Raw genomic sequence first — 55,433 nt, forward strand, 5'->3', positions numbered from 1 at the left:
GTTGAGGTCGACGGTCGCCGGAAGGTGAGCGGTCTGAGCCGGGGCGGCGCCCGGCGGCTCGGGAGCCGGGGGCGCGGGAGCGGGTTCGGGCTCGGGCTCGGGCGCCGGCTCGGGGGCGGCCGGGGCCTGCGCGGCAGGGGCGGGCGCCTCGTCGGCGCCGGAGATGACCGCAAGCTCGGCGCCGACCTCGACGGTCTCGTCCTCGGCGACGGTGATGCTGGTCAGGATGCCCGCGGCGGGAGAGGGGATCTCGGTGTCGACCTTGTCGGTCGACACCTCCAGGAGCGGCTCGTCGACCTCGACGGGCTCGCCCTCCTTCTTCAGCCAGCGGGTGACGGTGCCCTCGGTGACGCTCTCTCCGAGCTGGGGCATGGTGACGGAGACCGGCATGGTTCTCAGCGACTCCTCTTCGTGGGCTGTCTGTCGTCAGCCGTGGACGTGCAGGGGCTTGCCGGCGAGGGCGAGTGCTGCCTCGCCGACCGCCTCGGACTGGGTGGGGTGCGCGTGGATGAGCTGCGCCACCTCGGTCGGCAGGGCCTCCCAGTTGTAGAGCAGCTGGCCTTCGGTGACCAGCTCGCCGACCCGCGCGCCCACCATGTGGACGCCCAGGATCGGTCCGTCTTTCTCGGCGATCATCTTGACCTCGCCCTGGGTGCCCAGGATCTTGCTCTTGGGGTTGCCCGCGAGGTCGTAGGTGATCTCCTTGATCTCCATGCCGAGTTCCCGCGCCTTGGCGGAGGTGATGCCCACGGAGGCGACCTCGGGGTTGGAGTAGGTGATGCGGGGGACCCCGTCGTAGTCGATCGGGGTGGGGTTCAGGCCCGCCACCTTCTCGGCCACCAGGATGCCCTCGGCGAAGCCGACGTGGGCCAGCTGCAGGGTCGGGATGAGGTCGCCCACCGCCGAGACCGACGGCACGGAGGTGGTGCAGTACTCGTCGACGGTCACGAAGCCGCGGTCGGTGCTCACCCCGTTCTCCTCGAAGCCCAGGCCCTGGGAGACCGGGCCGCGGCCGACGGCCACCAGCAGCAGCTCGGCGTCGATGGTCTTGCCGTTCTCCAGCGAGACCGACACGCCGGAGTCGGTGGTCTTCACGCCCGAGAAGCGGGCGCCGAGCTCGAACTTGATGCCGCGCTTGCGGAAGGCGCGCTCCAGGCGCTTGGAGGAGGACTCCTCCTCCAGCGGCAGCAGGTGCGGCAACCCCTCGACGATGGTGACCTCGGTGCCGAACGAGCGCCAGACGGAGGCGAACTCCACGCCGATGACGCCGCCGCCCAGGACCACCACGGAGGCCGGGACGCGGTCGAGCTCCAAGGCGTGGTCGCTGGAGATGACCTTGTCGCCGTCGATCTCCAGGCCGGGCAGGGACCGGGGGGCCGAGCCGGTGGCGAGCACCACGTGGTCGCCCTCGTAGACGTCGTCGCCCACGGCCACGGAGGTGGGGGAGGCCAGCCGGCCGGCGCCGTGGACGATCTCGATGCCCTTGGACTTGATCAGGCCGGTGAGGCCCTTGACCGTGGTGGAGACGATCTTGTTCTTGTATGCCTGCACCCCGGGCACGTCGATGCCCTCGAGGCTGGCCTTGATGCCGTAGGCGGACGCCTCGCGGATCTCGTCGACGACCTCGGCCGCGTGCAGCAGGGCCTTGGTGGGGATGCAGCCCCGGTTCAGGCACGTGCCCCCGAGGTTGGGGTCCTTCTCGATCAGGACGACGCGCATGCCCAGTTCCGACGCGCGCAGCGCGCAGGCGTAGCCGCCGCTCCCGCCGCCGAGTACGACGAGGTCGTACGGGCCCTTGTTCGTCACCGGACGCTCCTTCTTGTGGATACTCGTTTCGCCGGCCCGGGTGGGCACCGGAGAAATGCCAGGTAGGGCCATCTTTTCATTTGTACCGAGCGGTAAGAGCCGCGGGCGGGTTTGACTCGGGTCACAGAAGACCGTCGGCCACGTCCTCGGCGATCTGCACCAGCGCGCGGGTCGCGGCGCCGGTGCCGCCCTTGGGGGTGTAGCCGTAGGGCTCGCCCTTGTTGTAGGCGGGCCCGGCGATGTCCAGGTGGGCCCAGCGCACCCCGTCGGGCACGAACTCCTTGAGGAAGACGCCCGCGGCGAGCATGCCGCCCCAGCGCTCGGCGCTGATGTTGGCGATGTCGGCGACGGGGGAGTCCAGGCCCTTGCGCAGCTCCTCGGGCAGCGGCATGCCCCAGGCGCTCTCCCCGGAGCGCTCGGCCGCCTGGACGACCTTCTCGCGCACCTCGTCGGAGTTGGCCATGACGGCGGTGGTGCGCACGCCCAGGGCGACCAGCGCGGCGCCGGTCAGCGTGGCGACGTCGACGAGCAGGTCGGGGGCGTCCTCGGCGGAGCGGGCGATGGCGTCGGCCATGACGAGCCGGCCCTCGGCGTCGGTGTTGAGGACCTCGACGGTCTTGCCGCCGTAGATGGTGATGACGTCGGAAGGCCGCTGCGCGGTGCCCGAGGGCATGTTCTCGGCGATGGCCAGGTAGCCGACCACGTTGACCTTCGGCTTGAGCGCGGCGATCGCCCGCAGCGAGGCGAGCACGGCCGCCGCGCCGCCCATGTCGGACTTCATCCAGTCCATGCCCTCGGCCGGCTTGATCGAGATGCCGCCGGTGTCGAAGGTGATGCCCTTGCCGACGAAGACCACGGTCTTGTCGGCCTGCGGGTGCCGGTAGCCCAGGCGCACCAGCCGCGGCGGGTTCACCGAGCCCTGGCCGACGCCGACGATGCCGCCGTAGCCGCCGTCCACCAGCGCCTTCTCGTCGAGGACCTCCAGGTCGAGGCCGGCCTCGCGGGCGACGTTCTCGGCCACGCCCGCCAGGTCCTCGGGGGCGAGGTGGGAGGGCGGGGTGTTGACCAGGTCGCGCGCCAGGGCGACGGCCCCGGTGACGGCCTCGGCCCGCTCGGCCAGGGTGGTGGCGTCCAGGTCGGTGAGGAGCACCAGCTCGCCCACCGGCTCGGTCTGCGCGCCGGTGCGGTAGCGGGCGAAGGAGTAGTTGCCCAGCAGCGCGCCGGTGGCCACGGCGAAGGCGCGCTCGGGGGTGTCGGCGGGCAGCGCGAGCGCGACGCGGGCGGTGCCGGCCAGGGCGCGCACGGCGGCTCCGGCGGCGCGGCGCAGGGCCTCGGGCCCGGGGTCCTCGCCCAGGCCGGCGGCCACGATCACCTTCGCGGGCAGCGCGCCCAGCGTCGGGAGCTTGACCACCTCACCGGCCTTGCCGGTGGCGCCGACGGCCAGAAGCGCCTCGGCCAGGCGCCCGTCCAGCGCGCCGTCCACGCCCTGCGACCCGGCGGCCAGAGCGGCCTCGGGGCCCACGCCTATGACGAGGGCGTCCACGTCGAGGGAGGCGGGATCGGTCTGGCTGATGCTGAGATTCGTCGTCACGCCTCTCGACCTTACTCGCCCCCGGAACCTGTTTCCTCCGTTTCGATCGAGCCTTGCCCCGATCCGGGAGGGGACGAGAAGCCGGAATTTCGTGGGGTTTCGCTGGCTTTTACCCCAGTGTGGCAGTGATCAGAACCACCGTTCCGGCGAGCTCCGCCAGTGCGCCCAGCACGTCTCCGGTGATCCCGCCGAACCGGCGGACCAGGTGCCGGCGCAACAGGGCGGCGGCGCCCAGCGCGAGCGGAACGGCGGCGGCCGGGAGCAGGGATCCCGCGGCCGGATGGATCCACCAGGCGGCCCCGGCGGCGGCGAGGACCAGCGCCGCGGTCCACAGCGCCGCGACGCGGACCGGGACCGTCCCGGCGACCAGCGCGCCCAGCCCGTCCGGCCGTGCCGCGGGCACGCCGGGGGAGCAGGCCCACACCAGCGCCAGCCGCCCCGTCGCCCCGGCCACGACCAGCGCCAGGACCGGATCCGGGGCGGAGGCGGCCGCCGCGACCTGGGCCAGCAGGGTGAACACGAGCGCCACGACGCCGAACGGTCCGATGTCGGAGCGCTTCATGACGGCCAGGGCCTCGGCGGCGGGCCGCCCGCTGCCCAGCCCGTCGGCGACGTCGGCGAGGCCGTCCAGGTGCAGCGCGCGGGTGAGCACCGCGCCCAGCCCCACGGCGAGCACCGCGGCCAGGAGCGCGTCCGCCCCGGCCAGCTCCAGGAGCAGGAACGCCAGCGCCTGGCAGCCCCCCAGCACCGCCCCGACCAGCGGGGCCCAGGCCATGGCCGCGCCGAACACCGGCCGGTCGGCCTCGACGTGGCCGACGGGCAGGACGCTGAGCAGGCCGAAGGACAACCGCAGGGAGGGAGAAAGGGGCACGGGCGGCGAGGCTACCGTCCGGGCCACAGCGGCAGGGGACGGCCCGCCACCACGAGCGCCGCGTCCTCGGACTCGGCGACCAGCCGCTGGTTCAGCTCGCCGAGCAGGTCGCGGAACAACCGGCCCGCCCGGTTGTCGGGCACGAGCGAGAGCCCGACCTCGTCGGAGACCGCCACCACCACCGCCCGCGTGCCGCGCCACGCCGCCACGGCCTCGTCCAGGAGGGGACGGACGGCTCCGGGGTCCTCCCACGCGCCCGTGCGGTCCATGACGGCGGCCAGCCAGGTGCCCAGACCGTCCACCAGCACCGCGCCCTCCGCCTCGCGCAGCACCTCGGCGAGCGCGTCGGACTCCACGGTGCGCCACCAGGACGGCCTGCGCGTCCGGTGCGCGCCCACCCGCGCGGCCCACTCGGGGTCGGAGCCGTCCGGGCGGGGCCCGGTGGCCAGATAGGTCACCTCGGGGCGGGCGGCCAGCCGCAGCTCGGCCTCGGCGGACTTGCCCGAACGCGAGCCGCCGAGCAGCAGCGTCCGGTGCGGCCCGGCGACGGGCGCCAGCCAGAACCCCAGCCGCCGCGCCAGCTCGGCCTCATCCCGCACCCGGTGGTCGACGTGGACGGCGTGGACACGGGTGTGCGCGGCCACCGCCCCGGCCCGCCGCAGCACCGCCAGCTGCTCGGGGCACCCCAGCAGGTCCAGCAGCACGGCGTCGTAGACGGCGCCGGGAGCCGGTTCCGGACACGCCGCGCGGTGGCCGTAGAGCAGCCTTTCCCCCGCGTCCGTCCGCACGTCCAGTCCGCCGGGGACGGCGGTGGACTCCCACTCCTCCAGCGGCCGCCCGTCCACCCGGACGTGCAGCGGAGCACGGCTTTCGCCCCGTCGGCGCAGCGGCGCGCAGGAGGCGCAGCCGCAGTCAGGGGCGGGCCACCCCGGCGCGGAGGCGTCGCCCTCGATCTCGATTCGCATGGCGGAGCGCACTATACGACGCCGAACACATGGCATGATCCCAGTGGGACACATCCCCGGAGCGGTAGCGGGCACGGAGTCGAGGGGGTCTGGCGGACATGACGTGGACGTGGCGCTACGAGAGGGCGGACGGGACGCAGATCCCGGCGAGCGCGCTGCCCGCGCCCTTCGACCAGCCCGACCACCAGCCCACCCAGTCCGACGCCGAGAGCTGGCTGGGCGAGAACTGGCGCCTGCTGGCCGACGCGGGCGTCGCCCGGGTGTACCTGCTGGACGACGACCGCGTCGTGTACGGCCCCATGCCGCTCTCACTCGACTGAACCGCACCGGCCGAACCGCACCGGTCCGGGCGGGAGCGGCCCCGCCGGTTCCGCGGGCGTTACGGGCGGACGGCGGGCGAGCTCGTGTGCGAGGGGTCGCTCACCACGGCGTCGCCGAGGATCTCGTCGATGCGCGCCAGAAGGTCCTTCTCCAGCTTCACGCCGACGGCCTTCACGTTGTCGCGGATCTGCTCGGGCCGGGAGGCTCCGACGATCGCCGAGGAGACGTTGGGGTTCTGCAGCACCCAGGCGACCGCGAGCTGCGCCATGGTCAGGCCCGCGTCCTGGGCGACGGGGCGCAGCTCCTGCACGCGGCGGAGGATCTCGTCGCCCATCCAGACCTTGACGAAGTCGGCGCCGCTCTTGTCGTCGGTGGCGCGCGAGCCGGGCGGCGGCGCCTGCCCGGGGAGGTACTTGCCGGTCAGCACGCCCTGCGCGATCGGCGACCAGACGATCTGCCCGATGCCCTCGCGCTCGCACAGCGGCACGACCTCGGCCTCGATCACCCGGTGCAGCATGGAGTACTGCGGCTGGCTGGAGACGATGCGGTCGAACCCGCGCTCGTCGGCGATCTTCAGCGCCGCGGCGATCTCCTCGGCGCGCCACTCCGAGACCCCGATGTAGAGCGCCTTGCCCTGGCGCACGACGTCCTCGAACGCCCGCATGGTCTCCTCGAGCGGGGTCTCGTGGTCGTAGCGGTGGGCCTGGTAGAGGTCGACGTAGTCGGTGCCGAGCCGGCGCAGCGAGCCGTCGATCGACTCCATGATGTGCTTGCGCGACAGGCCGCGGTCGTTGGGGCCGGAGCCGGTCGGCCAGTAGACCTTGGTGAAGATCTCCAGGGACTCCCGGCGCTGCCCCTTCAGGGCGCGCCCCAGGACGGTCTCGGCGCGGGTGCCGGCGTAGACGTCGGCGGTGTCGAAGGTGGTGATCCCCTCGTCGAGCGCGGCGTGCACGCAGGCGACCGCGGTGTCCTCCTCGACCTGGGACCCATGGGTGATCCAGTTGCCGTAGGAGATTTCGGAGATCTTCAGGCCACTGCGGCCAAGGCGACGGAATTGCATGATCCGATCCTAGGCGGGCGACAGACGACCGCAGCGAAGCGAGGATCGGCTGTCGCCTTGCGGGGGTCCGGGGGTCCGGGGGTCGCCCCCCGGAAGGTCAGATCTTGTCCTTGTCGCCGGGGCCGTAGCGCGGGGTGGGGATGCGCAGGCGGCGCATCTGCAGCGAGCGGGTCGCGGCGTACAGGCCGACGCCCTTGAGCTGCTCGCCGGGGAAGCGCTCGGCGGCGAGCTTCTTGATCTTCTGGGAGATCAGCAGGCTCTCGGTCAGCACGACGAACAGCAGCACCGGCGGGATGATCACGAACAGCAGCTGGGTCAGCGGGGTCTGCACGAAGCTGACCAGCACCACCACGAACATGATCAGCATGAGGTGGGAGCCGAAGGTCCGCCGCGAGTCGACGTAGTCGCGGGCGAACTGGCGCACCGGGCCCTGGTCCCGCTTGGGCAGGTAGCGGGTGTCGCCCTTGGCCATGCCCTCGCGGACCTTCGCCCGCTGCTCGGCCTGGCGGGCGCGGACCTGCTTGTAGGCCTCCTTGCGGTCCCTGGGCGCCGTCACCAGCTGGTTGCGCCGCACCTTCTCGGCCTCGCGCCGCTTGGGGGTGGGCCGGCCCTTGCCGCCCTCCTTGGGGGACCGCTCGTCGGCGGTCTCGGCGGAGGCGGAGGTGTCTGAGGAGTCGCTGCCACGTCGGAACACGGAAGAAGGATATTTGATGGCGATACCGGCAAGGAACCTCGTGGTCGGACCATGCGTCAACAACGTAGGGTGATAAAAGGCCCATCAGTGGCTGGCTCGGGTCTAGCGACCCCGTATGGAAGGGACGTCCGCGCGCGATGAGCGTGATGAAGCGAATGTCGATGATCTTCAAGTCCAAGGCCAACAACGCGCTGGACCGTCTCGAGGATCCGCGGGAGACCCTGGACTACTCCTACCAGCGCCAGCTGGAGATGCTGCAGAAGGTCCGGCGGGGCGTGGCCGACGTGGCGACCTCGCGCAAGCGGCTGGAACTGCAGATCACGCGGTTGGAGAAGGATCACAACAAGCTCACCGACCAGGGGCGCCAGGCGCTGCAGGTGGGCCGTGAGGACCTGGCCAGGGCCGCGCTGGAGCGCCGCGCCGGCCTGGACTCCCAGTTGAACGACCTGCGCGCGCAGTACGAGCAGCTGCAGGGCGAGGAGGAGAAGCTCACGCTGGCCGCGCAGCGGCTGCAGGCCAAGGTGGACGCCTTCCGCACCCGCAAGGAGACGATCAAGGCGACGTACACCGCGGCCGAGGCCCAGACCCGCATCAGTGAGGCGTTCAGCGGCATCTCCGAGGAGATGGGCGACGTGGGCATGGCGATCCAGCGCGCCGAGGACCGCACCGCCCAGCTGCAGGCCCGGGCGGGCGCGATCGACGAGCTGCTGGAGTCCGGCGCGCTGGAGGACTACACCGGCCCGCGCGACGACATCCAGGCCGAGCTCAACCGCATGAACGCCTCCACCGGCGTGGAGCTGGAGCTGGAGCGCCTCAAGGCCGAGCTCGGCCAGGGCGGCGAGGCGCCCCGCCAGCTGGACGCCGGGCCCGCCCAGGCCCAGCAGCAGCCCGCCCCCCAGCCCCAGCAGCAGAAGCCGTGGCCCGAGCAGGGCGGTAGCTGACCCTCGCGAGAGCGCACTCCCGCGAGGGTTTCAGGCCGACCCGCGCAAGGGTTTCAGGCCGACCCTGCGAAGGTGCTTTCCACAGCACCCCGTGCGGAGGGCGACCATCGCGATTCGGGCGACCCTGTCTGGACTGAGGATCTTGATCGCCTCCAGGCGATCAAGATCTGAAGGAAGACAGGGCCCAAGGGCCCGAATCGCCCGACGCGACGAAGTCGCGGCCATCAAGGAAGAGCGAGCATGCGGTCCAGGGCCGCCTTGGCGTGGCGGGTGGTCTCGGGGTCGACCGTGATCTGGTTGGGGACCTCGCCTCGGGCGAGGGCCTCCAGGGCCCACACCAGGTGGGGCAGGTCGATGCGGTTCATGGTGGAGCAGAAGCAGACCGTCTTGTCGAGGAACATGACGTTCTTATCGGGGTGGGCGCCCGCGAGCCGCTTGACCAGGTTGAGCTCGGTGCCGATCGCCCAGGAGCTGCCGGGTTCGGCGGCCTCCAGGGTCTTGATGATGTACTCGGTGGAGCCGATGTGGTCGGCGGCGGTGACGACCTCGTGCCGGCACTCGGGGTGGACGAGCACGTTGACGCCGGGCACCCGCGTGCGTACGTCCTCGACCGAGGCGAGGCTGAAGCGCCCGTGCACCGAGCAGTGGCCCTTCCACAGGATCATCTTGGCGTTGCGCAACTGCTCGTCGGTGAGCCCGCCGCCCGGGCGGTGCGGGTTGTAGACCACGCAGTCGTCCAGGGTCAGGCCCATCTCCAGCACCGCGGTGTTGCGGCCGAGGTGCTGGTCGGGCAGGAAGAGGACCTGCTCGCCCTGCTCGAAGGCCCACTCCAGCGCGCGCTTGGCGTTGGAGGAGGTGCACACCACACCGCCGCGGCGGCCCACGAACGCCTTGATGTCGGCCGAGGAGTTCATGTAGGTGACGGGGACGACCCGGTCGGCGATCCCGAGGTCGGTGAGGGCGTCCCAGCACTCCTCGACCTGGTCGAAGGTCGCCATGTCGGCCATCGAGCAGCCCGCGGCGAGGTCCGGCAGCACGACCCGCTGGTCGTCGCCGGTGAGGATGTCGGCGGACTCGGCCATGAAGTGCACGCCGCAGAAGACGATGTAGGGGGCCTGCGGCCGGGCGGCGGCGTCACGGGCCAGCTTGAAGGAGTCGCCGGTGACGTCGGCGAACTGGATCACCTCGTCGCGCTGGTAGTGGTGGCCCAGCACGAAGACCTTGTCGCCGAGGGCGGCCTTGGCCGCGGCGGCCCTGGCCACCAGCTGCGGGTCGGAGGCGGGGGGCAGCTCGCCGGGGCACTGCACGCCGGCCTCGCTGTCGGGGTCCGCACCCTGTCCGAGGAACAGCAGGGGGAGATCGGTTGTGGTCGTCACGGGGGCTCCTTCCCGCGAACGGGGGATGAGGTCTGATGACTTATCGTCGGAGTGACGATTCCCATGTAACCACATACCGGGCACTGCACGCATGGCCGGGGTCCGCGCCCGGCGCCTCCTGTGGCACCATGAGAAAAACCCCGCCGACCGGGGAAGAACCACGTCGGCAGGTACGTTGTGACTGTTGGCAATTCCTCGGCCCCGCTACTGGGAGTAATAGATATGACGGAGACCAGCACTCAGCAGGGGATCATCCTCACCGACGCCGCCGCGCAGAAGGTCAAGGCCCTGCTGGAGCAGGAGGGCCGCGACGACCTCGCGCTGCGCGTGGCGGTGCAGCCGGGCGGCTGCTCCGGGCTGATCTACCAGCTGTTCTTCGACGAGCGCCAGCTCGACGGCGACATCACCTACGACTTCGACGGCGTCACCGTGGTGACCGACCGCATGAGCGCCCCCTACCTGGGCGGGGCGACCGTCGACTTCGTCGACACGATCGAGAAGCAGGGCTTCACGATCGACAACCCCAACGCCACGGGCTCCTGCGCCTGCGGTGACAGCTTCTCCTGAGGGGCTTCTCAGCTCTCGAAGGGCCTGACAGAGTAATCTGATCAGGCCCTTTTTCCGTTCGTCCCCAAAGGAGAGCCACCACCGTGCGCATCGCCGTGACAGGCTCCATCGCGACCGACCATCTGATGACCTTCCCCGGCAGGTTCTCCGACCAGCTGCTGCCCGACCAGCTCCAGCAGGTCTCGCTCTCCTTCCTGGTGGACGAGCTGGAGATCCGGCGCGGGGGCATCGCGGCGAACATCTCCTTCGGCCTGGGCGGCCTGGGCCTGAGCCCGCTGCTGGTCGGCGCGGTCGGCACCGACTTCGCCGACTACCGCGCCTGGCTGGAGCGCCACGGGGTGGACTGCTCCGGCGTGCACATCTCCGAGCTGCGGCACACCGCCCGGTTCATGTGCACCACCGACGCCGACCACAACCAGATGGCCTCCTTCTACGCGGGCGCCATGAGCGAGGCGCGCAACATCGAGCTGGCCCCGCTCGGCGAGCTCGACCTGGTGGTGATCAGCCCCAACGACCCCGAGGCGATGGTCCGCCACACCGAGGAGTGCCGCACCCGGGGCGTCCCGTTCGCCGCCGACCCCTCCCAGCAGCTCGCCCGCATGGACGGCGCGGAGGTGCGCAGCCTCATCGGCGGCGCCGCCTACCTGTTCACCAACGAGTACGAGAAGGCGCTCTGCGAGCAGAAGTCCGGCTGGTCGGACGCCGAGATCCTCGACCAGGTGGGCGTCCGGGTCACCACCCTGGGCCCCAAGGGCGTGATGATCGACCGCAAGGGCGAGCCCGGCCTGCACGTCCCGGCCGCGCCCGAGGTCCGCAAGGTCGAGCCGACCGGGGTCGGCGACGCCTTCCGCGCCGGCTTCCTGGCCGCCGTCGCCTGGGGCCTGGGCCTGGAGCGCGCCGCCCAGCTGGGCAACCTGGTGGCCGCGCACGCGCTGGAGACCGCCGGCGGCCAGGAGTACCGCCTGGAGCGCGAGGACCTGCTCACCCGGATGGGCCAGGCCTACGGCGCCGCGGCCGCCGACGAGGTCGCCGCCCACCTGAAGTAGCGGAAAGCCCCCGTGGTCACGGGCCTGCCCCAGTGGTCACGGGCCGGCCTCAGTAGTCACGACGGACGTGGAAGGCCCACCCCCCCTGGGGGAGGGCCTCCTCGCGCACGAACGTCTGGGACTTCATCCGGCACCAGGCGGGGATGTCGGTGCGGGCGGCGACGTCGTCGGCCTGCACGGCGATGATCTGGCCGAGCTGCACCTCGCGGATGCGCTCGGCCAGCATGATGATCGGTATGGGGCACTTGCGGCCCAGCGCGTCCAGGACCAGCGCGGCCGGGGGACCGGCCGGCGCGGGCGGGGGCGCGGGAGCTGCCTGCGGCGCGGGGGGCTGCCTGCGGAGGCGGCGGCGGAAGCCCATGGTTCACGCTTCCCTTCTCGGCGGGCGGGCGTCAGGTGACGCCCGCGCTCTTGCGCAACCGGCTCACCGTGTCGGGTAGCACGGCGAGGAACCGGTCGACGTCCGCGGTGGTCGCCCCTCGGGGCAGCGACACCCGGACATTGCCATGGGTGATCACTCCCATGGCCTCCAGCACATGGCTCGGTCGAAGCGTATCGGCAGTGCACGAACTCCCGGACGAAACCTCGAAACCCAGGCGGTCGAGTTCGGTGATGATGGCCTCTCCTTCCACATAAAGGAAAGAAAAGGTCACCAGGTGGGGAAGTCTTCGCACCGGATCCCCGACGATCTCCACGTCCGCCACCAGTTCGGGCAGCCGGGCGCGGATCCGGTCGACCAGCTCCCGCAGCCGCGGCGCGTCGGCGGCGAACTCCGCGGTGTGCGCCTCCAGCGCGGCGGCCGTGGCCAGCGCGGCGGGCACGCCGGGGAAGCCGGGGACCCGCCCGCCCTCCCGCTCGTCGGCGGGCAGCGGCGACCTCCAGCGGGTGCCCTTCCTGACCACCAGCAGCCCGGTGCCGGGCGGGCCGCCGAACTTGTGGGCGCTGGCGGCCAGCAGGGACCAGCCCGCCGGGAGCGGCATCCGCCCCGCGGACTGGGCGGCGTCGGTGAACAGGGGGACGCCCGCCGCGCGGCACGCCTCGGCCACCTCCTCCACCGGCTGCACCGTGCCCACCTCGTGGTTGGCCGACTGCAGGCAGGCCAGCGCGGTGTCGTGGCGCAGCGCGGCGGCGAACTCCGCCGGATCGACCCTGCCGTGCAGGTCCACCGGCACGGCGGTGACCGTGCCGCCCTCGCGTTCGTGCAGCTCCGCGGCGTGCAGGACGCTGGAGTGCTCCACCGCGCCCACCACCAGATGGCGCCCCGCCCGCCGGCGCGCGGCCAGCGCGCCCAGCACCGCCAGGTGCACGGCCTGGGTGCCCGAGGTGGTGAAGCTCAGCTCGTCCGGCCGCACCCCCAGCGAGGCCGCGACCCGGGCCCTCGCCTCATCCAGTAGCATTCTGGCCCGTCGTCCGGATCCGTACAGGCGCGCCGGATCCGCCCACCCCGTCTCGTACGCCGCCAGCAGCGCGGATCGGGCCGCCGGGTGCAGCGGTTCGGTCGAGGCAGCGTCGAAGTAAGGCACAGTACGACATTAACGGGGGTCCCGAGAGGGGCTTCCAGGACACCCGCGCTAATGTGTCCACCAAACGAGGATCTATTTGAATGCAGCCGCCCGGGGATGCTCCCGGGCTTCATCTGTGGGGAAGGCAATCCGTGAGTCCGACCCGCTCTAGGGAGCGGCGTACGCCAGTGCGTGGCCGCCGAGCGCTGAGAAGCGCGACCGCGCTGGCTTTGCTGGCGATGGCCGCCACCGCCTGTGACGCTGAACAGTGGAAGCGCATTGGGTACCCCGACCCGGCCAGCGAGCAGGGCGAACGCATGCTCTCGCTCTGGCAGGGCTCGTGGATCGCGGCGATCGCGATCGGCGTGATCGTGTGGGGCCTGATCATCTGGGCCGTGTTGTTCCACCGCAAGCGCAAGGACCAAGAAGGCCTTCCGCTGCAGGTGCGCTACAACCTGCCGGTCGAGATGCTCTACACGGCCGTTCCGTTCGTCATCATCGGCGTGCTGTTCTTCTACACCGCCCGCGACGAGTCCTACGTCGAGAAGCTGAGCGAGAAGCCGGACGTCACGGTGGACGTGATCAGCTACCAGTGGAGCTGGCAGTTCGACTACCTCGGCAACGCCTACAAGAAGGCCGACGGCTCCCCGATCAGCATCGTCGGCACCCCGACGGCGCCCGACGCTCCGGGCGGCACCGCCCAGGGTGAGAAGCCGGTCCTGGTCGTCCCCGTCGACAAGACCGTCCGCTTCAACCTCAAGTCGGACAACGTCATCCACTCCTTCTGGGTTCCCGCCTTCATCTACAAGAAGGACGTCGTTCCCGGATACGTGAACAAGTTCGAGCTGCGCCCGACGAAGCTCGGCACCTACGAGGGCCGCTGCGCCGAACTCTGCGGCGTCGACCACAGCCGGATGCTCTTCCAGGTGAAGGTCGTCTCGCAGGCCGAGTTCGACGACTTCGTGGCGCAGCAGAAGTCCGGAGGCGCGCAGTGACCGCGATCTCAGAGAGCCCCGCGCTCACCCCCGCGGGCACCCGCACCAGCAAGGGCCGGCTGATCGTCAACTGGATGACGTCGACCGACCACAAGGTCATCGGCTACATGTACCTGATCACCTCCTTCGCGTTCTTCCTCGTCGGAGGCGTGATGGCACTGGTGATCCGGGCGGAGCTGTTCAAGCCCGGCATGCAGATGGTGAGCAACGAGCAGTTCAACCAGCTGTTCACCATGCACGGCACGGTGATGCTGCTGATGTTCGCCACCCCGCTGTTCGCGGGCTTCGCCAACGTGATCATGCCGCTGCAGATCGGCTCGCCCGACGTGGCGTTCCCGCGCATGAACATGCTGGCGTACTGGTTCTTCCTGTTCGGCAGCCTGATCGTGCTCGCCGCGTTCCTCACCCCCGACGGCGCCGCCAGCTTCGGCTGGTTCGCCTACGCCCCGCTGTCGGACTCGGTCCGCTCGCCGGGCTTCGGCGGCGACCTGTGGGTGATCGGCCTGTCCCTGTCGGGTCTGGGCACGATCCTGGGCGCGGTCAACTTCATCACCACGATCCTGTGCATGCGCGCGCCGGGCATGACGATGTTCCGGATGTCGATCTTCACCTGGAACATCCTGCTGACCTCGATCCTGGTCCTGCTGGCCTTCCCGGTCCTGGCCGCCGCGCTGCTGGCGCTCTTCGCCGACCGCAAGTTCGGCGCCCACGTGTTCGACGCCTCCCACGGCGGCGCGATCCTGTGGCAGCACCTCTTCTGGTTCTTCGGCCACCCAGAGGTGTACATCATCGCCCTGCCGTTCTTCGGCATCGTGACCGAGATCCTGCCGGTGTTCAGCCGCAAGCCGATCTTCGGTTACATCGGCCTGGTCGGCGCGACCATCGCGATCGCCGGTCTGTCGATCACCGTCTGGGCGCACCACATGTTCGTGACGGGACAGGTGCTCCTACCGTTCTTCTCGTTCATGACGTTCCTCATCGCGGTGCCCACGGGCGTGAAGTTCTTCAACTGGATCGGCACGATCTGGCGAGGGCACCTCACGTTCGAGAGCCCGATGCTCTTCTCGCTGGGCTTCCTGGTCACCTTCCTCTTCGGCGGCCTGACCGGCGTCATCCTGGCCTCGCCCCCGATGGACTTCCAGCTGTCGGACTCCTACTTCGTGGTGGCGCACTTCCACTACGTGGTCTTCGGCACGGTCGTCTTCGCGATGTTCGCGGGCTTCTACTTCTGGTGGCCCAAGTTCACCGGCAAGATGCTCAACGACACCTGGGGCAAGGTCCACTTCTGGATCCTGTTCATCGGCTTCCACGGCACCTTCCTGGTGCAGCACTGGCTGGGCGCGGCGGGCATGCCCCGGCGCTACGCCGACTACGCCTCGGAGTTCACCGGCCTGAACGAGCTGTCCACCGTCTTCTCGTTCCTGCTCGGCGCCTCGATGCTGCCGTTCTTCTACAACCTGTACATCACGTGGAAGAAGGGCAAGAAGGTCACCGTGGACGACCCGTGGGGCTACGGAGGCTCCCTGGAGTGGGCGACCTCCTGCCCGCCGCCGCGGCACAACTTCAACTCGATCCCGCGGATCCGCTCCGAGCGTCCGGCCTTCGACCTGCACCACGCCGCAGAGGCGCACCGTGCGGCGGAGATGATCGGCGCGGGCACGCCCAAGAAGCTGGAGGGCTGACCCGATGCGCATCCAGGCCTACATGTTCTACGGGTGCGGGATCTTCTTCCTGATCACCGACATCGTCTACTGGATCTTCTCCGGTGACTGGACGGGCACCACCGCCCTGGCGATGTCCGTCGGCCTCGCCTTCATGATCGCCTTCTACATCCACTTCACGGTCAGCCGGCTGGAGAAGCTCAAGGGCGGCGAGCTGCCCGAGGACGACAAGCTGGGCGAGATCGCCGAGCTCGCCGGCAAGGTGGGCTCGTTCAGCCCGCACAGCTGGTGGCCGCTGTTCGTGGCCCTGGCGGCCGCGGGCATCTGCCTGGGGCTGGTGTTCGGCTGGTGGCTGGTGCTGCTGTCCGTCACCTGCATCATCATGGCCGTCATCGGCTTCGTCTTCGAGTACTACCGCGGTCAGTACGTCGAGGCGTAAGCGCTCTGCGACGATTCACCGAAGGCCGGTGTGCTCCCGAGCGGGAGCGCACCGGCCTTCGGCATAATCGCTTTCCGTTATGGGATGCTCACCGGGTGAGGTTTCCCCCGCCGGTCCGCGCGGGTAGCCAAGAGCACAGAAGCGGTGTTCGTCCGCTTCTCGGTGATCTTCGGGGGGCCTGGGGCTCTTCGGGACCTGGAACGGGATGACAACAGGAGGTTCGGTGCCGGTCTACCGCGCTGTGTCGAGGGCGGGAGCCGCGGGTCTGCTCCTGGCCCCGCTGCTGGCCAGCTGCTCGCAGGAGAAGCCGCTCCCTCCGCGGGCCGGTGTCGTGATCTCGCCGGTGAACACCGCGGTGAAGCCCGACACCCCCATCGTCGTGCGGGCGGACAAGGGAACGCTCCAGAACGTCAGCGTCCAGGACGGCCAGGGCGCCGCCGTGGAGGGCGTCCTGGCCGCCGACGCCTCCACCTGGACGTCCCGCTTCCCGCTGGCGCCCGGCGGCAGGTACCACGTGAAGGCGGCGGCGCTGGGCACCGACGGCCAGATGCAGACGCGGTCCGGGTCCTTCACCACCACGCGGCCCCGGCAGACGGTGGAGGGCGAGGTGCTCTTCCCCGAGGCGCGCGAGACCGTCGGGGTGGGCATGGCCGTCAAGATCGGATTCGACCGCGAGGTCACCGACAAGGCGGCGGTGGAGCGGGCGCTGGAGGTGCGCAGCTCCAAGCCGGTCGAGGGGGCGTGGCGCTGGTTCGACGACAGCAGCGTCATCTTCCGCCCCAAGGAGTACTGGCCCGCCTACACCAAGGTCAGGGTGCTCGGCCACCTGTCGGGGGTGCCGATCGCCGGCGGGCACTACGGCGCCAAGGACATCGACCTGGAGTTCAACGTCGGCGAGCGCATCGAGGCCTTCGGCGACGCCCGCAAGCACAAGGTCGTGGTCAAGCGCAACGGCAAGACGGTGCGCTCGATGCCCGCCAGCATGGGCAAGGGCGGGGTGCGCAAGTACACCACGACCAGCGGCGTGCACCTGACGATGGAGAAGGAGTACATGACCGTCATGACGTCGCCCGGTATCGGGCCGGGCCAGGCCGGCTACTACCAGCAGAACGTCAACTGGACGGTGCGGATCTCCAGCAGCGGCGAGTACCTGCACAGCGCGCCCTGGTCGGTGGGCTCGCAGGGCAACGCCAACGTCAGCCACGGCTGCATCAACCTCTCCCCGGCCGACGCCAAGTGGTACCACAACATCAGCCACCGCGGTGATCCGATGACGGTCACCGGCACGGACCGCGAGCTGGAGCCGGAGAACGGCTGGGGCTACTGGCAGCTGGACTGGAAGCAGTGGCTGGAGGGCAGCAAGGCGCAGGGCTTCACCACGGGCACGCTGGCGGGATCGGCGCAGCCGGCGGACGCCCAGGGCCCGGCGGGCTCCTCGGACGTCCAGGAGGGGCGCCAGAAGCTCAGGAGTCCCTGAGCCGCTGCGAGACCGCCACCCAGCGCTCCAGCAGGGAGCGCGCCGCGCCGGAGTCGATGGACTCCCCGGCCCGCTCGTAGGCGCCCTTGAGCGCGGGGACGAGCCCGTCGGCCGTCGGCGCGCCCTCGGCGGCGACGAGGGCCGCGGCGGCGTTGAGCCGCACCATGTCCCGTACGGGGCCCTTCTCGCCCGCCAGGACCTGGCGCACGACCCCGGCGTTGTACTGCGCGTCGGCGCCGCGCAGCTCCTCCAGGGTGGATCTGGGGATGCCCAGGTCCGCCGGGTCGAAGACCGTCTCCTCCACCCGGCCGTCCCGCACGCACCACACCGCCGAGGGGCCGGTGGTGCTCAGCTCGTCCAGGCCGTCCTCGCCGCGGAAGACCAGCGCCGAGCAGCCGCGGTCGGCGAAGACCCCGGCGACGACCGGCGCCATGCTCGGGTGGAACACCCCGACGGCCATCGCGCGCGGCCGGGCCGGGTTGGTCAGCGGGCCGAGGAAGTTGAAGAAGGTGGGGGTGCCCAGCTCCTTGCGCACCCCGCCGGCGTAGCGCATGGCGGGGTGGTAGAGCGGGGCGAAGAGGAAGGCGATCCCGGCCTCGGCCAGCACCTGTGAGGTCTTGTGCGGCGGCAGGTCGATCACCACGCCGAGCGCCTCCAGCACGTCCGCGGTGCCGCAGGCCGAGGAGGCCGCGCGGTTGCCGTGCTTGGCGATGCGCACGCCGGCCCCGGCCGCCACGATGGCGGCCATCGTGGAGAAGTTGACCGTGTGGTGGCGGTCACCGCCGGTGCCGACCAGGTCGACGACGCCCTCGGCGGGCGCCTCCAGCGGCGTGCCGGCGGCGAGCATGCCCTGGGCGATGCCGGAGATCTCGCCGACCGTCTCGCCCTTGGCGCGCAGCGCGATGGCGAAGCCCGCCATCTGGGCGTCGGTGGCCTCGCCCGCCATGATCCGGCCCATCGCCCACTCGGCCTCCTCGGCGGTCAGCGTCCGCCCGTCGAGCAGGGCGTTGAGCAGGAAGGGCCAGGTCGTACGGGCAGCCACGGGAGACCTCTCTCGGGTCGTGTCTTCTTCTTAGAGAACGGGCAGGCGGTCTTCGAGCCGCTTGCGCAGCAGGGAGGCCGCGGCCTTGGCGGCGGCCATGGGGTCCAGCGGCCGGAGGAGCACGGCGTCGGCCCGCGACCAGGTGGCCAGCCAGCCGTCGTCCCGCCGGGCGATGAGCGCCAGCATCGGGGGGCAGTCGTACACCTCGTCCTTGGCCTGCCGGCACACGCCGAGCCCGCCCGCGGGCCGCGCCTCGGCGTCCAGGACCACCAGGTCGAAGCCGCCCTCGTCCAGCAGCCGCACCACCGCGGGCTGGGTGGCGCACTCGACGAACTCCACCGGGGGGAGGTCCATCGCGGGGCGGCGGCCGATGGCCAGCCGGATCTGCTCGCGGACACTGGCGTCGTCGCCGTAGACGAGGACCTTCAGCGGGGGGGCCGGGGTTGCGGCGGGCTGGGTGGCGCTCATGCCCGAGAGGTTACCGCTTCCGCCCTGGGCGACCAAGGGAGCCCGGCCGAAGGACGGCGGTGTCCTCCCGAAGACCTAACACAGATCGTGATGAATCCGATACGTAGCGTGTGGTCTGTCTAGCTGGGGGAACGTAGGAAAAGGTGACGAAGTTCCAATCGTGACCCAAGAATCGGTCTCTAACAGGGGGGTCTGTGCGGGGTGCCGGTCGGGTGACGCAATAATGCTGCCCGTGGCAACAGCATCCGCGACTAATACAACACTGCTTGGCGAGCGGGAGAACCGTCCCAACCTCGTCAATGTGGGGACGATCGTCTGGTTGTCGTCCGAGCTCATGTTCTTCGCGGCGTTGTTCGCGATGTACTTCACCATCCGGTCGGTGACCCTGGGCGCCGGCGGGGAATGGCCCCAGACCGAGTTGAACCTGCCGTTCGCGCTGTTCAACACGGTCGTCCTCGTCATCTCGTCGGTGACGTGCCAGATGGGTGTCTTCGCCGTCGAGAAGCACGGTCTGCCCGACGACGTGCGTCGTCGGAAGATGCGCTTCTGGTTCACGGTCTCGTTCTTCCTGGGCCTCTACTTCGTGATCGGCCAGCTCATCGAGTACCGAGAGCTGATCCATCACGGGACGACCCTCGCCTCGGACGCCTACGGCTCGGTCTTCTACCTGACCACCGGCTTCCACGGCATGCACGTGACCGGAGGCCTGATCGCGTTCCTGCTGGTTCTGGGACGCACGTACGCCGCGAAGCGCTGGACACATGAGCAGGCGACGAGCGCGATCGTCGTTTCGTACTACTGGCACTTCGTGGACGTGGTCTGGATCGGCCTGTTCGCGACCATCTACCTGATCAGATAACGGGGACCATCCGTGACTAGGTTCACCGCATGGCGCCGTCGCTCGTGGGCCGGCTACGCAGTCATGCTCGCCGCCCTCGTGGCGATCGGCGTCGTCTACGCCGGCCTCTCGCCCGCGACCGACCGGGCAGAGGCCAACGGTACGCAGGCCCAGGCGCAGGACCTGGCCAAGGGCCGGGACCTGTACAACCAGAACTGCGCCAGCTGCCACGGCCTCAACGCCGAGGGCACCAAGAGCGACGGCGGCAACCAGCTGGCGCCCAGCCTGATAGGCGTCGGCGCGGCCTCGGTCGACTTCCAGATCACCACCGGCCGCATGCCGGCGATGACCTACGGCGCCCAGGTGCCGAGCAAGGACGTCGTGGCCCCGTTCGACGACGCCGAGAACGTCGAGGCCGTCGCCGCCTACATCCAGTCGCTGGGCGGCGGACCGGGCGTTCCCACGGTCCCCGCGGACGGCGACGTGGCGCTGGGCGGCAAGCTCTGGCGCACCAACTGCGCGCAGTGCCACAACTTCACCGGCCAGGGCGGCGCCCTGACCGGCGGCAAGTACGCGCCGAACCTCCACGACACCACGCCGGTCCAGATCTACGAGGCGATGCTCACCGGTCCGCAGGCGATGCCGGTCTTCAACGACACGACGCTGACCCCGCACGACAAGGCATCGATCATCGCCTTCATCGAGACCGTGCGCGCCGAGCCCAACCCGGGCGGTAACGGCCTCGGCCGGATCGGTCCGGTCTCCGAGGGCCTGGTCGCCTGGCTGGTGGGCATCGGCCTGCTCGTCATCTGCGCGATGTGGATCACCGCCAAGAAGCCGAAGAAGCTGAAGAAGTCATGAGCGACGAAACCAACGAGACCACGGGCGCGGGGCCCGAACGCGTCATCGGTACGCCACCCCCCGTGAAGTCCGGAGCGCTGCCGACGCCCGGCGGAGGCGAGGCCGAGGTGTTCAAGCCGGGCGCCGAGCTCGACGAGCGCAAGGCCAAGAAGGCCGAGCGGATCGTCGCGCTGTGCTTCCTGCTGGCCTTCGCCGCGAGCGTCGGCTTCATGGTCTACTTCATCGGCTGGAGCGGCCGCAACGGCGGCATGCACGGCCTGGAGCGGGCCAGGGAGAGCAACCTCTGGCTCGGCGGCCTGATGACCCTCTCCTTCCTGGCGATGGGCGTGGGCGTCACCCTGTGGATGCGCCGGCTGATGACGAGCGTGCCGATCGAGCAGGCGCGCTACGACATGGCCACCGACGACGACGTGCGCTCCTCGCTCGCCGCGGACATCAAGCAGGGCGCCCTCGACAGCGGCCTGGGCAAGCGGCCGCTGCTGCGCCGCACCCTGCTGCTGGCCGCCGCCCCGCTGGGCCTGGCCCCGCTGTTCCTGCTGCGCGACCTCGGTCCGCTGCCGGAGAAGCGGCTGCGCCACACCTACTGGGCCAAGGCCGTGGCCAAGGCGAAGGCGGCCGGCAAGCCCGGCGTGCGCCTGGTCGTCGACAGCGGCCCCGAGGCTTCGGCCCCGCTGAAGGCCGCGGACTTCAACACGCCCGGCGGCATGATCACCGTCCTGCCCGAGGGCATCTACGACCTGGGCCACGACGCGCTGACCCAGATCGCCAAGGCGTCGACCATCCTGATCAACATCGAGCCCGACAAGATCAAGCCGATCAAGGGCCAGGAGAACTGGACCGTCAACGGGATCATCGCGTACTCCAAGATCTGCACGCACGTCGGCTGCCCCGCGGCCCTGTACGAGCAGACCACGCACCACATCCTGTGCCCGTGCCACCAGTCGACCTTCGACGCCACCGACGGCGCCAAGGTGATCTTCGGCCCGGCGGCCAGGCCGCTGCCGCAGCTGCCGCTCGCCGTGGACGAGGAGGGCTACCTGATCGCCACCGGCGACTTCCCCGAGCCCATCGGGCCGAGTTACTGGGAGCGTGGGTGACCATGGCTGACACGACACTTCCCAAGTCGGTCTCCGGACCGCTGAACCACATCGACGACCGTCTGGGCTCGTCGAACTTCCTCAAGCGGAACATCAAGAAGGTCTTCCCCGACCACTGGTCGTTCCTGCTGGGCGAGATCGCGCTCTACTCGTTCATCATCCTGCTGCTGACCGGCGTGTTCCTGACGCTGTGGTTCAAGCCGAGCATGCTCGAGGTGCACTACCACGGGTCCTACGGCCCGCTGCAGGGCACGATGATGTCCGAGGCGTACGCCTCCTCGCTGCACATCAGCTTCGACGTCCGCGGCGGCCTGCTCATGCGGCAGATCCACCACTGGGCGGCGCTGCTGTTCATGGCCTCGCTCATGGCGCACATGCTGCGGGTGTTCTTCACCGGCGCCTACCGCAAGCCGCGCGAGTTCAACTGGTTCATCGGCCTCGGCCTGTTCACGCTGGGCATGCTCGAGGGCCTCTTCGGCTATTCGCTGCCGGACGACCTGCTCTCGGGCGCCGGCCTGCGCATCACCCAGGGCGTGCTGGAGGCCATCCCGCTGGTGGGCACCTACGGGTACATGTTCCTGTTCGGCGGGGAGTTCCCCGGCCAGGACATCATCCCCCGGATGTTCACCCTGCACATCCTGCTGATCCCGGGCATCATCCTGGCGCTGGTCACCGCGCACATGATGATCATGTGGCACCAGAAGCACACCCAGATGCCGGGCACCGGCGGCACCGAGCAGAAGGTGACGGGCTACCCGTTCTACCCGGTCTTCCTGGCCAAGAGCGGCGCCTACTTCCTGTTCACCTTCGGTGTGCTGGCCCTGCTGGGCACCTTCGCCCAGATCAACCCGATCTGGCTGTACGGGCCCTACGACCCGGCGGCGATCTCGTCCGGCTCCCAGCCCGACTTCTACATGGGTCTGCTGGAAGGCTCGCTGCGGCTCATGCCGCCGTGGGAGATCGTGGTCTTCGGCCACACGCTCAGCCTGAGCGTGCTGATCCCGGCGCTGGTGCCGCTCGGCATCGTCTTCACCGGTGCCGCGGTCTGGCCGGCGCTGGAGCGCTGGATCACCGGCGACCACCGCAACCACCACGTCAACGACCGCCCGCGCAACGCGCCGACCCGCACCGCGGCCGGCATGGCGATGATCACGTTCTACGGCCTGCTGTGGCTGGCCGGCGCGAACGACATCATCTCCGAGCGGTTCCACATCTCGCTCTACGCCACGACGTGGTTCTTCCGGTTCGCCATCTTCATCGGCCCGGTGCTGGCGTTCATGATCACCAAGCGGATCTGCCTGGGCCTCCAGCGCAGCGACGCCGCGACCATGGCGCACGGCTACGAGGCGGGCATCATCACGATGAGCCCCGAGGGCAAGTTCGAGGAGGTCCACAAGGCCCCCTCGGCCGCCGAGGCCGCGAAGATCACCTCCAAGGAGGAGCCGCGCCCGCCGCTGCCGGCGGTGGACGCCAACGGGGTGCCGGCCAAGGGCTCCAAGGGCCCGATGGGCCACCTGCGCACCCGCCTCAACATGTGGTGGAACGGCGACTCGATCCCGATCAAGGGCGACGGCACGCCGCACGAGCACCACGAGCAGGAGCTCGTCGAGGACGAGTCCCGCAAGGAGCTCACCCGCTGAGCGACGGTCGACGGTTGCCACACACGACCGAATGAGTGAGAAGGAGCCCGCCACCGGCAAGGTGGCGGGCTCCTTCTCGTTCCCGGCTCGTCCCCGGTTCGCTCCCGGGGCCCCGGGCTCAGGCCTCGGGGAGGCCGAGGGAGAACATCGCGTCCAGGTCGTGCCGCGAGTAGGTGCGGAAGGCGATGTGGGTGTCGGTGTGCACCACGCCGGGGACCTTGCTGATCCGGCCGGGGATGACCTCGGCGAGCTCCTCGTGGTGGCGGACCCGCACCATGGCCAGGAGGTCGTGGTCGCCGGTGATCGAGTAGACCTCGCTGATCCCCTCCAGCTTCACGACCTGCTCGGCGACCTCGTTGACCTGGTCCACCTCGGTCTGGATGAGCACGATGGCGGTAATCAAGGCGGGATCCTCCTCTTGCGGCGACTTCGCGGTCCTTCGAGCCTAACGGCGGCCGGGCAGGAGGGCGGCGCGGCGGGCGGCGCGGGGGGAGCGGGCCAGCAGGCCCAGCAGGGCGCCCGCCACGAAGCCGTAGATGTGGGCGACGTAGGCGACGCCGTCGCTCTCGCCGAGGCTGAGCCACTGCAGCACGAAGAACTGGCCGAGCAGCACCCAGGCGGGCAGCCGGAAGGGGACGATCCCGGAGACCAGGGCGATGGTGCGCGAGCGCGGGTACATCACCAGGTGGGAGCCCAGGACGCCCGCCACGGCGCCGGACGCGCCGACGAGGGGCACCGTGGAGTCGGGGTAGGTCAGGGCGTAGCCGTAGGCGGCGACGAGCCCGCAGACCAGGTAGAAGAGCAGGAAGCGCAGCCGGCCCAGCCTGTCCTCGGTGGCCTGCCCGAAGACGAACAGGTAGATCATGTTGCCGAGCAGGTGCACCCAGCCGCCGTGCAGGAACATCGAGCTGAAGGCGGACAGGAAGGGGCTCTTGTCGGGCGTCTGCGCGCCGGAGAGCTCGCAGGCGGCGGCCACGGCGCCCGGGATGGGGATCGGCTCGTTGTCGGTGAGCTCCTGCGGGATGGCGCCGTACTCCCGGATGAAGACCGCCTGGTCGCAGACCTGCTCGCGCTGGCTCGCGTGGTCGTTGCCGAAGGTCGCCATCGGCGTCAGCAGGAAGAAGAAGAAGTTCAGCGCGATGAGCGCGTAGGTGACGAGCGGGGCCCGCCGGGTCGGCTGGTTGTCATACAGGGGCATCGCCACGACGGCCAGCGTAGGGCTTCGGCTCCTGATAAGCACCCTCTATCCACTCCCGCAGGCCCTCCGCGCCGCCCGCGGGGCAGCTCCACACCCCGTCCACCAGCACCAGCCGGACGCCGGGGGAGTCCAGCCAGCGCAGCAGGCACTCCATCTCCGCGGGGGTGGCGGCGTGGCGGCGGCCGAGCTCGGGCAGGACCGTCTGCGCGGCGGCCGTGCAGGCCTGGACGTAGGGCCCGTAGACGGTGGCGTGGGGCGGGATGACCGCGGCCCCGGCGAGCCTGCCGTACCGGGCGACGGCCAGCTCCCAGCCGCCGCCGAAGCCGGGCCGGGCGGCCACCAGCTGGGGGAGGGCGGCCAGGGCGTCCAGCCGCTGGGCGCGGCCCGCGGCGCGGACGAAGGCGGCGAGCCGGTCGCGCTGGACGGCGGCCTCCTCGTAGCGCAGCTCGGCGGCGAGCCGGTCGATCCTGGCGCCCACCGCCGCCGCCACGGGCCCGGCGTCCCCGGACATCATCGCGCGGGCGGCCCGGACGTGCCGGGCGTAGCCCTCGGCGTCCTCGCGGCCCTCGCAGGGGGCGCCGCACCGGCCGAGCTCGGCCAGGGCGCAGGAGTAGGCCCTGCCCTCCCCGATGCGGCGGGGGGTGAGCGGCTGGCCGCACTGGCGCAGGAGGGCGGCCTCGCGCAGCGCCTCGCGGGCCTCCTCGGCGACCCGCGTGGACGGGAAGGGCCCGATGTAGGCGCAGCCGTCGTCGCGGTGCTCGCGCACCACCGACAGCCGCGGGAAGTCCTCGTCGGTGAGCTTCAGCCACAGGGCGCGTTCGGGGAACTTGGAGCGGCGGTTGTAGCGGGGCTTGTGCTCGGCGATGAGCCGCAGCTCGCGGATCTCGGCCTCCAGGCCGGTGGCGCAGGGGATGGTGCGCACCCGCTCGGCGATGCCGACCATCTCGCGGATGCGCTTGCGGGTCTCGGCGGCGGTGAAGTACGAGCGGACCCGGGTGCGCAGGTCGCCGCTCTTGCCGATGTAGAGGATGTCGCCCCGGTGGTCCTCGAAGAGGTAGACGCCGGGGCCGGAGGGCACCCCGTCGGCCAGGTGGCGCTTGGTGAGCTGCTGGGGGGAGGGGGCGCGGGCGAAGCTCCTGGCCTCCTCCAGCGAGGTGACGCCCAGGGAGCCGAGCCGCTCGAACAGTCCGTAGAGCACGTCCACGGTGGCGCGGGCGTCGGTGAGCGCGCGGTGGTCGGGCCGGACGGAGGCGCCGAAGTACCGGGCGAGCGTGGCGAGCTTGCGGTCGGGCACCTCCTCCCGGGTGAGGACGCGCCGCGCGAGGTCGACGGTGTCCAGCACGGGGAAGGCGGGCCAGGGGTGGCCCAGCCGGGCGCAGGCGGCCTTGAGGAAGCCGGTGTCGAAGGGCGCGTTGTGGGCGACCAGGACGCAGCCGCGGGCGAACTCCAGGAAGGTGGGGACGATCTCGGCGACGCCGGGCGCGCCGGTCACCATCGCCTGGGTGATCCCGGTGAGGACGGTGATGTGCGGCGGGATCGGCAGGCCGCAGTCCACCAGGGTGCCCAGCTCGCCGATGATCTCGCCGCCGCGGACCTTGACCGCCCCGATCTCGGTGATCCCGCAGGTGGCGGGCGACCCGCCGGTGGTCTCCAGGTCGACCACGACGAAGGTCGTCTCGCTCAGGGGGGTGCCGAGATCGTCGAGACTGCCTTGAACGGAACGCATGGTCGGCACCGTAGGCGCTCCGTGTGACAAAATCTGTACACACGGAAGGGAGCAGAACGATCACCTCGGACGAAAGCCTCAGCCGGCCGCTTCCCGAAGCGGTGCGCCGCCATGTGGTCGAGGCGGCGGCGGAGGTGCTCGGAGCCCTTCCCCTGGAGGAGGTCCCGGTGCCGCTGCGGCGGGTGGCGAAGTTCCGCCCGCAGAGCCGCGCCCGCCAGGGAGCCGCGTCGATAGCCGCGCAGCTGGAGCGTGATCCCGGCTTCCGGGCCAGGGTGACGGTGCCGCTGCGCGAGGAGCAGCCGGAGCTGGTGGCCGCGCTGGAGGCGGGGGATCCGCCCCCCGCCGCCGACCCGGTGCGCGTCGCCGCGCTGGCGTACCTGCTGCGTCCCGAGGGCTGGGCGTCCCACGTGGAGACGGCGCGGGCCGAGCTGGAGCGTTCGCGGGACGTCACGCGCGAGGCCGCGGCGGCGCGCGAGGTGGCCGAGCTGCGGGAGCAGCTGGCCCAGGCCCAGGCCACCCGCGGCGGGGAGCTGGACCGGCTGCGCGGCGACCTCAAGGAGGCGCGGGGCGAGATCGCCGACCTGCGGCGCAAGATCCACGAGGAGCGGCGGCAGGCCAGGGCGCCCGCCGAGCGGCTGGCGGAGGCGGAGCGGACCAGGGCGGCCGAGCACCACGAGCACCTGAGCGCCGTGGGCGGCCTGGAGAAGGAGCTCAAGGCGCTGCGCGGCAGGCTGGTGTCGGCCGAGACGGCGCTGGAGGCGGGCCGCAAGGCCGCGCGGGAGGGCCGCAGCCTGGCCGACATCCGGCTCCGGCTGCTGCTCGACACGCTGGTGGACGCCGCGCAGGGGGTGCGCCGGGAGCTGAACCTCCCCGCGGTGATCGCCAAGCCCGCCGACCACGTGAGCGGCGCGGAGGCGGCCGCGGGGGCCCCGCCCGGACGCTCCCTGTCGGAGAACGACCCCCAGCAGTTCTCCGAGCTGCTCACGCTGCCGCAGGTGCATCTCATCGTCGACGGCTACAACGTCACCAAGACCGGCTACGGCGAGCTGCCGCTGGCCGACCAGCGCGGCAGGCTGGTCAACGGGCTGGGCGGGCTGTACTCCCAGACCCAGGCGGAGATCACCGTGGTGTTCGACGGCGCCTCCCTGGACGGCCCGGTGGCGGTGCAGGCGCCGCGCGGGGTGCGGGTGCTCTTCAGCCGGCCGGGCCAGATCGCGGACGAGCTGATCGCCGAGCTGGTGCGCGCCGAGCCCCCGGGCCGGCCGTTCGTGGTGGTCTCCTCCGACCAGGAGGTGGCGGCCTCGGCGCGGCGGGCGGGCGGCAGGACGGCGACCGCGCGGCTGCTCCTCAAGCGCCTGGGCCGCTTCTGAGCGGTGTGTTCGGATACCTCCTGGGCGGACAAAGCGGAGATTGCTGAAAAAAGCCTTATTTACTGGGGTTTCGGTTGAGGAAGGCCCCGGTGTTCACTAAGGTCAACGGCTGACAAAAGAACTCCTGAGAAGGGTCGTCCGCCAGCCGTGGCCAGTGCCCGCCCCCACCTCCGCCGTATGGCCGTGTGCCTGGCCCTCGCCGTCTCCTGGGGTGTCCCCGGGACCGCCGGGGCGGTGCCCGCCGAGCCCACCCGGGCCGAGGCGCAGAAGAAGCTCGAGAAGCTGGACCGCCAGGTCGAGCAGCTGGTCGACAGGTTCAACAAGGTCAACGGCGAGCTCAAGATCGCCAAGCGGAAGCTCGACTCCGCCGAGAAGGCCGCGAAGCGGGAGTCCACCGCCTACGACAACGCGCGGCGGGGCGTGGTGCAGATGGCCGCCGACGCCTACAAGACCGGTGACATCAGCGACATCTCGGCGCTGTTGTCCTCGGGCGACCCGCAGGCGGTGCTGGACCAGGTGTCGATCTTCTCGCACGTCTCGCAGAGCCGCGGCGACAAGATCAAGGAGTTCCTGTACGCCGCGCAGCGGATGGAGCGCGAGAAGGGCCACGCCAAGGAGGCCTTCGACAAGGTCAACACCAAGGCGAAGGACCTCAAGAAGCAGAAGACGGTCATCGAGAAGGCCATCACCAAGCAGCGAGCCCTGGTGCGGCGCCTGGGCGGCGGCCCCGAGCCGGCGGCGGACGTCCCCCAGGGCGGCGACTACAAGGGCCCGGCCACCGGCTCGGCCAAGACCGCGCTGGAGTACGCCTACAAGCAGCTCGGCAAGCCCTACATCTACGGCGGCGCCGGCCCCACCGGCTTCGACTGCTCGGGCCTGACCATGCGCGCCTGGGGCGCGGCGGGCGTCTCGCTGCCGCACAACGCCGCGGCGCAGTACTCCCTGACCTCGGCCAAGCGGGTCTCCTACGACAACCTCCAGCCGGGCGACCTGATCTTCTTCAGCGGCCTCGGCCACGTCGGCATGTACGTGGGCGGCGGCAAGATGATCCACGCGCCGCGCACCGGCAAGAACGTGGAGATCGTCAGTGTCACGAGCGGCTACTACCGCGACCGCTTCGTGGGCGGCGGCCGCCCGTAGGGGAGGGTGACCGGGGCCTCAGGGGCCCCGCGAAACCCCCTTGTAACACGGGCCTGACGCAGGTCAGAGGCCTGTCACGGCGGGTGAGACCTGTGTCACCTCGTCCGTAAACCCCGCTTCACCTGGGCTTTCCCAACTTTGCGGGGCATTTGCCTTTCGTGGTTTCTTTGATACCTTCGAAGAAGAGCGACGTTATCCGAACGTTGCGAACCGGTGGCGTCCACCAGGCGTCATCATGTGATCTCAGCCGACCAGCTGATCCGAGAGCCGGTGTCGTGGCAGACACCCGCGCCGCGCAGTGAAGCGTAGGACAGCGAGTCTCGAGTCGGTGTCACAAGTCCATCCGCGTCCTTCCGGTCGAACGCCGGGGCCTCATAGCGCTCCTCCGCCCGAGAAGGCAACGCCGAGTCCGCGTCTTCACGCGGAGCCGGGGACCCAATCCGCGCGCACCCCACACCACCCCCAAAGGGTGTGAGCCATGCGCGCGGCGGGGTGAATCGGCCGGCTGCCCAGCGCAGCCGACCGTAGGACGAACCTTCCTGTCCGAACCCGTCAGCTAACCCGGTAGGCGTCAGGAAGAAGGAGATTCCCCTGTCTCGCAATCTTGGCACCCGCCTGTCCTCTGTACGACGTGCGCAGCTGGCAACCGGCCTGCTCGCGGCGGCCGCGGTCCTGACCCCCGCGGTGGCGGCACCGGCGCCCGCGCAAGCGGCGGCCAGCGTGTCGGTCGTGCAGAAGACCAAGAAGGTCAAGAAGAAGAAGTCCTGGTCCCAGCGTCAGCAGGTGGCGCAGAAGGCCCTGCAGTGGGCGAAGAAGAAGAAGGGCAGCCCGTACGTCTACGGCGCGGCCGGCCCGAACTCCTTCGACTGCTCCGGGCTGGTGGGCTACGCCTACCGCAAGGCGGGCGTGAAGCTCCCCCGCACCACCGGGGCCATCTACAGCGGTGTCGGCAACAAGGTGAAGTGGAAGGACCTCGCCCCGGGCGACCTGGTGTTCTTCTACGGCGCTCGAAGCCACGTCGGCATCGTCTCCAAGGTGAAGGGCGGGAAGGTGCACATGATCCACTCGCCTCGCACCGGTGACCATGTCCGACAGGTAGTCCTCGACAGCTACCGAAAGCAGACCTTCAACGGGGCCGTCCGGCCCTACTAGGCGGCGAGCGCCGCCAAGGCAGGAACATCCGACAGAAGCAAGTACGCGGGACTGGTCCTCCTCCCGGGGGACCGTCCTCCCGCCGAGTCCGCGCACGCGGAGCCGGGGAACCACTCGCCGGTCGACTTTCGACCGGCCGGGGTGAATCGACGTGAAGTCGTAGGGCTATTCCAGGCCCGAACCCGTCAGCTAACCCGGTAGGCGGTATGGAAACGGAGTGAGCAAAGCATGACCGGTCGTCACCGCAAGAACCTCTCCCTGACCGCCAAGATCGCGGGCGGTCTGCTCGCCGGAAGCACCCTCGCCTCCACCTTCGCGGTGGCCGCGAACGCCAACACCCTCCCCGAGAACGTCGAGGCCGCGGGCAAGACCACCGCGGTGAACGCGACGGCCCTGCACGCCGGCCTGGTCCTGGACGGACTGACCACCGCCAAGAAGGACCTCGCCCGCGAGCAGGACGGCAGCGACCAGACCGACGTCGCGGCCGAGGCCGAGACCGAGGCCGAGGAGCAGGTCGGCAAGAGCTCCGCCACCGCCGACGACTTCATCAAGAAGGCCAAGACCCAGCTGGGCATCCGCGAGGACGGCTCCGGCAAGACCAAGTTCCAGGAGTGGTACTCCAAGACCGGCCGCGCCGCCGAGACCGTCAAGCGCGACGGCGGCAGCCTGAAGTCCTACCTGGACGCCGCCTGGTGCAACATGTTCGTCTCCTGGGTCGCCGAGGAGACCGGCACCAAGGACACCGTCGGCCAGGACGCCTGGACCATCGCGCACGCGAAGTGGTTCAAGGAGCAGGACCGCTGGGGCACCACCCCGAAGAAGGGCGCCATCGTCTTCTTCAACTGGCAGGGTGAGAAGAGCCTGGACAGCATCGTGCACGTGGGCATCGTGACCGACGTGGACGGCGGCAAGATCAAGACCATCGAGGGCAACACCGGCAACGCGGTGCTGGAGCGCGACCGCAAGCCGTCCCAGATCGTGGGCTACGGCTACCCCGAGTTCGCGAGCTGATCGAGCCCCTCACGAAACCCTCCGAGGGCCCCGGTGCACGGGCTTCCCGTGCGGTCATAGGATCGCACCCCATGGAAGCCGACGCACCGGGGCCCTTCGCCTTTCCCGCACATTCCGGGTGCGGCCGGCGGGACCTCCTCCTGGCCGGGCTGGCCGGGGCGGCGGGGCTGCTCGGGCTCGGCGGCTGCCGTTCCGCACCGCGCGAGAAGCCGCCGGGAGCCGCCGCCGGTCCCGGGCGCGCGGAGGTGGAGGCCCTGCTCGAAGCCCGTTCCCGGGCGGTGCTGGAGCACGACGCCGCACGGTTCCTGGCCACGGTCCACTCCGACGAGCCCGGCTTCCGCGCCCGCCAGGAGGAGCTTTTCACCGCGCTCTCCCGGCTGCCGTTCGCGATGTGGCGCGAGCACGTCACACAGGTGGAGGGGCCGCTGGCGACGCTGCGCCTGGCCTACCGCTACCGCGGCTTCGACACCGGCGACGTGGTGCTCACCACCTACCTGGAGCTCGGCCGGGCGGACGGCGGATGGCTGTTCACCGGAGACGGCGGGGACAAGGAGGACGCGCCGGAGTCGTGGGCCGACCCCGACGTGCGGGCCGTGCGCGGCGAGTCCTGCCTGGTGGTGGGCAGAGGCCCGCTGGAGCAGGTGGCCGACCGGCTCGACCGCTGCGTCCCCGCGGTCACCGCCGTGGTCGGCTCCGGCTGGGCCCGCCGCGCGGTGGCGCTCCTGCCCGGCGACGCCGACCGCGCCGAGGCGCTGGCGGGGGGACGCCCGCTGGAGGGCATCGCCGCGGCGCCCACCGCCACCCCCAACGCCGACGGGAGCCGCGGCCAGGACCGGATCCTCGTCTCCCCCGAGGGCTGGCCCCGGCTCAACGCGCTGGGGCGGCGGGTGGTCCTCACCCACGAGCTGACCCATGTGGCGATGGGCAGCGCCGGCGACGACCGCACCCCGATGTGGCTGGTGGAGGGCTTCGCCGACCACGTCGCCTACCGGGACACCGGCACCCCGCCCGCCGCGGCCGCCCGCGAGCTGGCGGAGGAGGTCGCGCGGGGCGAGCTGCCCGGCGGCCTGCCCTCCCGCGCGGACTTCGCGACCGGCGCCCCCCGTCTCAGCCAGGCCTACCAGGAGGCATGGCTGGCCTGCCGGATGGTGGCCGGGCGCTACGGTGAGGACAGGCTGCTGCGGCTCTACCGGGAAGCGGGGCGCAGGTCCGAGCGGGAGGCCCTGCACGAGGTGCTGGGCGTCACCGACCTGACCGGTCCCTGGCGCGCGTACCTGCGTGAGGAGCTGGGATGATCCCGGTGCCCGGCACCGTCCACCACTGGAGAAAGGAAGCGGCGTTCTCCTCCCCCCGGAGGGTCCCACCATGCCGCGAAGCACGATGAAGACCCTGATCCTGACCAATGACTTCCCGCCGCGGGCCGGGGGCATCCAGCAGTTCGTGCACAACCTCGCCCTGCGCAGGCCCGAGGGCTCGGTGGTGGTGTACGCGCCGGCCTGGAAGGGCGCCGCGGCCTTCGACGCCGAGCAGCCGTTCGAGGTGGTGAGGCATCCGACCTCGCTGATGCTCCCCGTGCCGTCCGTGGCGCGGCGGGCCGCGCAGATCGTGCGCTCCCACGAGTGCGACTCGGTGCTGTTCGGCGCGTCGGCGCCGCTCGGGCTGCTCGCCCCGGGCCTGCGCAGGCAGGGGGTGGCGCGGATGGTGGGCATCACCCACGGGCACGAGGCCGCCTGGGCGCAGCTGCCCGTCGCGCGTCGGCTGCTGCGCCGCGTCGGCGACGGCCTGGACGTGCTCACCTACCTCGGCGAGTACACCCGGTCGCGGATGGCGGCGGTGCTGACGCCGGAGGCGGCGGGGCGGATGGAGCGGCTCGCGCCGGGCGTCGACGAGAAGCTCTTCCACCGGGGCGCGGGCGGCGCGGAGATCCGGCGCAGGCACGGGCTGGCGGGGCGGCCCGTGGCGGTGTGCGTCTCGCGGCTGGTGCCGCGCAAGGGGCAGGACAACCTGATCCGCGCCTGGCCCGAGGTGCTGCGCCAGGTGCCGGAGGCGGCGCTGCTGCTGGTCGGAGGCGGCCCCTACCGCGCGGAGCTGGAGGGGCTGGCGGACGCGATGGGCGTACGGTCCTCGGTGGTGTTCACCGGTTCGGTGCCGTGGCAGGAGCTGCCCGCCCACTACGACGCGGGCGACGTGTTCGCGATGCCCTGCCGGACGCGGCGGCGGGGCCTGGACGTCGAGGGCCTGGGGATCGTCTACCTGGAGGCCTCGGCCACCGGGCTGCCGGTGGTGGCGGGCGACTCGGGGGGCGCCCCGGACGCCGTCCTGCCGGGGGAGACCGGGATCGTGGTGCCGGGCAGGTCGGTGGACGCGGTGGCGGCGCAGGTCGCCGGGCTGCTGGCCGATCCGGTCGGGGCGGCGGAGCTGGGCGCCGCGGGCAGGGCCTGGGTGGAGCGGGAGTGGACCTGGGAGCGGCAGGCGGCGCGGCTCGACGCCCTGCTGAGCGCGAAAGCCGGAAGCGCCGGAGGCTGAGGGCCTCCGGCGCTTCCGGCGCTGATCTCCTCCGGCGGGCCCGGACTCGGCGCCGCTCAGCGGCCCTTGCCGCGGCGCAGGGGGAGGGACTTCTTGGCCGCCTCTTCCCTGCCCGTCTTGACCGGCGGCTGCGGCTGGCGGTTGATCTTGTTCTTCGCGGAGCGGCGCCTCTCGGCCTGCGCGCCTTCTTCGATCTTGTTGCGTGAGAGCCGGGCCATCGCGGTGTCGACCTCCCTGGTCCGTCCGACCTGCGTCCGACGAGCGGAGTCCGGAAGCGGTGGTGCTCCGGACGCCACCAGTCTTACTTGCGGCAAATCAGGACAGAACAGGGAAAAGGTAGATCATGCGCCATGACCCGGCAGGGCGGTCAGCCGTAGATCCCGTCGATCTCCGCCGCGAAGTCCCGCACCACCAGGTGGCGCTTGACCTTCAGCGACGGGGTGAGGTACTCGTTCTCGACGGTGAAGTCGCCCGGCAGGATGCGGAACTCGCGGATCTGCTCGGCCCGCGAGACCGACAGGTTGGCGCCGGCGACGGCCTTGGCGATCTCCTCCTTGACCGTCGGGTGCGCGGCCAGCTCGGCGAACGGCACGCCCGCCAGCCCGTTGACCTCCTGCCAGGGCCCGGCGGCCTCGGCGTCCAGGGTGATCAGGGCGGCGATGAACTTGCGTCCGTCGCCGACCACCAGGCACTGGCTGACCAGCGGGTGCGCCCGCACCCGGTCCTCCAGCGGAGCCGGGGCGACGTTCTTGCCGCCCGCGGTGACCAGGATCTCCTTCTTGCGCCCGGTGATGGCCAGGAACCCCTCGGCGTCCAGGGAGCCCAGGTCGCCGGTGCGGAACCAGCCGTCCTCCAGCGCGTCCTTGCTCGCCGCCTCGTTGTTCCAGTAGCCGCGCAGCACGCCGACGCCCTTGATGAGGACCTCGCCGTCCTCGGCGATGCGCACCGAGGTGCCCGGCAGCGGGCGCCCGACCGTGCCGATCCGCATGTGGCGCGGGGTGTTGACCGTGGCGGGGGCGGTGGTCTCGGTCAGGCCGTAGCCCTCCAGGATGGTGATGCCCACCCCGCGGAAGAAGTGGCCGAGCCGGTCGCCCAGGGCCGCGCCGCCGGAGACGGCGTGGGTGACGTTGCCGCCCACGGCGTCGCGCAGCTTGCCGTAGACCAGCTTGTCGAAGACCGCGTGCTTGAGCTTCAGGCCCAGCGGCGGGCCTCCGGCGTCCAGCGCCCTGCTGTAGGCGATCGCGGTGTCGGCCGCCTTGGCGAAGATCTTGCCCTTGCCGCCGGCGATGGCCTTCTGCTCGGCGCCGTTGTAGACCTTCTCGAAGACCCGCGGCACGGCCAGCAGGAAGGTCGGCCGGAACGAGCCGAGGTCCTCCAGCAGGTTCTTGATGTCGGGGCTGTGGCCCAGCACCACGCCGGCCTCGATGACCAGCACCTGGATCAGCCGGGCGAAGACGTGGGCCAGCGGCAGGAACAGCAGGGTGGAGCCGCCGCTGGCGCCCAGGATCTCGTCGAGCTCGCCGACCTTGCCGTTGCGGCACAGCTCGGTGAAGTTGGCGTGGGTCAGCTCGCAGCCCTTGGGCCGCCCGGTGGTGCCGGAGGTGTAGATCAGCGTGGCCAGGTCGCTCCCGCGCCGGGAGGTGCGCCGCTCCTCCAGCTGCTCGTCGGTGACCGACTCGCCCGCCGCGGCGACCTCGGCCAGGCCGCCCTCGTCGATCACCCAGACCCGCTCGGCGCCGGCCTCGCGGGCGGACGCGGCGTGCGCGGCGGTCTCGGTGAAGATCCCGGCGGCGCCGGAGTCGGAGAGGATCCAGGAGATCTGCTCCACCGAGGAGGTCTCGTAGACGGGGACGGTGACCGCGCCGGCGGCCCAGATCGCGTAGTCGACGACCGTCCACTCGTAGCGGGTGCGGGACAGCAGCCCCAGCCGGTCGCCGGGCTGCACGCCCAGCGCGATCAGGCCCTTGGCCAGGCGTGCCACCTCGTCCCGGAAGGCTCCGATGGAGACGGGCTCCCAGCCGGACGGGCCCGGCTTGCGGAAGGCGATCTGTCCGGGGTTGCGCGCCGCGCGTTCGAAGACCGTGTCGGTCGTCGTCGCGGAGTCGGGCACTTCCACCAGGGCGGGAACGGTGAACTCGCGCACTGACTTGGTCCTTCACATGTGCGGGACGTGGGGCTGATCGACGGTACCGCGATTTTGCTACCGGTGGGTAGGGGTAGTCTGCATCACCCTTCTCACCAGGCAAAACGCGGTCAAAGGATATCTCCCCTCGGGGTGCGCGGTTATGTTGGAGCCATGCGGATCCATGTGGTGAGTGACGTCCACGGCAGGGCGGACGCGCTCGCACGGGCCGGGGAGGGCGCCGACGCGCTGATCTGCCTGGGCGACCTGATCCTCTTCATCGACTACGAGGACCACGGCCAGGGGCTGTTCGCCGAGCTCTTCGGCAGGGAGGCCGCCGACCGCTACGTGGCGCTGCGCGCCGGGCGGCACTACGAGGAGTCGCGGCGCTTCTCCCAGGAGATGTGGGCGACCCTGGAGGGCGACACCTGGCCGCACATCGAGGCCGCGGTCCGCCGCCAGTACGCCGAGCTGTTCGCCGCGATGCCCGCCCCCGCCTACCTGACGTACGGCAACGTCGACGTGCCGGCGCTGTGGCCGGAGTACGCGCGCGAGGGGCACACCGTCCTGGACGGCCAGACCGCGGAGATCGGCGGGCTGCGCTTCGGGTTCGTCGGAGGGGGCCTGCGCACGCGCTACCGCACCCCGTACGAGATCGACGACGAGGAGTACGCCGCCAAGGTCGAGGCCGTCGGCGAGGTGGACGTGCTGTGCTGCCACATCCCGCCCGCGGTGCCCGAGCTGCTCTACGACACCGTCGCCCGCCGGTTCGAGCGCGGCAGCGAGGCGCTGCTGCAGGCGATCGAGAAGATGCAGCCGCGGTACGCGCTGTTCGGGCACGTCCACCAGCCGCTGGCCCGCCGGACGCGGATCGGCCGCACCGAGTGCGTGAACGTGGGGCACTTCCGCGCCTCGGGCACGCCCTACGTCCTGCGGCTGGAAGAGTAGTCTCCGCCTGTAGGACCACACGAAGGGGGCGCGATGGCCGACCGGACGAGCTCCAGCATCACCATCAAGGCGGACAAGGCGGCGATCATGGGGGTCATCGCCGACTACCCGGCCTACCCCGAGTGGGCGGACGGGATCAAGGCGGCGCAGGTCCTGAGCTCCCACCCCGACGGGCGTCCCGAGCTGGTGCGGATGACGCTGGCGTCCGGGCCGATCAGCGACACCTACACGGTGCGCTGCCACTGGTCGGGGGACGAGGAGCTGCGCTGGGACCTGGCCGAGGCCGGCGCGGTGGTGAGCGGCATGAACGGCCGCTACGCCCTGACCGGGGCCGGCGGGGGCACCGAGGTCGTCTACGAGCTGGCTGTGGACGTGAAGATCCCGATGATCGGCATGTTCAAGCGCAAAGCGGAGAAAATAATCATTGACGCCGCTTTGAAAGGGTTGAAACGCCAGGTCGAGAAATGACCCGGTGAACTATACCGATACCTGCCGGTAACCGTGCGAACACGATACGGTTACCCGCCGACCATGAGGTGAGTGGAACGAATGACCGATCAGCCTGGCCACGCGCTCGACGAGGCTTTCAAGCTCTTCGACGTCCTGCGCCGGCGGATGTCCGACGACCGCGGCCGCGGCGACGTGTGGAGCGAGGCGGTGCGCGAGGAGCGCCCCGCCGACGTGTGCCCCCACGGATGCCCGGTCTGCCGGACGGTGGAGGCCGCCAGGGCCTCCGGTCCCGACGTCCTCGGCCATGTGGTCGACGCAGGCCAGTCCCTGTTCTCCGCCTTCCAGGACGTCCTCGCCGGGTACGAACGCTCCCGCGAGGCACGCTCCACCGGGTGGGACGGGACGGGACGGGCGGACCGGGAGCCTCGCGGAGGGGGCTCCGGGACCGGCGGGGAAGACCCGCTGGACATCGGCTGACCGTACGACCCGGGTGCGAGGACCGCCCGGCTGGAAGGGGAGGGGCGGCGATGTCGCTGACCATCGGTGTGGACGTGGGGGGGACCAAGGTCGCCGCCGGGGTGGTCGACGAGCAGGGACGGATCCTGGAGAAGCTGCGCAGGCCGACGCCCTCCAAGAACCCGGAGGAGACCGCGGGCGCCATCGCCGACCTGGTCGGGCGGCTCAAGGCCGAGCACCGCGACGTGGTCGCGGTCGGCCTGGGCGCGGCCGGCTTCGTCGACGAGAGCCGTTCGGTGGTGCTGTTCGCCCCCAACCTCGCCTGGCGCGACGAGCCGATCAAGGACAAGGTCGAGCAGCGGGTCGGCCTGCCGGTGGTGGTGGAGAACGACGCCAACGCCATGGCCTGGGGCGAGGCGCGCTTCGGCGCCGGGCGCGGCGAGCGCTACCTGGTCTGCATCACCCTGGGCACCGGCATCGGCGGCGGCATCATCGTCGACGGCCGGCTCTACCGGGGCCGCTACGGCATCGGCGCGGAGTTCGGGCACATCCGGGTGGTCCCGGACGGGCGGCGCTGCGGCTGCGGCAACCGCGGCTGCTGGGAGCAGTACGCCTCGGGCAACGCGCTCGCCCACGAGGCGCGCGACCTGGCCCGGGTGAACCCCGGCTGGGCGGCCCGCATGATCGAGCTCAGCGGCGGCTCGGCCGAGGTGATCACCGGCCTCGCGGTCTCCCAGGCCGCGCGGGAGGGGGACCCGGCGGCCCTGGAGTGCTTCCAGTCGGTGGCCGAGTGGACCGGCCAAGGCATGGCCGACCTCGCCGCCACCCTGGACCCGGGGGCGTTCATCATCGGCGGCGGCCTGTCGGCGGTCGCCGACCTGCTGCTGGAGCCGATCAAGAAGGCGTTCGCCAACGCGGTCACCGGGCACGGGCACCGCAGGCCGAGCGCCGTGCGCGTCGCCGAGCTCGGGCCGGACGCCGGCATCGTCGGTGCCGCCGATCTCGCCCGGCAGTGAGCCCGCGGCCGCCCCGGCCGTGCCGGTGGCGGTCCTGGGCTACAACCTGAGGTCGCTGCGGGACGATCCGGAGGCGGTGGCCCGCGTGGTGCGCTCCTGCGCGCCCGACCTGCTGTGCCTGCAGGAGGTGCCGCGCTTCGGCCGCTGGCGGGCGCGGCGCGACGCGCTGGCGGCGGCGTGCGGGATGCGGGTGCTGGCGAGCCGCAGGCAGGCCGGGCTCGCGGTGCTCGGCGGCCCGCGCGTGCGCCTGCTGTCCGCCGACTACCGGCTGCTGACGTGGTCGCCGCCGCTGCACCGCAGGGCCCTGGCCCTGGCCCGGGTCCGGGTGGACGGGCGGCCGCTCGCGGTGGCCTCCACCCATCTCGACCTGGCGCCCGGCGCGCGGCTGCGGCACGGGATGGAGATCCTCCGGCTGCTGGCGGCCTGCCCCGAGCCGGTCGTGCTGGCCGGCGACTTCAACGAGACGCCCGGCGGCGCCGCGTGGCGGCTGCTGGCCGGGGCGTTCCAGGACGGGTACGCGCTGGCCCCCGAAGGGCGCGGACCGACCTTCCCCGCGCGGGCGCCGCGGCGCCGGATCGACGCGGTGTTCGCCGATCCGGCGCTGCGCGTCCTGGGCTGCGGGGTTCCCCCCGACCCGGCGGGGGACTTCCCGCAGGCCACGGACCACTGTCCGGTGCTGGCCAGGATCGCGCTGCCCTGAGCGGCTCCGGAGGGTCGGCCCCTGATCACCGTGGGTGAGATAAGTCTCACTCACGACATCACACCCAAGTACGTGTGTTCCCCTGTTTTGTCGGGCAGGTGCCGCTAAAGTCCAAAAATTCGATAAAGGCGGAGAGGGTAGACCCTTGAAGATCCTGATCAACCTGGGCCGCGGCGCGTCCGTCACGGTGGCCCCGGGCAAGCGGCAGGCGCTGGTCTTCGACAAGGAGTGGAACGACCCCGACAAGGTGCACAAGGACGGGGCCCACGCCGACTGGCTGCCCAAGGAGTCGGCCTACCACCTGGCCACCCTCACCGTCGTCGCCGCCGGCCAGGCGGCCGGGGAGAAGCTCAAGCTCTCCATCACCGAGTACGAGCGCGACAAGGACACCCGCACCAAGGACGCCCTGGGCGAGGACAAGGTCGGCAACGGCACCCGGGTGGAGTTCACCCTCTCCGGCCTGGTCTGGATGGACGAGAAGCGGCGCTACCGCGCCGAGGTCGAGAACTTCGGCACCGTGCCGGTGACCGTCGAGAAGGCCTACCTCAAGGTCGCCCGCTGAGGCGCGCACGACCGCAGCGAAGCGAGGATCGGGCGGGCGTCCCGCGGGGGTCCGGGGGCCGTCCCCCGGGAGGGGCGGGTCCCGTCAGATGACGGCGCCGTCGTCGTCGCCGTCCCGGGGCTCGTCGCCCATGCGCAGGACCAGGGTGACGAAGCCGCCGATGAAGGCGGCCACGGCCAGGAACGCCGCCCAGCCGGGCGCGGGCCAGCGGAAGACCACCGTGACCAGGATGTAGAGCGGACCGCCGATCAGGCACAGCCAGGCGAGCCTGCTGGCGGCGTCGCCGGTGGGCAGCGGCGGGGGAGGCGGGGGCTCGTAGTGCCCTTCCTCGTCCGGCTCGGGGAAGTCCTCGTCCCCCTTGCCCATCGGGCCCTCGGAGTAGTAGACGACCCGGGCGGTCGGCAGCCGGCCGGCGCCGTCCTGCAGGTCGTCGCCGGGCTCGGCGGGGCCGAGGTTCTCCTCGTCGGGCCAGGACACGTCGGTGGGCGTCTCGCCGAAGCCGGCGACGATCTCGGCGAAGATCGCGTCCTCGTCGCGCTCGGGGGGCGGCGCCACGCGGTCGCGCAGCACGTTGACGTGCAGCAGCCGCTCGGCCTCGCCCTTGCGCTCGGCGTCGACGTGCACGTGGTCCAGGATGTCGGGACCGTCGCCGCCGCCGGGCAGCGCGTACGCGGCGATGCCCGCCTCGCGCAGCACGGTGAGCAGCTGGTCGGCGAGTTCGGGTACCAGGTCGATCAGCGGCGCGTAGGCGTCCGCTGACAGCCCGTTCTCGCGGCGGTTCACTTCCCTCAACCCCTCCGGACTCCGGCGACCATCATGCGTCGAGCCTACGGTGCGAATCGTCCCACGGGGGGCAAGGGGGCGCGATCGTTCCGTCTGACCGATCCCGTGCGAAGATGTCTCCCACTTTCCAGTCCGGACGACCGCAGCGAAGCGAGGATCGGCCGGACCCACCGCGGGGTCCGGGGGGTCGTCCCCCGGATGATCGAACACGGAGAAGAGGCGGTCAGGATGTTCTGGTGGGTGGTCAAGGCGATCGTGGGACCGCTCCTGGTGCTCCTCTGGCGGCCGCAGAACGACGGCATGGAGAACGTGCCCGAGGAGGGCCCGGCCATCCTGGCCAGCAACCACCTGTCGTTCGCCGACCACTTCTTCGGCCCCTGGCCGCTGCGCCGCCGCATCGTCTTCCTGGGCAAGCGCGACTACTTCACCGGCAAGGGGATCAAGGGCTTCTTCAGCCGGATGTTCTTCAGCGGCGTCGGGGTGATCCCGATCGACCGCACCGGCGGCAAGGCCAGCGAGGAGGCGCTGTCCACCGGGCTGCGGGTGCTGCGCGAGGGCAAGCTGCTGGGCATCTACCCAGAGGGCACCCGGGTGCCCGACAACCGGCTGTTCAAGGGCAAGACCGGGGTGGCGCGGCTGGCGCTGCAGGGCCGGGTGCCGGTGATCCCGATGGCGATGATGCACACCTTCGAGCTGATGCCCGCCGGCTCGCGGCCGCGCGTCCGCGGCCTGCCGGGGCGCCCCGGCGTGCGCTTCGGCGAGCCGATGGACTTCTCGGAGTACTACGGCCGGGAGGACGACCGCGAGGTGCTCCGCCTGATCACCGACCGGATCATGGCGGCGATCGGGGAGTTGTCCGGGCAGGAGTACGTCGACCGCTACGCCGCCGAGGTCAAGGCCGAGCAGGCGGGCAGGGCCGTGCGCAGGGACGACGACGAGGAGTGAACGTCGAGGCCGCCCTCTGGCGGGCGCTCGCCGCCTTCCGGATCGTCGCGTGCGTCTACGCGGCGGTCCTGATCGCCTCCAACCACCAGACCTACCTCCACCCGGCGGGTGGCTGGATCGTCCTGGCCGTCATGGTGGCCTGGACGGCCTTCACCGTCCGCGCCTACGCCGGCGGCGGGGCGGGGCCGGTTCTGGCCGGTCTCGACCTGGCGGTGTCCACGGCGTGCCTGCTGGCGACCGGGCTGGTGGAGACGGCCCAGCACCTGGCCGACGGCCGCCCCAACCTGACGGCCAGCTGGGTGGCGATCCCGGTCCTGGTGTGGGCGCTGCTCGGCGGCGTGCGCTGGGGCGCCGCGGCGGCGGTGCTCGTGGGCATCCCCGACCTCCTGCTGCGCTGGCTGTACGGCGGGGAGTTCCAGCAGACCACCCTCAACGGGCTGGTGCTGCTCCTGATGGGCGGGGTGGTGGTCGGCTACCTGGGCAGGCTGGCCCGCTACAGCCAGGAGCGCCTGGCCCGGGCCGTGGCGCTGGAGACCGCCACCAGGGAGCGCGAGCGGCTCGCCCGCGACCTGCACGACTCGGTGCTCCAGGTGCTGGCGCTGGTGCGGCGGCGGGGGAGCGAGCTGGGCGGCGAGGCCGCCGAGCTGGGCAGGCTCGCCGGCGAGCAGGAGGTGGCGCTGCGCGCGCTGATCTCCCGCCCGGCCGGGGAGACCGAGCCCGGCGGCGAACGCGACCTGCGCGACCTGCTGGACCGCTACGCCTCGTCCGCGGTGCAGGTCTCCGCCCCGGCGACACCGGTGCGCCTGCCCGGCCACGCCGCGGCCGAGCTGGCCGCCGCGGTGGGCGCCGCCCTCGACAACGTCTCCGTCCACTGCGGCCCGGACGCTCGCGCCTGGGTGCTGGTGGAGGACGACGGGGAGACGGTGACGGTCAGCGTCCGCGACGACGGCCCCGGCATCCCCGCGGGCCGGATGGAGGCCGCGGCGCGGGACGGCCGGATGGGCCTCGCCCGCTCCATCAGGGGCCGCGTCCAGGACCTGGGCGGCACCGTCGAGATCTTCTCCTCGCCCGGCGCCGGCACCGAGCTGGAACTGGTCGTCCCCCGGCCGCGCTGACGCGGACGGGTGCATGATGGTCGCTGCGGGCCGCAGGAGCCCGCGCGGACGGGCCGGAGCCCGGTGAGGAGAGGACGATGGCGGGGATCCGCGTGATGGTGGTCGACGACCATCCGATGTGGCGCGAGGCGGTGGCGCGGGATCTGGCCGAGGCCGGGTACGAGGTGGTGGCCACGGCGGGCGAGGGGCGCAAGGCGGTGCGGATCGCCGCGGCGGCGCGGCCGCAGGTCGCGGTCGTGGACCTGCAGCTGCCCGACATCAGCGGGGTGCAGGTGACCCGCTCGCTGGCCGCCGCCGAACCGCCGGTGCGGGTGCTGGTGCTGTCGGCCAGCGGCGAGCAGGCCGACGTGCTGGAGGCGGTCAAGGCGGGCGCCACCGGCTACCTGCTCAAGTCCGCGGCCCGCGAGGAGTTCCTGGACGCCGTGGCGCGCACCGCCGAGGGCGACGCCGTCTTCACCCCGGGCCTGGCCGGCCTGGTCCTGGGCGAGTACCGCAGGCTCGCCGCCGCGCCCGCGCCCGAGCCGGACGCCCCGCGCCTGACCGACCGCGAGACCGAGATCCTGCGGCTGGTCGCCAAGGGCCTGACCTACAAGCAGATCGCCGAACGCCTCGTCCTGTCCCACCGCACGGTGCAGAACCACGTCCAGAACACCCTGGGCAAGCTCCAGCTGCACAACCGGGTGGAACTGGTGCGTTACGCGATCGAGAAGGGTCTCGACGGCGAATAGCCGTCCGAACCGGAACCTGAGCGCTCTCTCCGGCATCTATCAGGTCGAGACCGGGCGCGGCCCGGGAGACCGAGGGAGAGTCACATGACGGACTCGACGACCACTTGGGGCATCAGCGGACCGGTTTTCCTCGGCGCCTTCGCCCTGGCGGCGGTGGCGGCGTGGCTGCTGGGGCTGGCGACGCGCCACCGGCTGCGGGCCGGCCGCACCCCCTCGCGTGAACTCCACCCCTACGAACTCGCCTACCTGGAGGGCGGCCCCCGGCTGGTCGTCGCCTCCATCCTGGCGGGACTGCGGCTGTCCGGGGCGGTCTCCGCGCAGCCGGGCGGCTCCCTGCGGACCGGCGACGTCCCCGTCGCCTCCCGCTCCCCGCTGGACGAGGCGGTCCTCAAGGCCGCCGGCCGCGCCGTCCGCACCGGCGACCTGGCCGACCACTCCCTGCTGCGCCCGCGCCTGGAGGAACTGCGCGACGGCCTGCGCGCCGAGGGCCTGCTCCTGGGCCCCGACGACCGGCGCACCGTCCGCGCCGCCGCCCTGCCCCTGCTGTTCGTCCTGCTGGTGGGCGTGGCACGGCTCGTGGCGGGCGTCCAGAACGACAGGCCGGTCGGGTTCCTCATCGTCCTGCTCATCGCCTTCGCGGTGGTCCTGGCCTTCCTCCTGCACGTGCCCGAGCGCACCAAGTCCGTGCCGGTCGTCCTTCGCGGCGCCCGTACCCGCTACCAGCAGCTCCAGCCCTCCTCCACCCCCGACTGGCGCTCCCACGGCCCCGAGGCCGCCGCCATGGGCGTCGCCCTCTTCGGCGTCGCCACCCTGATCGCCATGGACCCCGACTTCGCCGCCCAGGCCGAGATCCAGCAGCGCCTCGGCCAGGCCGCTCCCGCCGGCGGCGACGGCGGCAGCAGCGGCGGAGGCTGCGGCAGCGGCGACGGCGGCGGAGGAGGAGGCGGCTGCGGTGGCGGTTGCGGCGGCTGCGGCGGCTGAGCGGCCCCGGACGCCCTCCAGGTGAATCGGCCGAGAACGAGCCGGCGAAGGACGAGCAATGGACACATCGCCTGTCTGGGGCATCAGCGGTCCGGTCTTCCTCGTGGCGTTCGCCCCGACAGGAGTCCTGCTGGCGGTGTTCGCGCTGGCGGTCCGGGAACGGGCCGTGAGCCGCCTGCCGGAGACCGACGACCTGCACGGGTACGTGCTGGCGTGCTTGAGCCCGCGAAGGAGCTGGAAGGACGACGTCGTCGTCGCGAGCCTGGTGCGCCTGCGATCCAAGGGCCTGGTCGAGGTGGCGCACGGCAGGGTGGTGCGGCCGGTCGGAGGCGGCGGTGCGGACCTGGCCGATCCGCTGGGCCGCGCGGTCTGCCGGGCGGTCGGCGAAAGCGAGGAGATCAGGAGCCTGAAGGGGCATCCCGCCGTCGCGTCCGAACTCCTCCGGCTGCAGAAGGAGTACCGGGAATGGGAGGCCGGGGCCCGCCGGGCCTCCCAGGCGGCGGCGCGCAGAGCCAGGCCGGCGCTGCTCCCGCTGGGGGCCCTGCTGGCGGTGGGGTCGGTCCGGTTCCTCGCGGACGTGGTGAACGGCGAGCCGACCGGCTTCCTGCTGCTGTTCGTGTCGTTCCTGCTGCTCTTGGGCGCGGCGATTCCGCTTCTGCTGCGGCGGTGGGTTCCGACGACCCCGTCCCGGGACTGGAGCGGGGAGCTCCGGGAGAGAAGGGAGGCCATGGCGGGCAGGCGGCTCCGGGAAGCCCGTTCGCGGCCGCTGCCGCACGGAGCCGACCAGAACGTGGACGAGCTCGTGCTGAGCACGGCGTACTTCGGCCCCACGCTCCTGCGGGACGAGGTTCCGGAACTCGCCGCCTTGACCGAGGCCGAGCGGTCGGCAGCGCTCGGCGAAGAGGCTGAGAAGGCGACGGTGCAGAAGAAAAAGGGCTAGAAAGCCGCGGCGCGGTGCGAGAGCCGCGGAAGCTCGTTCTCGAGCGGCTCCTCCTACGGCGGAGGCGATGGCGGTGGCTGCGGCGGGTGAGCGGGGAAGCGCGCTATCAGGATGGAGTGTCCGAAAATGGACTAACGACGTACTCTTCTCCTTCGGGTGAACCTGTGCGCCGTTCCCCTCGTCTACGTGGATGACCTTCCGGACCTGCCCGAGTACCGGAGTGGAGGCACGTGATGGACTCGCCGCCCACCTGGGGCATCCCCGGCCCCGTTTTTCTCGTGGGGTTCGGCTTGGCGGCCCTCCTGCTGACGGCGTTCGCGGTGGCCGTACGGAACCGGTCGGTGGACCGGATGCCGGTGCTGCCCGAGCTGCACAGTTATGCGCTGGCGCCCCTGGGGTCGCGGCCCACGTGGGAGGAGGACGTCGTCGCCGCGAGCCTGGTGTTCCTGCGGTCCCGGGATCTGGTCGCGGTGGAGGGCGACGGGACGCTGCGTGCGGCCGGTGACGGCGAGGACCTGACGGAGCCGCTGGACCGCGCGGTCCTTCGGGCGCTCGCCGACGGGATGCGGCTCGGCGAGATCAAGGGCCATCCCCTCGTCGGATCCGAACTCGCCCGGCTGGGGGAGGAGTACCGGGTCTGGAAGGACGGGCTGTGGCTGGATCACCTCGCACGTATGCGGTGGTCCGGACTCGCGTTGCTTCCCCTGGTGCTTCTGCTGCCGTTGGGGGTGGTCCGGCTCTGGGCGGGCATGGCGAACGGCAGACCGGTCCTGTTCCTGCTGATCCTCCTGCTGGTCCTGGTCGGGGGGATCGCGTTCCTCTCACGGCGGTGGGTTCCCAGGCGTTCGTCCTCGGACTGGGCGGAGAGGTTCCGGGAGAAGGGGCACGCCATCGTGCGGGCGCGGCTTCGGACGCCGCACTCACGACCTCCGCAGGATGAGGCGGGTCGCAGAACGGCCGGGCTCGTGCTGAGCATGGCGTATTTCGGATCCGCCGATCTGGCGGCCGCGGACCCGGAGCTCGACGCCGTGATCAAGGGCGTGCCCCAGCCCGAGCCTGAGCGTCCGTCCGAGCCTGAGCGCACGCCCGAGCTCGAGCCTGAGCCTGAGCGCCCGTCCGAGCCCGAGCCCGAGCCCGAGCCTGAGCGCCCGTCCGAGCCCGAGCCCGAGCCCGAGCGCACCATGTCGCGCCGTGAAGAGCGCAAAAGGCTCAGAGCGGCCAAGTGGGCCGCGGCGATGGGCGGAGATGCCGAGAAGGCGGCGCAACGTGAAAAGGCAGAGAAGGCCGAGAGGACCGCTGCGCGGCGTGAGAGACGTAGCTCGAGGGGCAGAAGCCGGTTCTCGAGCGGCTCTTCCTACGGCGGAGCCTACGACGGCCCCTCCAGCGGCTCCAGTAGCTCCAGCGGCCCTAGCCGTTCCAGCGGCTCCAGTGGCTCTGGCAGTTCCAGTGGCTCTAGTAGTTCCAATGACTCCGGCGGCTCCAGCCGCTCCATCAGTTGCGGCGGTGGAGGCGGCGGTTGTGGCGGTGGAGGCGGTGGTGGAGGCGGATGCGGCGGGTGAGCGGCGAAGGGCGTTGACGGGAGAGGAGGGAACGGCTGATTCGGGGTGAACCTGTGCGCCGTTCCTCTCGTCTACGTGGATGACCTTCCGGACCCGCTCGAGTATCGGAGTGGAGGCACGTGATGGATTCCCCGCCCACCTGGGGCATCACCGGTCCCGTCTTTCTCGCGGGGTTCGCTCTGGCGGCCCTCCTGTCGACGGGGTTCGCGGTGGCCGTCCGGAACCGGGTGGCGAAGCGGCTGCCGGTGCTGCCCGAGCTGCACAGCTACGCTCTGGCGCCCTTGAGCGCGCGGGCCGCGTGGGAGAACGGCGTCGTCGCCGCGAGCCTGGTGTTCCTGCGGTCCAGGGGCCTGGTCGCGGTGGCGGACGGCGGGGCGTTGCGGTCGGTCGGCGACGGTGAGGACCTGACCGGGCCGTTGGACCGTGCGGTCCTTCAGGCGCTGGCCGGCGGGAGACGGCTCGGCGGGGTCGGAGGCGATCGGCTTGTCAGGTCCGAGCTCGCCCGGCTGCGGAAGGAGTACCGGGCCTGGAAGGACGGGCTGTGGCGCGATCATCTCGCACGGATGCGGTGGTCCAGGCTCGCGGTGCTTCCTCTGGTGCTCCTGCTGCCGTTGGGCGTGGTCCGGCTCTGGGCGGGGGCGGCGAACGGCAAGCCGATCCTGTTCCTGCTGCTCCTCCTGCTGGGTCTGGCGGCGGGCATCCCGGTCCTCCTGCGCTGGTGGGTTCCGGGAACTCCCCGGCCGAGCTGGGAGGAGAGGCTCCGAGAGGAGTGGCACGCCACGGTGCAGGAGCGGCTCCGGGAATCGCGCTCGCGGCCTTCGCGGGACGAGGACGGCCGCGGAACGGCCGAGCTCGTGCTGCGCATGGCGTACTTCGGGACCGCCGACCTGGCGGCCGCGGATCCGGACTTCGACGCCGTGATCAAGGGTGAGTCCGAGCGGATCGCGGGGCGGCGCAAGAAGCGTGAAAAGCGCAGAGCGGCCGAGCGGTCCGCAGCGCTCGGCGAAGAGGCTGAGAAGGTGACGGTGCAGAAGAAAAAGGACAAGAAAGCCGCGGCGCGGCGCGATAGCCGCGGAAGCTCGTTCTCGAGCGGCTCCTCCTACGGCGGAGTCTACGAAGGCTCCTCCAGCAGCTCCAGTTCCAGCAGTTCCAGTGGCTCCGGGGGCGGTTGCGGCGGTGGCGGTGGCGGAGGGTGCGGCGGGTGAGCGGTCCGGGAGTCGGGATCGGGTGGCGGCCTGCGCTCGCGCGGTTCGTGGAGGAGCTGCCGGGGCTGGTGGACTCGGGGTTCAGTGAGGTGATCGCGGAGTCGCTGCACCATCCGCATCCGGCGTTGCTGGAACTGCGGGACCGGGGAGCGCGGATCGTGCCGCACGGGGTGCGGTTGTCGTTGGGCGGGGCTGATCCGGTGGAGCCCGAAAGAGTGGCGCATCTGGCGGGCTGCGCTGAGCTGCTGGGGGCGCCGCTGGTCAGTGAGCATGTGGCGTTCGTGCGGGCCGGGGGGATGGAAGTAGGGCATCTGCTGCCGGTGCCGCGTACCCGGGAGGCGCTGGACGCGTTGGTGCGCAACGTTCGGCTCACCACGGCGGAGCTGGGTGTGCCGTTGGCCGTGGAGCCGATCGCGGCGTTCTTCGACTGGCCGGAGGACGAGTACGCGGAGGGGGATTTCCTCACGGAGCTGCTCGACAGGACGGGGGCGCTGCTTCTGCTGGACGTGGCGAACGTGTACGCCAACGCGCGCAACCGGGGGCAGGACCCGTTGAAAGTGCTGGAGTCCTTTCCGCTGGACCGCATCGCCTACTGCCATGTGGCGGGGGGCAGCGAGCACGACGGCTACTACCACGACACCCACACGCACGCGTTGCGCCAGGAGGTGCTCGCGCTGGTGACCGAGGCGGAGGCGCGCAGTACGGCGGAGGCGCGGCTGGGCTACCTGCTGGAGCGCGACGGGCGTTATCCGCCGGCCGCAGAGCTGCGGGCCGAACTGGACGCGATCGCCGACGCGGCGGGACTGGCGAGGGTGACGTGAGCACGGACGCGGGGAGCCTGGCCGCAGAGAGCGCGGGCATGGAAAGCCCGGACGCGGGGAGCGCGGATACGGAGAGCCTGGCCGCGGGGAGCCCAGGCGCGGGGAGTCTGGCCGAGAGGCAGGAGGCGCTCGTCCGGGCGCTGGTGGCGGGCGGGCCGCTTCCCGAGGGGTTCGACGGGGCGCGGGTGGGGGCGGCGGGGCGGGCGCTGCGCAACAAGCGGTTCGGGGAGGTGACCGGGACGTGGCCGCAGCTGCTGCCCTACGGCGAGCTGTTCCGCGCCTGGGCGAGGGACAGGCCGCCGCAGGGGTCCTGGCGGGACGGCTGGGACTTCGCCCGCGCGCACCGGTGCTCGCTGGACGCCGAGGCGCTGACCGCGCTCGCCGTCTGCGAGGCGCGGTGGCGGTACGGGGACGAGCCGCGGCTGCGCCGGGGACCGGTGGTGCGCCGGGTGCCGGGCGGGGCCGTACTGGGCTTCTGGAGCCGCGTGGTGGTCTTCCGGCCGCGCCGGTGAGCGCCTCCCCGCGGGCGGGCCGGCTTCGCCGCCGGTGAGCGCTTCCCCGCCGGAGGGGCGCCTGGGGCGGAGGTTAGTGTCGAGGCAGCGGCCGGATCTTCTGTTTCAGGACGAGGGGGACGTCATGCGCATCGGAGTGCTCACCGGAGGGGGCGACTGCCCGGGGCTCAACGCGGCGATCCGGGGGCTGGTGCGCCGGGGGGCGAAGGAGTACGGCGCCGAGTTCACCGGCTTCCGCGACGGGTGGCGCGGGCCCCTCGAACGTGACGCCGTCCCCCTGGGCGTGGCGGACGTCCGGGACATCCTGCCGCTGGGCGGCACGATCCTCGGCTCCTCGCGCACCAACCCGCTGAAGGAGGAGGACGGGATCGGCCGCATCGCCCGCAACCTGGCGGAGCTGGGTCTGGACGCCCTGGTCGCGATCGGCGGCGAGGACACCCTGGGCGTGGCGCACGCCCTGCACGAGGCGGGCGTGCCGGTGGTGGGCGTGCCCAAGACCATCGACAACGACCTCAGCGGCACCGACCAGACCTTCGGCTTCGACACCGCCGTCGCCATCGCCACCGAGGCCGCCGACCGGCTGCGCACCACCGCCGAGAGCCACCACCGGGCCCTGGTCTGCGAGGTGATGGGCAGGCACGCCGGCTGGATCGCGCTGCACACCGGCCTGGCGGCGGGCGCCGAGGTCGTCCTGGTGCCCGAGCGGCCGTTCGACATGGCGCAGGTCACGGCCCACGTCGAGGCGCGGTTCGGTGCGGCGCGCGCGGCGGTCCTCGTGGTCTCCGAGGGCGCCCGTCCGCTGGAGGGCTCGCTGGAGCTGCAGACGGGCGAGCTCGACGCCTTCGGGCACGTGCGGCTGGGCGGCGTGGGGGAGCGGATCGCCGGGGAGCTGGAGCGGCGCACCGGCCGGGAGGCGCGCTCGGTCGTCCTGGGCCACCTCCAGCGCGGCGGGACGCCCACCGCGTTCGACCGGGTGCTGGCCACCCGGTTCGGGCTGCACGCGGCCGACGCCGTCCACGCCGGGGCGTTCGGCGCCATGGTGGCGCTGCGCGGCACGGAGATCGTCCGGGTGCCGCTGGCGGAGGCCGTCGGCACCCTCAAGACGGTGCCGCTGGAGCGGTATGCCGAGGCCGAGGTCTTCTTCGGCTGAGGGCGATCTCCGATAACGGGTCGAAGTGCTCTCCGGAATGGGCGACACTGAAAGACGGTTCCCGCAACGTCTGACGGAGGTTCGAATCATGCCCCTGGCGCCCGCCGCCGGTGAGCCGTGTGTGCTGCTGAAGCTCGGCGAGATCGTCCTGAAGGGCAAGAACCGCCATCAGTTCGAGCAGCGGCTGCAGAGCAACATCCGCAAGGCGCTGTCCTCCACGGGGGTCGGCATCGATCTCTGGCAGCGCTCCGGAGTGATCATCATCCGGGCCGGGAGCGGCCTGGCCGAGGACGTCGAGAAGGTCGCCAGGCGGCTGGAGGACGTCATGGGCATCGTCATCGTGCACCGCGCGCAGCGGGTGCCCAAGGACGTCGAGTCGATGACCGAGGCCGCCCTGGAGGCGGTGGCCCAGCACCCGATGTCGGCCCGCGGCGGCAGCTTCGCGGTGCGCCCGCGCCGCCGCGACAAGCGCTTCCCGATCACCTCGTCGGAGATCGGGATCTCGGTCGGCTCGGCGATCAACGTCAAGTTCGGCCTGCCGGTGAACCTCAAGACCCCCGACATCACCGTCTCCATCGAGGTCGACCGCGACGAGGTGTTCGTCTACACCGACGGCGCGCCCGGCCAGGGCGGCCTGCCGGTGGGCTCCAGCGGGCGCGGCCTGGTGCTGATGTCCGGCGGCATCGACTCCCCGGTCGCCGCCTACCGGATGATGCGGCGCGGCCTGCGGGTGGACTACCTGCACTTCTCCGGCATGCCCTTCACCGGCCCCGAGTCGATCTACAAGGCGTACGCGCTGGTGCGCGAGCTCGACAAGTTCCAGGGCGACTCGCGGCTGTACGTGGTGCCGTTCGGCAAGGCCCAGCAGCAGATCAAGTCCGCGGGCGAGGACCGGCTGGCGATCGTGGCCCAGCGGCGGCTGATGCTCAAGACCGCCGAGATCGTCGCCGAGCGGCGCCGCGCCGGCGCGCTCATCACCGGCGACGCGCTGGGCCAGGTGGCCAGCCAGACCCTGGTCAACATGACGGCGCTGGACGACGCGGTGGACCTGCCGATCCTGCGCCCGCTGGTCGGCATGGACAAGATCGAGATCATGGACCAGGCGCGCCGCAACGCCACCCTGGCCATCTCCGAGCTGCCCGACGAGGACTGCTGCTCGATGCTGGCCCCGCGCCGGCCCGAGACCGCCGCCCGCATCGCCGACCTGCGCCAGATCGAGAAGCGGCTGGACGCCGAGGAGCTGGCCGAGCAGCTGGCCGACTCGGTGCAGGAGCACCGCCCGGTCTACGGCTCGGACTGACCGACGGTCCGGACTGACGGACGGTCCGGACTGACGGACGGTCCGACTGACGGACGGTCCGGACTGATGGACGCCTCGGACTGACGCACGGCCTGAACCGACGGACGTCCTGGACCGACGGGCCGACGGACGGGCCGGGCCGCGTCGGGGCGCGGGGTCAGTCCTCGATGATCCCCTCGGCGCGCAGCCGGAGGGCGAGGACCTCGACCGGCGGGTCGGGGTCGAAGTCCGAGGGGCGGGGCGGCTCGGGGCCGTCCTCGCCGAACCGCGCCGCCTTCTCCACGCGCACGATGCGAAAGCGCCGCCCGCACACCGCCAGCTCGTCGAGCCGGCCGGCCAGGAGCCGCCCGGCCGCCTCGTCGTAGGCCGAGCGGGTGCGCTCGTCGACGCGCTCCACCACGGGCGCGACCTGCTGGAGGTACTCGGCGAGCGCCTCCCGGGCCCGCTGCGGGGTGGGGCAGGCCGCGGTCGCCGACCGCCAGCCGTCGTGCAGGTACTCGGCGACGGAGAAGACCGGGATCATGGGCACGGGAACGGGGTGGGAGAGCTCCGCCCGCAGGGCGTCGGCCCTGACCAGCTCGCCGTCGGTGCCCGGCAGGTCGACGGCCTCGGCGAAGCGCACGGCGAGCTCGGCGGCCTCGGCCTCGGCCGGGTCCTCCCGGCCCGGGGGGTCCTGCATCTCGTGCCGGGGGGCGGCCAGTACCTCGTACCGGGGGACGGGGGGAGTGCGGGGGTCGGGGTCGGTGGGCCGCGGCGGTTCGGGCTCGCCGTCGAGGTTCAGCCGCAGGAGCTGCTCCACCCGGATGATCCGGAACCGGCGGCCCGCCACGGCGAGCTCGTCGTGGCGCTCCCAGTCCAGGACGCGGGCGGCGGCCAGGTAGGGCTCGGGCTCGGCGGCGGCGCGCGCCTCCATCCGCAGGTGCCCGGCGAGGTCGTCGCGGGAGCACTGGGGCGTGGCCTCGCCCAGCGTGATCACCCGCCAGTCCGCGCCGAGCTCCTCGGCGACCCCGAACATGGGTCCGGCCAGGACGGTCAGCGGGTACTCCCGCCGGGCTCGCCGGGCGTCCTGCGCGACGAGCGCCCGCACCGGATCGGTGGTGGTGAGCTCGCGTAGCCCTTGTCGCAGAGCCTCGTCCTCATGGGGCATGCCCCACATGCTCCCTCGCCATTACCGCACTTTCCCTCATTCCCGCCGGATTGCCGATGCGTTTCCGCTTTCCGGACGCCACCGGAGGAAAATCCTCAACCCGGGTTAAAGATCCTTATACCCGGGAGGATGACCGGGCAGGCGGGAGCGCCGCCCGCCCGGCCTCCGCTCAGGCCGGGACGGCCGCGGCGGGCGCGGTGAGGGAGCGGCCCACCACCGGGGGAAGGGCGCGCATCAGCTCGGTCAGCTCGGCGAGGTCCTCCCGGACCAGGGCCTGGGGGCCGTCGCACAGGGCGGTCTCGGGGTGGGGGTGGACGTCGATGATGACGCCGTCGGCGCCGATCGCGATGGCCGCGCGGGTGAGCGGGAGCACCAGGTCGCGGTGGCCGCCGGAGTGGGACGGGTCGACGATCACCGGCAGGTGCGACAGGCGCTGGGCCACCGGGACCGCGGAGATGTCCAGGGTGTTGCGGGTGGCCTTCTCGAAGGTGCGGATGCCGCGCTCGCACAGGACGACGTCGAGGTTGCCGCGCTGGGCGACGTACTCGGCCGACATCAGCCACTCCTCGATGGTCCCGCTCATGCCGCGCTTGATCATGACGGGCTTGCCGGCCTCGCCGACCGCCTGCAGCAGCGCGAAGTTCTGGGTGTTGCGGGTGCCGATCTGCAGCATGTCGGCGTACCGGGCGACCAGCTCCACGTCGCGCGCGTCCACGACCTCGGTGACGATCGGCATGCCGGTCTCGGCCCGCACGTCCGCCAGGATGCGCAGGCCCTCCTCGCCCAGGCCCTGGAAGGCGTACGGGGAGGTGCGGGGCTTGAAGGCGCCGCCGCGCAGCAGGGTGGCGCCGGCCGACTGCGCCATGAGGGCCGCCTCAAGGGTCTGCTCGGGGGTCTCCACCGCGCAGGGGCCGGCGATCAGCGTCATGGTGCCGGGGCCGATCGGGACGCCGCCCACGTGCACGGTCGAGCGCTCCGCGTGGTGCTCCCGGCTCACCAGCTTGTAGGGGGCGCTGATCCGCACCACCTCCACGACGCCGTGCTGGCCGCCGAGGTTGAGCGCCTCGAAGCGCTCGGCGTCGCCGACCAGGCCGACGATGGTGCGGTTGACGCCGCGGCTGACGAAGGCCTCGCCGCCCGCCGACTCGACGAGCGAGACGACGTTGTCGAGGTCGGACTCGGTGGCTTCGGATGCCATGACGACGACCATGCTGTTTCTCCTTGGGAAGCGGGTCGGGGAACACGAAAGAGCCCCGGGCCGAAGGAAGGCCCGGGGCTCTGGTGTGAAGCAGATCAGCGCAGCGTGCGGCTGACGATCACCCCTCCGGGCTCGCCATACCAAAAAAAGTCAACGACGGTGCGCATGGGGAACAGCGTAGGGCATCTTCGAGCCCGGCCCGTACATCGGGGGTGGGAAACCGGCTCCGGTCCGAAGGATGGCAGGATGGGCGGGAACATGACCCCTCCAGAGAAACCCTTGCCGCCGGGGCAGTACGTGCCCCGGGGATTCCCGGTGCTGCACTACGGACCCGTGCCGCGTTTCCGCCCGGAGCGGTGGGACTTCCGGGTCTACGGGCCCACCGCCGGGGGAGTGGAGGCGCGCTGGGACTGGGACGAGTTCCAGCGGCTTCCGCGCACCCAGGTGGTCGCCGACTTCCACTGCGTCACCAAGTTCACGATCCCGGACAACCTCTGGGAGGGCGTGACCGGCCGCACCCTGCTGGAGCTGGTGCCCCCCGATCCCGCCGTCACCCACGTCATGCTCTGGGCCGAGTACGGCTACGGCGCCAACATCAGGCTGAGCGACCTGGCCGAGGAGGGGACGCTGTTCGCCACGCACCACAACGGCGAGCCGCTCACCCCCGACCACGGCTTCCCCGTCCGGGCGGTCGTCTCGCACCTGTACGGCTGGAAGAGCGTGAAGTGGGCGCGGGGCATCGAGTACCTCGTCGGCGACCGCCGCGGCTTCTGGGAGGAGCGCGGCTACCACAACATCGCCGATCCGTGGCTGGAGCAGCGCTACTCCTACCAGGAGGACTGACCGGGCCGGCGGCCGAGGCATAGTCACCTGGTGAAAGCGATTGCGTGCGCAGCGTGATCGCGGGAGGGTCCTCCCATGCTTCGTGTCCTCGCGGTCGATGACGAACCGCCAGCCCTCGACGAACTCGTCCGCCTCCTGCGCGCCGACCCCCGCATCGAACGGGTGGCCGGCGCGTGCGACCCGGCGGAGGCGCTGCGCGGGTTGAGCCGCGTCCTGGCCGGCGGCGACCGGCTGGACGCGGTCTTCCTCGACGTGCGCATGCCCGGCCTGGACGGGTTCGACTTCACCCGGCTGCTGGGCGGGTTCGCCGAGCCGCCCGCCGTGGTCTTCGTGACCGCCCACGCCGACGGCGCGGTCGCCGCCTTCGACCTGGGGGCGGTGGACTACCTCCTGAAACCGGTGCGCCCCGAACGGCTGGCCGAGGCGGTGCGCCGGGTGGAGCGGGCGGTGCGCCGCGGCCCGGCCGGGGCCGCGGCGGCGCCCCCGTCGGACGAGATGATCCCCGTGGAGCTCGGCGGCCGCACCCGCATGGTCAGCCGCTCGGCGGTCACCCACGTGGAGGCGCACGGCG

At 71.7% G+C, this 55,433-nt stretch carries 57 protein-coding genes and 2 riboswitches (1 of these 59 running past the window's edge); of the genes, 37 read left to right on the forward strand and 20 right to left on the reverse strand.

Annotated elements, in window-relative coordinates; all coding sequences use genetic code 11:
• The 5 genes from ABD140_RS17990 to ABD140_RS18010 form a co-directional block, all read right to left on the reverse strand.
• On the reverse strand, nt 1-390 hold a 390-nt coding region (locus tag ABD140_RS17990; protein WP_344242011.1), incomplete at its 3' end, for a biotin/lipoyl-containing protein.
• A 36-nt stretch (nt 391-426) separates the two neighbouring features.
• A complete protein-coding gene (gene lpdA / locus ABD140_RS17995; RefSeq protein WP_344242012.1) occupies nt 427-1,806 on the reverse strand; it encodes a dihydrolipoyl dehydrogenase in 1,380 nt (459 codons plus the stop codon).
• 121 nt (nt 1,807-1,927) lie between these two features.
• A complete protein-coding gene (locus ABD140_RS18000; RefSeq protein WP_344242013.1) occupies nt 1,928-3,397 on the reverse strand; it encodes a leucyl aminopeptidase in 1,470 nt (489 codons plus the stop codon).
• Between the two features lie 109 nt (nt 3,398-3,506).
• On the reverse strand, nt 3,507-4,268 hold the full coding sequence (locus ABD140_RS18005; RefSeq protein WP_344242014.1) for an adenosylcobinamide-GDP ribazoletransferase: 762 nt from the start codon (nt 4,266-4,268) through the stop codon (nt 3,507-3,509).
• A gap of 11 nt (nt 4,269-4,279) precedes the next feature.
• Nucleotides 4,280-5,233 (reverse strand): bifunctional adenosylcobinamide kinase/adenosylcobinamide-phosphate guanylyltransferase, encoded by a 954-nt coding sequence (locus tag ABD140_RS18010; protein ID WP_344242015.1) that lies wholly within the window; start codon nt 5,231-5,233, stop codon nt 4,280-4,282.
• A gap of 98 nt (nt 5,234-5,331) precedes the next feature.
• On the opposite strand from ABD140_RS18010, the gene ABD140_RS18015 reads away from it, so the two are divergent.
• On the forward strand, nt 5,332-5,553 hold the full coding sequence (locus tag ABD140_RS18015) for a hypothetical protein (RefSeq protein WP_344242016.1): 222 nt from the start codon (nt 5,332-5,334) through the stop codon (nt 5,551-5,553).
• A 59-nt stretch (nt 5,554-5,612) separates the two neighbouring features.
• Here the strand turns inward: ABD140_RS18015 and ABD140_RS18020 are convergent, their stop codons facing one another.
• Complete coding sequence (locus tag ABD140_RS18020; protein ID WP_344242017.1) at nt 5,613-6,614, reverse strand: aldo/keto reductase family protein; 1,002 nt, start codon at nt 6,612-6,614, stop codon at nt 5,613-5,615.
• A gap of 97 nt (nt 6,615-6,711) precedes the next feature.
• A complete protein-coding gene (locus ABD140_RS18025) occupies nt 6,712-7,308 on the reverse strand; it encodes a DUF3043 domain-containing protein (RefSeq protein ID WP_344242018.1) in 597 nt (198 codons plus the stop codon).
• A gap of 137 nt (nt 7,309-7,445) precedes the next feature.
• On the opposite strand from ABD140_RS18025, the gene ABD140_RS18030 reads away from it, so the two are divergent.
• On the forward strand, nt 7,446-8,249 hold the full coding sequence (locus tag ABD140_RS18030; protein ID WP_344242019.1) for a PspA/IM30 family protein: 804 nt from the start codon (nt 7,446-7,448) through the stop codon (nt 8,247-8,249).
• 224 nt (nt 8,250-8,473) lie between these two features.
• Here ABD140_RS18030 and nadA read toward each other — a convergent pair whose 3' ends face one another.
• Nucleotides 8,474-9,625, reverse strand: a complete 1,152-nt coding sequence (gene nadA, locus ABD140_RS18035; protein WP_344242020.1) for a quinolinate synthase NadA — start codon at nt 9,623-9,625, stop codon at nt 8,474-8,476.
• 222 nt (nt 9,626-9,847) lie between these two features.
• On the opposite strand from nadA, the gene erpA reads away from it, so the two are divergent.
• Together erpA and ABD140_RS18045 are read left to right on the forward strand one after the other, a co-directional pair.
• Nucleotides 9,848-10,192, forward strand: a complete 345-nt coding sequence (erpA, locus tag ABD140_RS18040; protein ID WP_344242021.1) for an iron-sulfur cluster insertion protein ErpA — start codon at nt 9,848-9,850, stop codon at nt 10,190-10,192.
• 83 nt (nt 10,193-10,275) lie between these two features.
• Nucleotides 10,276-11,238, forward strand: coding sequence for a carbohydrate kinase family protein (locus ABD140_RS18045; protein WP_344242022.1), 963 nt, complete (start codon nt 10,276-10,278; stop codon nt 11,236-11,238).
• Nucleotides 11,239-11,287: 49 nt separating this feature from the next.
• Here the strand turns inward: ABD140_RS18045 and ABD140_RS18050 are convergent, their stop codons facing one another.
• Nucleotides 11,288-11,599, reverse strand: coding sequence for a sulfurtransferase TusA family protein (locus ABD140_RS18050; RefSeq protein ID WP_344242023.1), 312 nt, complete (start codon nt 11,597-11,599; stop codon nt 11,288-11,290).
• Between the two features lie 31 nt (nt 11,600-11,630).
• On the reverse strand, nt 11,631-12,761 hold the full coding sequence (locus ABD140_RS18055) for a cysteine desulfurase family protein (RefSeq protein WP_344242024.1): 1,131 nt from the start codon (nt 12,759-12,761) through the stop codon (nt 11,631-11,633).
• A gap of 167 nt (nt 12,762-12,928) precedes the next feature.
• On the opposite strand from ABD140_RS18055, the gene ctaC reads away from it, so the two are divergent.
• From ctaC to ABD140_RS18075, 4 genes are all read left to right on the forward strand, one after another.
• Nucleotides 12,929-13,735: an aa3-type cytochrome oxidase subunit II gene (gene ctaC / locus ABD140_RS18060; protein WP_344242025.1), complete on the forward strand. Its 807-nt coding sequence runs from the start codon at nt 12,929-12,931 to the stop codon at nt 13,733-13,735.
• Nucleotides 13,732-15,417, forward strand: coding sequence for an aa3-type cytochrome oxidase subunit I (gene ctaD / locus ABD140_RS18065; RefSeq protein ID WP_486303347.1), 1,686 nt, complete (start codon nt 13,732-13,734; stop codon nt 15,415-15,417). The genes ctaC and ctaD overlap by 4 nt, the downstream gene beginning before the upstream one ends.
• Nucleotides 15,418-15,421: 4 nt before the next feature.
• Nucleotides 15,422-15,835: a cytochrome c oxidase subunit 4 gene (locus ABD140_RS18070; protein WP_344242026.1), complete on the forward strand. Its 414-nt coding sequence runs from the start codon at nt 15,422-15,424 to the stop codon at nt 15,833-15,835.
• 223 nt (nt 15,836-16,058) lie between these two features.
• Nucleotides 16,059-17,312 (forward strand): L,D-transpeptidase, encoded by a 1,254-nt coding sequence (locus ABD140_RS18075; RefSeq protein WP_344242027.1) that lies wholly within the window; start codon nt 16,059-16,061, stop codon nt 17,310-17,312.
• Here ABD140_RS18075 and trpD read toward each other — a convergent pair.
• Nucleotides 17,299-18,354: an anthranilate phosphoribosyltransferase gene (gene trpD / locus ABD140_RS18080; protein ID WP_344242028.1), complete on the reverse strand. Its 1,056-nt coding sequence runs from the start codon at nt 18,352-18,354 to the stop codon at nt 17,299-17,301. The two genes, ABD140_RS18075 and trpD, sit on opposite strands and share 14 nt — an antisense overlap.
• A gap of 30 nt (nt 18,355-18,384) precedes the next feature.
• On the reverse strand, nt 18,385-18,822 hold the full coding sequence (locus ABD140_RS18085; RefSeq protein WP_344242029.1) for a hypothetical protein: 438 nt from the start codon (nt 18,820-18,822) through the stop codon (nt 18,385-18,387).
• A gap of 223 nt (nt 18,823-19,045) precedes the next feature.
• Here ABD140_RS18085 and ctaE point away from each other — a divergent pair, with 223 nt between their 5' ends.
• The 4 genes from ctaE to qcrB are packed head-to-tail and all read left to right on the forward strand — an operon-like array spanning nt 19,046 to nt 23,258.
• Nucleotides 19,046-19,681, forward strand: coding sequence for an aa3-type cytochrome oxidase subunit III (gene ctaE, locus ABD140_RS18090; RefSeq protein ID WP_344242030.1), 636 nt, complete (start codon nt 19,046-19,048; stop codon nt 19,679-19,681).
• A gap of 12 nt (nt 19,682-19,693) precedes the next feature.
• The gene (gene qcrC / locus ABD140_RS18095) at nt 19,694-20,521 is read left to right on the forward strand and encodes a cytochrome bc1 complex diheme cytochrome c subunit (RefSeq protein ID WP_344242031.1); all 828 of its coding nucleotides are present in this window, start codon (nt 19,694-19,696) and stop codon (nt 20,519-20,521) included.
• Nucleotides 20,518-21,618, forward strand: coding sequence for a cytochrome bc1 complex Rieske iron-sulfur subunit (gene qcrA, locus ABD140_RS18100; RefSeq protein WP_344242032.1), 1,101 nt, complete (start codon nt 20,518-20,520; stop codon nt 21,616-21,618). Before qcrC ends, qcrA begins: the two co-directional genes overlap by 4 nt.
• A gap of 2 nt (nt 21,619-21,620) precedes the next feature.
• Nucleotides 21,621-23,258 carry a cytochrome bc1 complex cytochrome b subunit gene (gene qcrB, locus ABD140_RS18105; protein ID WP_344242033.1) on the forward strand — a complete coding sequence of 546 codons (1,638 nt, stop codon included), beginning with the start codon at nt 21,621-21,623 and terminating at the stop codon, nt 23,256-23,258.
• A gap of 118 nt (nt 23,259-23,376) precedes the next feature.
• On the opposite strand, the gene ABD140_RS18110 is transcribed toward qcrB, so the two are convergent.
• The 3 genes from ABD140_RS18110 to ABD140_RS18120 are packed head-to-tail and all read right to left on the reverse strand — an operon-like array spanning nt 23,377 to nt 26,182.
• Entirely contained in the window at nt 23,377-23,661 is a 285-nt protein-coding gene (locus tag ABD140_RS18110; protein WP_344242034.1) for an Lrp/AsnC family transcriptional regulator, read from the reverse strand.
• Nucleotides 23,662-23,703: 42 nt separating this feature from the next.
• The gene (locus ABD140_RS18115) at nt 23,704-24,456 is read right to left on the reverse strand and encodes a rhomboid family intramembrane serine protease (RefSeq protein ID WP_344242182.1); all 753 of its coding nucleotides are present in this window, start codon (nt 24,454-24,456) and stop codon (nt 23,704-23,706) included.
• Nucleotides 24,443-26,182 (reverse strand): DEDD exonuclease domain-containing protein, encoded by a 1,740-nt coding sequence (locus tag ABD140_RS18120; RefSeq protein WP_344242035.1) that lies wholly within the window; start codon nt 26,180-26,182, stop codon nt 24,443-24,445. The genes ABD140_RS18115 and ABD140_RS18120 overlap by 14 nt, the downstream gene beginning before the upstream one ends.
• A 101-nt stretch (nt 26,183-26,283) precedes the next feature.
• On the opposite strand from ABD140_RS18120, the gene ABD140_RS18125 reads away from it, so the two are divergent.
• From ABD140_RS18125 to ABD140_RS18150, 6 genes are all read left to right on the forward strand, one after another.
• Nucleotides 26,284-27,552: an NYN domain-containing protein gene (locus ABD140_RS18125; protein ID WP_344242036.1), complete on the forward strand. Its 1,269-nt coding sequence runs from the start codon at nt 26,284-26,286 to the stop codon at nt 27,550-27,552.
• A 177-nt stretch (nt 27,553-27,729) separates the two neighbouring features.
• Entirely contained in the window at nt 27,730-28,692 is a 963-nt protein-coding gene (locus tag ABD140_RS18130) for a C40 family peptidase (RefSeq protein WP_344242037.1), read from the forward strand.
• Between the two features lie 391 nt (nt 28,693-29,083).
• A riboswitch (cyclic di-AMP (ydaO/yuaA leader) is annotated at nt 29,084-29,279 on the forward strand.
• Nucleotides 29,280-29,421: 142 nt separating this feature from the next.
• Nucleotides 29,422-29,844 carry a C40 family peptidase gene (locus ABD140_RS18135; RefSeq protein WP_344242038.1) on the forward strand — a complete coding sequence of 141 codons (423 nt, stop codon included), beginning with the start codon at nt 29,422-29,424 and terminating at the stop codon, nt 29,842-29,844.
• Nucleotides 29,845-29,914: 70 nt separating this feature from the next.
• Nucleotides 29,915-30,063: riboswitch (cyclic di-AMP (ydaO/yuaA leader) on the forward strand.
• A 9-nt stretch (nt 30,064-30,072) separates the two neighbouring features.
• Entirely contained in the window at nt 30,073-30,855 is a 783-nt protein-coding gene (locus tag ABD140_RS18140) for a CHAP domain-containing protein (RefSeq protein WP_344242039.1), read from the forward strand.
• 71 nt (nt 30,856-30,926) lie between these two features.
• Nucleotides 30,927-32,150: a hypothetical protein gene (locus ABD140_RS18145; protein WP_344242040.1), complete on the forward strand. Its 1,224-nt coding sequence runs from the start codon at nt 30,927-30,929 to the stop codon at nt 32,148-32,150.
• A gap of 70 nt (nt 32,151-32,220) precedes the next feature.
• A complete protein-coding gene (locus ABD140_RS18150) occupies nt 32,221-33,381 on the forward strand; it encodes a glycosyltransferase family 4 protein (protein WP_344242041.1) in 1,161 nt (386 codons plus the stop codon).
• Nucleotides 33,382-33,437: 56 nt separating this feature from the next.
• Here ABD140_RS18150 and ABD140_RS18155 read toward each other — a convergent pair whose 3' ends face one another.
• Together ABD140_RS18155 and ABD140_RS18160 are read right to left on the reverse strand one after the other, a co-directional pair.
• On the reverse strand, nt 33,438-33,599 hold the full coding sequence (locus ABD140_RS18155; protein ID WP_344242042.1) for a hypothetical protein: 162 nt from the start codon (nt 33,597-33,599) through the stop codon (nt 33,438-33,440).
• Between the two features lie 149 nt (nt 33,600-33,748).
• Nucleotides 33,749-35,524 (reverse strand): AMP-dependent synthetase/ligase, encoded by a 1,776-nt coding sequence (locus tag ABD140_RS18160; protein WP_344242043.1) that lies wholly within the window; start codon nt 35,522-35,524, stop codon nt 33,749-33,751.
• 153 nt (nt 35,525-35,677) lie between these two features.
• Here ABD140_RS18160 and ABD140_RS18165 point away from each other — a divergent pair, with 153 nt between their 5' ends.
• The 6 genes from ABD140_RS18165 to ABD140_RS18190 all read left to right on the forward strand — a co-directional run bounded on the left by ABD140_RS18165 (nt 35,678) and on the right by ABD140_RS18190 (nt 39,635).
• Nucleotides 35,678-36,451, forward strand: a complete 774-nt coding sequence (locus ABD140_RS18165) for a metallophosphoesterase family protein (RefSeq protein ID WP_344242044.1) — start codon at nt 35,678-35,680, stop codon at nt 36,449-36,451.
• A gap of 33 nt (nt 36,452-36,484) precedes the next feature.
• Entirely contained in the window at nt 36,485-36,919 is a 435-nt protein-coding gene (locus tag ABD140_RS18170) for an SRPBCC family protein (RefSeq protein ID WP_344242045.1), read from the forward strand.
• 81 nt (nt 36,920-37,000) lie between these two features.
• A complete protein-coding gene (locus ABD140_RS18175; RefSeq protein WP_344242046.1) occupies nt 37,001-37,378 on the forward strand; it encodes a DUF5304 family protein in 378 nt (125 codons plus the stop codon).
• Between the two features lie 50 nt (nt 37,379-37,428).
• A complete protein-coding gene (locus ABD140_RS18180; RefSeq protein ID WP_344242047.1) occupies nt 37,429-38,373 on the forward strand; it encodes an ROK family glucokinase in 945 nt (314 codons plus the stop codon).
• The gene (locus ABD140_RS18185) at nt 38,348-39,073 is read left to right on the forward strand and encodes an endonuclease/exonuclease/phosphatase family protein (RefSeq protein ID WP_344242048.1); all 726 of its coding nucleotides are present in this window, start codon (nt 38,348-38,350) and stop codon (nt 39,071-39,073) included. Before ABD140_RS18180 ends, ABD140_RS18185 begins: the two co-directional genes overlap by 26 nt.
• Nucleotides 39,074-39,218: 145 nt before the next feature.
• Nucleotides 39,219-39,635, forward strand: coding sequence for a hypothetical protein (locus tag ABD140_RS18190; protein WP_344242049.1), 417 nt, complete (start codon nt 39,219-39,221; stop codon nt 39,633-39,635).
• A gap of 84 nt (nt 39,636-39,719) precedes the next feature.
• Here ABD140_RS18190 and ABD140_RS18195 read toward each other — a convergent pair whose 3' ends face one another.
• On the reverse strand, nt 39,720-40,418 hold the full coding sequence (locus ABD140_RS18195) for a hypothetical protein (protein ID WP_344242183.1): 699 nt from the start codon (nt 40,416-40,418) through the stop codon (nt 39,720-39,722).
• Nucleotides 40,419-40,646: 228 nt separating this feature from the next.
• On the opposite strand from ABD140_RS18195, the gene ABD140_RS18200 reads away from it, so the two are divergent.
• The 11 genes from ABD140_RS18200 to thiI all read left to right on the forward strand — a co-directional run bounded on the left by ABD140_RS18200 (nt 40,647) and on the right by thiI (nt 51,674).
• On the forward strand, nt 40,647-41,363 hold the full coding sequence (locus tag ABD140_RS18200; RefSeq protein ID WP_344242184.1) for a lysophospholipid acyltransferase family protein: 717 nt from the start codon (nt 40,647-40,649) through the stop codon (nt 41,361-41,363).
• Nucleotides 41,360-42,478, forward strand: a complete 1,119-nt coding sequence (gene macS / locus ABD140_RS18205; protein WP_344242050.1) for a MacS family sensor histidine kinase — start codon at nt 41,360-41,362, stop codon at nt 42,476-42,478. Before ABD140_RS18200 ends, macS begins: the two co-directional genes overlap by 4 nt.
• Before the next feature lie 77 nt (nt 42,479-42,555).
• Nucleotides 42,556-43,206: a response regulator gene (locus ABD140_RS18210; RefSeq protein ID WP_344242051.1), complete on the forward strand. Its 651-nt coding sequence runs from the start codon at nt 42,556-42,558 to the stop codon at nt 43,204-43,206.
• A gap of 84 nt (nt 43,207-43,290) precedes the next feature.
• A complete protein-coding gene (locus tag ABD140_RS18215; protein ID WP_344242052.1) occupies nt 43,291-44,187 on the forward strand; it encodes a TIGR04222 domain-containing membrane protein in 897 nt (298 codons plus the stop codon).
• Nucleotides 44,188-44,245: 58 nt separating this feature from the next.
• Nucleotides 44,246-45,127: a TIGR04222 domain-containing membrane protein gene (locus ABD140_RS18220; protein ID WP_344242053.1), complete on the forward strand. Its 882-nt coding sequence runs from the start codon at nt 44,246-44,248 to the stop codon at nt 45,125-45,127.
• A gap of 233 nt (nt 45,128-45,360) precedes the next feature.
• The gene (locus tag ABD140_RS18225; protein WP_344242054.1) at nt 45,361-46,686 is read left to right on the forward strand and encodes a TIGR04222 domain-containing membrane protein; all 1,326 of its coding nucleotides are present in this window, start codon (nt 45,361-45,363) and stop codon (nt 46,684-46,686) included.
• A 122-nt stretch (nt 46,687-46,808) separates the two neighbouring features.
• A complete protein-coding gene (locus tag ABD140_RS18230; RefSeq protein ID WP_344242055.1) occupies nt 46,809-47,891 on the forward strand; it encodes a TIGR04222 domain-containing membrane protein in 1,083 nt (360 codons plus the stop codon).
• Entirely contained in the window at nt 47,888-48,712 is an 825-nt protein-coding gene (locus ABD140_RS18235) for an MbnB/TglH/ChrH family RiPP precursor modification enzyme (protein ID WP_344242056.1), read from the forward strand. The genes ABD140_RS18230 and ABD140_RS18235 overlap by 4 nt, the downstream gene beginning before the upstream one ends.
• Nucleotides 48,709-49,224 (forward strand): SCO6045 C-terminal-like domain-containing protein, encoded by a 516-nt coding sequence (locus ABD140_RS18240; RefSeq protein WP_344242057.1) that lies wholly within the window; start codon nt 48,709-48,711, stop codon nt 49,222-49,224. The genes ABD140_RS18235 and ABD140_RS18240 overlap by 4 nt, the downstream gene beginning before the upstream one ends.
• Before the next feature lie 124 nt (nt 49,225-49,348).
• Nucleotides 49,349-50,374, forward strand: coding sequence for a 6-phosphofructokinase (locus ABD140_RS18245; RefSeq protein WP_344242058.1), 1,026 nt, complete (start codon nt 49,349-49,351; stop codon nt 50,372-50,374).
• An 88-nt stretch (nt 50,375-50,462) separates the two neighbouring features.
• The gene (gene thiI, locus ABD140_RS18250; RefSeq protein ID WP_344242059.1) at nt 50,463-51,674 is read left to right on the forward strand and encodes a tRNA uracil 4-sulfurtransferase ThiI; all 1,212 of its coding nucleotides are present in this window, start codon (nt 50,463-50,465) and stop codon (nt 51,672-51,674) included.
• Between the two features lie 157 nt (nt 51,675-51,831).
• On the opposite strand, the gene ABD140_RS18255 is transcribed toward thiI, so the two are convergent.
• On the reverse strand, nt 51,832-52,821 hold the full coding sequence (locus ABD140_RS18255) for a DUF5954 family protein (protein WP_344242060.1): 990 nt from the start codon (nt 52,819-52,821) through the stop codon (nt 51,832-51,834).
• Nucleotides 52,822-52,990: 169 nt separating this feature from the next.
• On the reverse strand, nt 52,991-54,031 hold the full coding sequence (gene aroF / locus ABD140_RS18260) for a 3-deoxy-7-phosphoheptulonate synthase (protein WP_344242061.1): 1,041 nt from the start codon (nt 54,029-54,031) through the stop codon (nt 52,991-52,993).
• 246 nt (nt 54,032-54,277) lie between these two features.
• On the opposite strand from aroF, the gene ABD140_RS18265 reads away from it, so the two are divergent.
• A complete protein-coding gene (locus ABD140_RS18265) occupies nt 54,278-54,862 on the forward strand; it encodes a sulfite oxidase-like oxidoreductase (protein ID WP_344242062.1) in 585 nt (194 codons plus the stop codon).
• A 75-nt stretch (nt 54,863-54,937) separates the two neighbouring features.
• Nucleotides 54,938-55,433 carry the beginning of a LytR/AlgR family response regulator transcription factor gene (locus tag ABD140_RS18270; protein ID WP_344242063.1) on the forward strand. 587 nt of this gene lie beyond the right edge of the window, so 496 of the gene's 1,083 nt are visible here — the first part of the coding sequence; its start codon is at nt 54,938-54,940; its stop codon lies beyond the right edge, outside the window.

Source organism: Actinocorallia libanotica (assembly GCF_039525175.1).
In the GTDB taxonomy this organism is placed as follows: Bacteria; Actinomycetota; Actinomycetes; order Streptosporangiales; family Streptosporangiaceae; genus Actinocorallia; species Actinocorallia libanotica.

Excerpts from the sequence above, each read along its gene's own strand:
- aroF (WP_344242061.1), bottom strand. The coding sequence starts at position 54,031 with ATGGTCGTCGTCATGGCATCCGAAGCCACCGAGTCCGACCTCGACAAC.
- ABD140_RS18210 (WP_344242051.1), top strand. The coding sequence starts at position 42,556 with ATGGCGGGGATCCGCGTGATGGTGGTCGACGACCATCCGATGTGGCGC.
- ABD140_RS18175 (WP_344242046.1), top strand. The coding sequence starts at position 37,001 with ATGACCGATCAGCCTGGCCACGCGCTCGACGAGGCTTTCAAGCTCTTC.
- ABD140_RS18230 (WP_344242055.1), top strand. The coding sequence starts at position 46,809 with ATGGATTCCCCGCCCACCTGGGGCATCACCGGTCCCGTCTTTCTCGCG.
- qcrA (WP_344242032.1), top strand. The coding sequence starts at position 20,518 with ATGAGCGACGAAACCAACGAGACCACGGGCGCGGGGCCCGAACGCGTC.
- ABD140_RS18220 (WP_344242053.1), top strand. The coding sequence starts at position 44,246 with ATGGACACATCGCCTGTCTGGGGCATCAGCGGTCCGGTCTTCCTCGTG.
- ABD140_RS18215 (WP_344242052.1), top strand. The coding sequence starts at position 43,291 with ATGACGGACTCGACGACCACTTGGGGCATCAGCGGACCGGTTTTCCTC.
- ABD140_RS18115 (WP_344242182.1), bottom strand. The coding sequence starts at position 24,456 with ATGCCCCTGTATGACAACCAGCCGACCCGGCGGGCCCCGCTCGTCACC.
- ABD140_RS18165 (WP_344242044.1), top strand. The coding sequence starts at position 35,678 with ATGCGGATCCATGTGGTGAGTGACGTCCACGGCAGGGCGGACGCGCTC.
- ABD140_RS18200 (WP_344242184.1), top strand. The coding sequence starts at position 40,647 with ATGTTCTGGTGGGTGGTCAAGGCGATCGTGGGACCGCTCCTGGTGCTC.
- ABD140_RS18030 (WP_344242019.1), top strand. The coding sequence starts at position 7,446 with ATGAGCGTGATGAAGCGAATGTCGATGATCTTCAAGTCCAAGGCCAAC.
- ABD140_RS18140 (WP_344242039.1), top strand. The coding sequence starts at position 30,073 with ATGACCGGTCGTCACCGCAAGAACCTCTCCCTGACCGCCAAGATCGCG.
- ABD140_RS18150 (WP_344242041.1), top strand. The coding sequence starts at position 32,221 with ATGCCGCGAAGCACGATGAAGACCCTGATCCTGACCAATGACTTCCCG.
- ABD140_RS18130 (WP_344242037.1), top strand. The coding sequence starts at position 27,730 with ATGGCCGTGTGCCTGGCCCTCGCCGTCTCCTGGGGTGTCCCCGGGACC.
- ABD140_RS18225 (WP_344242054.1), top strand. The coding sequence starts at position 45,361 with ATGGACTCGCCGCCCACCTGGGGCATCCCCGGCCCCGTTTTTCTCGTG.
- ABD140_RS18120 (WP_344242035.1), bottom strand. The coding sequence starts at position 26,182 with ATGCGTTCCGTTCAAGGCAGTCTCGACGATCTCGGCACCCCCCTGAGC.
- ABD140_RS18265 (WP_344242062.1), top strand. The coding sequence starts at position 54,278 with ATGACCCCTCCAGAGAAACCCTTGCCGCCGGGGCAGTACGTGCCCCGG.
- ABD140_RS18255 (WP_344242060.1), bottom strand. The coding sequence starts at position 52,821 with ATGCCCCATGAGGACGAGGCTCTGCGACAAGGGCTACGCGAGCTCACC.
- ABD140_RS18180 (WP_344242047.1), top strand. The coding sequence starts at position 37,429 with ATGTCGCTGACCATCGGTGTGGACGTGGGGGGGACCAAGGTCGCCGCC.
- ABD140_RS18155 (WP_344242042.1), bottom strand. The coding sequence starts at position 33,599 with ATGGCCCGGCTCTCACGCAACAAGATCGAAGAAGGCGCGCAGGCCGAG.
- qcrB (WP_344242033.1), top strand. The coding sequence starts at position 21,621 with ATGGCTGACACGACACTTCCCAAGTCGGTCTCCGGACCGCTGAACCAC.
- ABD140_RS18170 (WP_344242045.1), top strand. The coding sequence starts at position 36,485 with ATGGCCGACCGGACGAGCTCCAGCATCACCATCAAGGCGGACAAGGCG.
- ABD140_RS18085 (WP_344242029.1), bottom strand. The coding sequence starts at position 18,822 with ATGAGCGCCACCCAGCCCGCCGCAACCCCGGCCCCCCCGCTGAAGGTC.
- ctaE (WP_344242030.1), top strand. The coding sequence starts at position 19,046 with ATGCTGCCCGTGGCAACAGCATCCGCGACTAATACAACACTGCTTGGC.
- ABD140_RS18145 (WP_344242040.1), top strand. The coding sequence starts at position 30,927 with ATGGAAGCCGACGCACCGGGGCCCTTCGCCTTTCCCGCACATTCCGGG.
- ABD140_RS18245 (WP_344242058.1), top strand. The coding sequence starts at position 49,349 with ATGCGCATCGGAGTGCTCACCGGAGGGGGCGACTGCCCGGGGCTCAAC.
- ABD140_RS18010 (WP_344242015.1), bottom strand. The coding sequence starts at position 5,233 with ATGCGAATCGAGATCGAGGGCGACGCCTCCGCGCCGGGGTGGCCCGCC.
- ABD140_RS18015 (WP_344242016.1), top strand. The coding sequence starts at position 5,332 with ATGACGTGGACGTGGCGCTACGAGAGGGCGGACGGGACGCAGATCCCG.
- ABD140_RS18020 (WP_344242017.1), bottom strand. The coding sequence starts at position 6,614 with ATGCAATTCCGTCGCCTTGGCCGCAGTGGCCTGAAGATCTCCGAAATC.
- ABD140_RS18050 (WP_344242023.1), bottom strand. The coding sequence starts at position 11,599 with ATGGGCTTCCGCCGCCGCCTCCGCAGGCAGCCCCCCGCGCCGCAGGCA.
- ABD140_RS18070 (WP_344242026.1), top strand. The coding sequence starts at position 15,422 with ATGCGCATCCAGGCCTACATGTTCTACGGGTGCGGGATCTTCTTCCTG.
- thiI (WP_344242059.1), top strand. The coding sequence starts at position 50,463 with ATGCCCCTGGCGCCCGCCGCCGGTGAGCCGTGTGTGCTGCTGAAGCTC.
- erpA (WP_344242021.1), top strand. The coding sequence starts at position 9,848 with ATGACGGAGACCAGCACTCAGCAGGGGATCATCCTCACCGACGCCGCC.